The organism is Thermococcus celericrescens (assembly GCF_001484195.1).
GTDB lineage: Archaea > Methanobacteriota_B > Thermococci > Thermococcales > Thermococcaceae > Thermococcus > Thermococcus celericrescens.
The window spans coordinates 1-56455 of the sequence record NZ_LLYW01000023.1; the positions used below are offsets into that span (position 1 = coordinate 1).

The 56455-nt window shown below is 55.9% G+C and carries 53 protein-coding genes, 3 tRNA genes and 1 pseudogene (1 of these 57 cut by a window edge); 25 read left to right on the forward strand and 32 right to left on the reverse strand.

Going from position 1 to position 56455, the window contains the following annotated elements; all coding sequences use genetic code 11:
* From APY94_RS06620 to APY94_RS06630, 3 genes are all read left to right on the forward strand, one after another.
* A partial coding sequence (locus APY94_RS06620; protein WP_058938881.1) for an inorganic phosphate transporter occupies positions 1–605 on the forward strand: 605 nt, incomplete at its 5' end.
* Positions 606–646: 41 nt separating this feature from the next.
* A complete protein-coding gene (tgtA, locus tag APY94_RS06625; protein WP_058938882.1) occupies positions 647–2389 on the forward strand; it encodes a tRNA guanosine(15) transglycosylase TgtA in 1743 nt (580 codons plus the stop codon).
* Positions 2390–2427: 38 nt separating this feature from the next.
* Positions 2428–2504, forward strand: a tRNA-Val gene (locus APY94_RS06630).
* Positions 2505–3203: 699 nt separating this feature from the next.
* Here the strand turns inward: APY94_RS06630 and APY94_RS06635 are convergent.
* The 5 genes from APY94_RS06635 to APY94_RS06650 all read right to left on the reverse strand — a co-directional run bounded on the left by APY94_RS06635 (position 3204) and on the right by APY94_RS06650 (position 6278).
* Entirely contained in the window at positions 3204–3362 is a 159-nt protein-coding gene (locus tag APY94_RS06635) for a hypothetical protein (RefSeq protein WP_157065493.1), read from the reverse strand.
* Positions 3363–3433: 71 nt separating this feature from the next.
* Entirely contained in the window at positions 3434–4435 is a 1002-nt protein-coding gene (locus tag APY94_RS06640) for a restriction endonuclease (protein ID WP_058938884.1), read from the reverse strand.
* 180 nt (positions 4436–4615) lie between these two features.
* Positions 4616–4897, reverse strand: coding sequence for a hypothetical protein (locus APY94_RS13650; protein WP_083500629.1), 282 nt, complete (start codon positions 4895–4897; stop codon positions 4616–4618).
* The gene (locus tag APY94_RS06645; RefSeq protein ID WP_058938885.1) at positions 4839–6131 is read right to left on the reverse strand and encodes a DEAD/DEAH box helicase; all 1293 of its coding nucleotides are present in this window, start codon (positions 6129–6131) and stop codon (positions 4839–4841) included. Before APY94_RS06645 ends, APY94_RS13650 begins: the two co-directional genes overlap by 59 nt.
* A gap of 69 nt (positions 6132–6200) precedes the next feature.
* Positions 6201–6278, reverse strand: a tRNA-Lys gene (locus APY94_RS06650).
* Positions 6279–6390: 112 nt separating this feature from the next.
* On the opposite strand from APY94_RS06650, the gene APY94_RS12925 reads away from it, so the two are divergent.
* Positions 6391–7137, forward strand: coding sequence for a DUF835 domain-containing protein (locus APY94_RS12925; protein ID WP_083500630.1), 747 nt, complete (start codon positions 6391–6393; stop codon positions 7135–7137).
* A 44-nt stretch (positions 7138–7181) separates the two neighbouring features.
* Positions 7182–7269 (forward strand) — tRNA-Leu (locus tag APY94_RS06655).
* Positions 7270–7415: 146 nt separating this feature from the next.
* Here the strand turns inward: APY94_RS06655 and APY94_RS06660 are convergent.
* A pseudogene (locus APY94_RS06660) lies at positions 7416–8728 on the reverse strand (RNA-guided endonuclease InsQ/TnpB family protein).
* 167 nt (positions 8729–8895) lie between these two features.
* On the opposite strand from APY94_RS06660, the gene APY94_RS06665 reads away from it, so the two are divergent.
* Positions 8896–9258: a hypothetical protein gene (locus APY94_RS06665; RefSeq protein ID WP_058938886.1), complete on the forward strand. Its 363-nt coding sequence runs from the start codon at positions 8896–8898 to the stop codon at positions 9256–9258.
* Here APY94_RS06665 and APY94_RS06670 read toward each other — a convergent pair.
* Complete coding sequence (locus tag APY94_RS06670; RefSeq protein ID WP_058938952.1) at positions 9251–11158, reverse strand: helicase C-terminal domain-containing protein; 1908 nt, start codon at positions 11156–11158, stop codon at positions 9251–9253. The two genes, APY94_RS06665 and APY94_RS06670, sit on opposite strands and share 8 nt — an antisense overlap.
* Positions 11159–11207: 49 nt before the next feature.
* Here APY94_RS06670 and APY94_RS06675 point away from each other — a divergent pair, with 49 nt between their 5' ends.
* A complete protein-coding gene (locus APY94_RS06675; protein WP_058938887.1) occupies positions 11208–11558 on the forward strand; it encodes a hypothetical protein in 351 nt (116 codons plus the stop codon).
* Here APY94_RS06675 and APY94_RS06680 read toward each other — a convergent pair.
* Together APY94_RS06680 and APY94_RS06685 are read right to left on the reverse strand one after the other, a co-directional pair.
* On the reverse strand, positions 11548–12246 hold the full coding sequence (locus APY94_RS06680; RefSeq protein ID WP_058938888.1) for a hypothetical protein: 699 nt from the start codon (positions 12244–12246) through the stop codon (positions 11548–11550). The two genes, APY94_RS06675 and APY94_RS06680, sit on opposite strands and share 11 nt — an antisense overlap.
* Before the next feature lie 90 nt (positions 12247–12336).
* Positions 12337–13383, reverse strand: coding sequence for a M42 family metallopeptidase (locus APY94_RS06685; protein WP_058938889.1), 1047 nt, complete (start codon positions 13381–13383; stop codon positions 12337–12339).
* A 109-nt stretch (positions 13384–13492) separates the two neighbouring features.
* Between APY94_RS06685 and sfsA the strand changes: the two genes are divergently transcribed.
* Positions 13493–14197, forward strand: a complete 705-nt coding sequence (sfsA, locus tag APY94_RS06690) for a DNA/RNA nuclease SfsA (protein ID WP_058938890.1) — start codon at positions 13493–13495, stop codon at positions 14195–14197.
* Here sfsA and APY94_RS06695 read toward each other — a convergent pair.
* Positions 14194–15441, reverse strand: coding sequence for a glycosyltransferase (locus APY94_RS06695; protein WP_058938891.1), 1248 nt, complete (start codon positions 15439–15441; stop codon positions 14194–14196). The genes sfsA and APY94_RS06695 overlap by 4 nt on opposite strands.
* Positions 15442–15543: 102 nt before the next feature.
* On the opposite strand from APY94_RS06695, the gene APY94_RS06700 reads away from it, so the two are divergent.
* Together APY94_RS06700 and xerA are read left to right on the forward strand one after the other, a co-directional pair.
* Complete coding sequence (locus APY94_RS06700; protein ID WP_058938892.1) at positions 15544–16440, forward strand: toprim domain-containing protein; 897 nt, start codon at positions 15544–15546, stop codon at positions 16438–16440.
* Position 16441: 1 nt separating this feature from the next.
* A complete protein-coding gene (xerA, locus tag APY94_RS06705; protein WP_058938893.1) occupies positions 16442–17284 on the forward strand; it encodes a site-specific tyrosine recombinase/integron integrase in 843 nt (280 codons plus the stop codon).
* A 37-nt stretch (positions 17285–17321) separates the two neighbouring features.
* Here the strand turns inward: xerA and pfkC are convergent, their stop codons facing one another.
* Positions 17322–18701, reverse strand: coding sequence for an ADP-specific phosphofructokinase (gene pfkC / locus APY94_RS06710; protein WP_058938894.1), 1380 nt, complete (start codon positions 18699–18701; stop codon positions 17322–17324).
* Between the two features lie 84 nt (positions 18702–18785).
* Complete coding sequence (locus APY94_RS06715; RefSeq protein ID WP_058938895.1) at positions 18786–19499, reverse strand: maleate cis-trans isomerase family protein; 714 nt, start codon at positions 19497–19499, stop codon at positions 18786–18788.
* A gap of 95 nt (positions 19500–19594) precedes the next feature.
* Here APY94_RS06715 and APY94_RS06720 point away from each other — a divergent pair, with 95 nt between their 5' ends.
* From APY94_RS06720 to APY94_RS06750, 7 genes are all read left to right on the forward strand, one after another.
* Complete coding sequence (locus APY94_RS06720; RefSeq protein WP_058938896.1) at positions 19595–20203, forward strand: nitroreductase family protein; 609 nt, start codon at positions 19595–19597, stop codon at positions 20201–20203.
* 44 nt (positions 20204–20247) lie between these two features.
* Complete coding sequence (locus tag APY94_RS06725; RefSeq protein WP_058938897.1) at positions 20248–20574, forward strand: hypothetical protein; 327 nt, start codon at positions 20248–20250, stop codon at positions 20572–20574.
* A 4-nt stretch (positions 20575–20578) separates the two neighbouring features.
* Positions 20579–21724 carry a tRNA uracil 4-sulfurtransferase ThiI gene (thiI, locus tag APY94_RS06730; RefSeq protein ID WP_058938898.1) on the forward strand — a complete coding sequence of 382 codons (1146 nt, stop codon included), beginning with the start codon at positions 20579–20581 and terminating at the stop codon, positions 21722–21724.
* A 9-nt stretch (positions 21725–21733) separates the two neighbouring features.
* Positions 21734–22288, forward strand: a complete 555-nt coding sequence (locus APY94_RS06735) for a DUF998 domain-containing protein (protein ID WP_058938899.1) — start codon at positions 21734–21736, stop codon at positions 22286–22288.
* Positions 22289–22330: 42 nt separating this feature from the next.
* The gene (locus APY94_RS06740) at positions 22331–22921 is read left to right on the forward strand and encodes an adenine nucleotide alpha hydrolase family protein (RefSeq protein ID WP_058938900.1); all 591 of its coding nucleotides are present in this window, start codon (positions 22331–22333) and stop codon (positions 22919–22921) included.
* 160 nt (positions 22922–23081) lie between these two features.
* The gene (locus APY94_RS06745) at positions 23082–23900 is read left to right on the forward strand and encodes a cysteine synthase family protein (RefSeq protein WP_058938901.1); all 819 of its coding nucleotides are present in this window, start codon (positions 23082–23084) and stop codon (positions 23898–23900) included.
* Positions 23897–24238 (forward strand): hypothetical protein, encoded by a 342-nt coding sequence (locus APY94_RS06750; RefSeq protein ID WP_058938902.1) that lies wholly within the window; start codon positions 23897–23899, stop codon positions 24236–24238. Before APY94_RS06745 ends, APY94_RS06750 begins: the two co-directional genes overlap by 4 nt.
* Before the next feature lie 62 nt (positions 24239–24300).
* Here the strand turns inward: APY94_RS06750 and APY94_RS06755 are convergent, their stop codons facing one another.
* Positions 24301–25608 carry an RNA-guided endonuclease InsQ/TnpB family protein gene (locus tag APY94_RS06755; RefSeq protein WP_058938903.1) on the reverse strand — a complete coding sequence of 436 codons (1308 nt, stop codon included), beginning with the start codon at positions 25606–25608 and terminating at the stop codon, positions 24301–24303.
* Positions 25609–25687: 79 nt separating this feature from the next.
* On the opposite strand from APY94_RS06755, the gene APY94_RS06760 reads away from it, so the two are divergent.
* Positions 25688–26812 (forward strand): MFS transporter, encoded by a 1125-nt coding sequence (locus APY94_RS06760; protein ID WP_058938904.1) that lies wholly within the window; start codon positions 25688–25690, stop codon positions 26810–26812.
* Positions 26813–26835: 23 nt separating this feature from the next.
* Here the strand turns inward: APY94_RS06760 and APY94_RS06765 are convergent, their stop codons facing one another.
* The 4 genes from APY94_RS06765 to APY94_RS06780 form a co-directional block, all read right to left on the reverse strand.
* Positions 26836–27546 carry an acetate--CoA ligase family protein gene (locus APY94_RS06765; RefSeq protein WP_058938905.1) on the reverse strand — a complete coding sequence of 237 codons (711 nt, stop codon included), beginning with the start codon at positions 27544–27546 and terminating at the stop codon, positions 26836–26838.
* 25 nt (positions 27547–27571) lie between these two features.
* Positions 27572–28990 (reverse strand): acetate--CoA ligase family protein, encoded by a 1419-nt coding sequence (locus APY94_RS06770; RefSeq protein WP_058938906.1) that lies wholly within the window; start codon positions 28988–28990, stop codon positions 27572–27574.
* Positions 28991–29093: 103 nt separating this feature from the next.
* On the reverse strand, positions 29094–29861 hold the full coding sequence (locus APY94_RS06775) for a sugar phosphate isomerase/epimerase family protein (RefSeq protein ID WP_058938907.1): 768 nt from the start codon (positions 29859–29861) through the stop codon (positions 29094–29096).
* The gene (locus tag APY94_RS06780; protein ID WP_058938908.1) at positions 29862–31055 is read right to left on the reverse strand and encodes a magnesium transporter; all 1194 of its coding nucleotides are present in this window, start codon (positions 31053–31055) and stop codon (positions 29862–29864) included.
* Positions 31056–31165: 110 nt separating this feature from the next.
* On the opposite strand from APY94_RS06780, the gene APY94_RS06785 reads away from it, so the two are divergent.
* Entirely contained in the window at positions 31166–31774 is a 609-nt protein-coding gene (locus APY94_RS06785; RefSeq protein ID WP_058938909.1) for a potassium channel family protein, read from the forward strand.
* Positions 31767–32345 (forward strand): potassium channel family protein, encoded by a 579-nt coding sequence (locus tag APY94_RS06790; RefSeq protein WP_058938910.1) that lies wholly within the window; start codon positions 31767–31769, stop codon positions 32343–32345. Before APY94_RS06785 ends, APY94_RS06790 begins: the two co-directional genes overlap by 8 nt.
* Before the next feature lie 97 nt (positions 32346–32442).
* Here the strand turns inward: APY94_RS06790 and APY94_RS06795 are convergent, their stop codons facing one another.
* Together APY94_RS06795 and APY94_RS06800 are read right to left on the reverse strand one after the other, a co-directional pair.
* The gene (locus tag APY94_RS06795) at positions 32443–34776 is read right to left on the reverse strand and encodes a DEAD/DEAH box helicase (protein WP_058938911.1); all 2334 of its coding nucleotides are present in this window, start codon (positions 34774–34776) and stop codon (positions 32443–32445) included.
* 3 nt (positions 34777–34779) lie between these two features.
* Positions 34780–35208, reverse strand: coding sequence for a DUF5658 family protein (locus tag APY94_RS06800; protein WP_211259702.1), 429 nt, complete (start codon positions 35206–35208; stop codon positions 34780–34782).
* Between the two features lie 123 nt (positions 35209–35331).
* On the opposite strand from APY94_RS06800, the gene APY94_RS06805 reads away from it, so the two are divergent.
* The gene (locus tag APY94_RS06805) at positions 35332–35763 is read left to right on the forward strand and encodes a hypothetical protein (protein ID WP_058938912.1); all 432 of its coding nucleotides are present in this window, start codon (positions 35332–35334) and stop codon (positions 35761–35763) included.
* Here the strand turns inward: APY94_RS06805 and APY94_RS06810 are convergent.
* The 6 genes from APY94_RS06810 to APY94_RS06835 form a co-directional block, all read right to left on the reverse strand.
* Positions 35760–36419 (reverse strand): segregation and condensation protein A, encoded by a 660-nt coding sequence (locus tag APY94_RS06810; RefSeq protein WP_058938913.1) that lies wholly within the window; start codon positions 36417–36419, stop codon positions 35760–35762. The two genes, APY94_RS06805 and APY94_RS06810, sit on opposite strands and share 4 nt — an antisense overlap.
* Positions 36420–36424: 5 nt before the next feature.
* Positions 36425–39991, reverse strand: coding sequence for a chromosome segregation protein SMC (gene smc / locus APY94_RS06815; RefSeq protein ID WP_058938914.1), 3567 nt, complete (start codon positions 39989–39991; stop codon positions 36425–36427).
* Between the two features lie 97 nt (positions 39992–40088).
* Complete coding sequence (locus tag APY94_RS06820; protein WP_058938915.1) at positions 40089–40514, reverse strand: DUF835 domain-containing protein; 426 nt, start codon at positions 40512–40514, stop codon at positions 40089–40091.
* Between the two features lie 174 nt (positions 40515–40688).
* Positions 40689–41090 (reverse strand): methylmalonyl-CoA epimerase, encoded by a 402-nt coding sequence (gene mce / locus APY94_RS06825; protein ID WP_058938916.1) that lies wholly within the window; start codon positions 41088–41090, stop codon positions 40689–40691.
* The gene (gene meaB / locus APY94_RS06830; protein ID WP_058938917.1) at positions 41087–42046 is read right to left on the reverse strand and encodes a methylmalonyl Co-A mutase-associated GTPase MeaB; all 960 of its coding nucleotides are present in this window, start codon (positions 42044–42046) and stop codon (positions 41087–41089) included. The genes mce and meaB overlap by 4 nt, the downstream gene beginning before the upstream one ends.
* 47 nt (positions 42047–42093) lie before the next feature.
* Complete coding sequence (locus tag APY94_RS06835; RefSeq protein ID WP_058938918.1) at positions 42094–42525, reverse strand: cobalamin B12-binding domain-containing protein; 432 nt, start codon at positions 42523–42525, stop codon at positions 42094–42096.
* A gap of 121 nt (positions 42526–42646) precedes the next feature.
* Here APY94_RS06835 and APY94_RS06840 point away from each other — a divergent pair, with 121 nt between their 5' ends.
* Positions 42647–43303, forward strand: a complete 657-nt coding sequence (locus tag APY94_RS06840; protein ID WP_058938919.1) for a PHP domain-containing protein — start codon at positions 42647–42649, stop codon at positions 43301–43303.
* Positions 43304–44377: 1074 nt separating this feature from the next.
* Here the strand turns inward: APY94_RS06840 and APY94_RS06845 are convergent.
* The 3 genes from APY94_RS06845 to APY94_RS06855 all read right to left on the reverse strand — a co-directional run bounded on the left by APY94_RS06845 (position 44378) and on the right by APY94_RS06855 (position 47147).
* The gene (locus tag APY94_RS06845) at positions 44378–44938 is read right to left on the reverse strand and encodes a Maf-like protein (RefSeq protein WP_058938920.1); all 561 of its coding nucleotides are present in this window, start codon (positions 44936–44938) and stop codon (positions 44378–44380) included.
* A gap of 120 nt (positions 44939–45058) precedes the next feature.
* On the reverse strand, positions 45059–45292 hold the full coding sequence (locus APY94_RS06850; RefSeq protein WP_058938921.1) for a hypothetical protein: 234 nt from the start codon (positions 45290–45292) through the stop codon (positions 45059–45061).
* Between the two features lie 46 nt (positions 45293–45338).
* Positions 45339–47147 carry a PINc/VapC family ATPase gene (locus tag APY94_RS06855; protein ID WP_058938922.1) on the reverse strand — a complete coding sequence of 603 codons (1809 nt, stop codon included), beginning with the start codon at positions 47145–47147 and terminating at the stop codon, positions 45339–45341.
* Between the two features lie 82 nt (positions 47148–47229).
* On the opposite strand from APY94_RS06855, the gene minD reads away from it, so the two are divergent.
* Positions 47230–47967, forward strand: coding sequence for a cell division ATPase MinD (gene minD, locus APY94_RS06860; RefSeq protein ID WP_058938923.1), 738 nt, complete (start codon positions 47230–47232; stop codon positions 47965–47967).
* A 44-nt stretch (positions 47968–48011) separates the two neighbouring features.
* Positions 48012–49016, forward strand: a complete 1005-nt coding sequence (gene gyaR, locus APY94_RS06865; RefSeq protein ID WP_058938924.1) for a glyoxylate reductase — start codon at positions 48012–48014, stop codon at positions 49014–49016.
* 83 nt (positions 49017–49099) lie between these two features.
* Here the strand turns inward: gyaR and APY94_RS06870 are convergent, their stop codons facing one another.
* The 4 genes from APY94_RS06870 to APY94_RS06885 are packed head-to-tail and all read right to left on the reverse strand — an operon-like array spanning position 49100 to position 56065.
* On the reverse strand, positions 49100–50326 hold the full coding sequence (locus APY94_RS06870; RefSeq protein WP_058938925.1) for a DNA double-strand break repair nuclease NurA: 1227 nt from the start codon (positions 50324–50326) through the stop codon (positions 49100–49102).
* Positions 50313–52976 carry a DNA double-strand break repair ATPase Rad50 gene (gene rad50 / locus APY94_RS06875; protein ID WP_058938926.1) on the reverse strand — a complete coding sequence of 888 codons (2664 nt, stop codon included), beginning with the start codon at positions 52974–52976 and terminating at the stop codon, positions 50313–50315. Before rad50 ends, APY94_RS06870 begins: the two co-directional genes overlap by 14 nt.
* Positions 52973–54379: a metallophosphoesterase family protein gene (locus APY94_RS06880; protein WP_058938927.1), complete on the reverse strand. Its 1407-nt coding sequence runs from the start codon at positions 54377–54379 to the stop codon at positions 52973–52975. The genes rad50 and APY94_RS06880 overlap by 4 nt, the downstream gene beginning before the upstream one ends.
* A 15-nt stretch (positions 54380–54394) precedes the next feature.
* Complete coding sequence (locus APY94_RS06885) at positions 54395–56065, reverse strand: ATP-binding protein (RefSeq protein ID WP_058938928.1); 1671 nt, start codon at positions 56063–56065, stop codon at positions 54395–54397.
* An 87-nt stretch (positions 56066–56152) separates the two neighbouring features.
* Between APY94_RS06885 and APY94_RS06890 the strand changes: the two genes are divergently transcribed.
* Positions 56153–56455 carry the beginning of a dihydropteroate synthase-like protein gene (locus APY94_RS06890; RefSeq protein WP_058938929.1) on the forward strand. It continues 1251 nt past the right edge of the window, so the window shows 303 of its 1554 coding nt (coding positions 1–303); the start codon lies at positions 56153–56155; its stop codon lies beyond the right edge, outside the window.

A 56455-nucleotide genomic window follows, 5' to 3' on the forward strand; every position in this document is an offset into this window, starting at 1 on the left:
GGGCTTCCCTCGCCCTCGGGCTGCCGGTTGACTGGGGGACGGTCGGCAGGATAGCATCGGCGTGGGTTCTCTCACCAATCGTCGCCGCGCTCTTTGCGGTGGCGGTCTACAGGCTCTACAAGCCCCTGCTGAGAAGGATAAAGTGTCTGCGGAACCTTGAACTGACTCAGAAATGGCTTGTCTTCACGGCGGCGGCCTTTTCAGCCTTCAACCTCGGCGCCAACGAGCTTTCGAACGTGGCCGGACTGATGGAAGGCCTCGGCGTGGACGGTCCGTTTAAGCTTATTCTAGCACTCATCCTTACCCTGGGGGCGCTGACCTTCAGCTACGACGTGATGATGACGGTCGGGAGGGACATCTCCCCTCTTGGGCCAACTTCTGCCTTTTCAAGTCAGTTCGGAGCATCTTTGGCCGTCAGCGCGGCCAACCTAATAGGCCTGCCGGTCAGCTCGGGTCAGGCCATAGTTGGGGCCATAAGTGGTCTGGGCCTCTACAAGGGCGAGCACGTGAACCTCAAACTCCTCACGGGAATCGTGAAGGGCTGGGTAATAGCCCCGGTTTTCGCGGGTGCGATATCTTACGTTCTCATCACGTTTCTGGCTTAGGCTTTTAAACCGACCGCCGAAGGGCTTAGCGGTGTTGAGAGATGGTCGAGTTCAAGTTTGAGATCAAGGCGAGAGACGCCGCTGGAAGAATAGGAAAGCTGACCGTTAACGGAAAAACGATAGAGACCCCCGCCATAATGCCGGTCATCAACCCGAAGCAGCTGATAGTGACGCCGAAGGAACTCAAGGAAATGGGCTTTGGAATGGTGATCACCAACTCCTACATCATCTACAAGACGCTCGAACTCAGAGAGAAAGCCCTCGATGTGGGAATCCACAGGCTTCTCGACTACGACGGTATCATCGAGGTCGATTCCGGCTCCTTCCAGCTCATGCGCTACGGCGGCGTGGACGTTACGAACAGGGAGATAATCGAGTTTCAGGAAAGGATAGGCGTCGACATAGGCACGTTCCTCGACATCCCGACTCCACCAGATGCTCCGAGAGAAAAGGCCGAGGAAGACCTCAGGATAACGCTGGAGAGGGCGAAGGAAGCCGAGGAAGTCAAGAACATCGCGATGAACGCTGCCGTGCAGGGCTCCACATACCCCGACCTGAGAACCTACGCCGCTAAAAAGCTCAGCGAGATGAACTTCGAGATTCACCCGGTGGGAGCCGTCGTCCCTCTGATGGAGGGCTACCGATACAGAGACCTGGTGGACGTGGTGATAGCTTCAAAGCTCGGTTTAAGGCCCGACAGGCCGGTTCACCTGTTCGGTGCCGGTCACCCAATGATTTTCGCCCTTGCTGTAGCGATGGGGATTGACCTCTTCGACTCAGCCAGCTACGCCCTCTACGCCAAGGACGACCGCTACCTGACGCCCGAAGGCACCAAGAGGCTTGAAGAGCTGGAGTACTTCCCGTGCTCCTGCCCGGTGTGCTCACGCTACACGCCTCAGGAACTCCGCGAGATGCCGAAGGAAGAGAGGACGAGGCTTCTGGCTCTGCACAACCTCTGGGTAATCCGCGAGGAGCTCAACCGGGTCAAGCAGGCGATAAAGGAGGGAACACTCTGGGAGCTCGTCGATGAGAGGGCGAGAAGCCATCCAAAAATGTTCGCCGCCTACAAGAGACTGCTGGAGTACAGGGACTACCTTGAGAAGAACGAGCCAGTGACCAAGGCGAGTGCCTTCTTCAAGGTCAGCGAGGAAGCGATGAGCTGGCCTCTCGCTCACCGCGCCAAAACGAGGGCCGAGCGCGTTGCCCGGAAGTTCCCGGAGAGAGTGAACCACCCAATCTTCGGCGAGATTCCGAGGTACCTTAGCCTCAGCTACCCCTTCGCCCAGAGCGAGGGCGAGGAGGACTTCACCATAACCAAGCCCACCAAAGGAGAGGCGAGGAGCTACATCATGGCCATAGCCGAGTACCAGTTCGGAGAGGGCGCGGGGGAAGCCTTCAAGGATGCCTTCGTCGAGCTTTCAAGGAAGACGGGCATGCCGAGACAGATAAAGGCCAAGGGCAAGCACCTCGCGACCTTCAGGGCTGAGGACGGTCTCTTAACCCTTGGCATCGAGGGTGCCAAGAGACTCCACGAGGTTCTGCCGTTCCCGAGGATGAGGGTAGTGGTCAATTCAGATGCGGAGCCGTTCGCGAAGCGCGGAAAAAACGTCTTCGCCAAGTTCGTGGTGGACGCCGATCCGGAGATAAGGCCCTACGACGAGGTTTTGGTGGTGAACGAAAAAGACGAACTCCTCGCGACCGGCCAGAGCCTACTGAACGGCGAGGAGATGAAGGTCTTCCAGAGCGGTTTAGCCGTGAAGGTTCGCAGGGGAGTTGAGAAGTAGAAAATTTTATAACGTCCCTCCCTTCTCCTATTTCGGGCGGGCCCGTGGTCTAGATGGTTATGACGCCACCCTTACAAGGTGGAGGTCCGGGGTTCGAATCCCCGCGGGCCCACCATAAGAAACTTTGCCTGCGCAAAGTTTCATCAAAGTTCGTAGCTCCTTCTTGAAATGCTGGTTTTCAGGGGGTTTCTTATTATTGGAGCGGTTTAGCGTGGAGAATTGCTTTAAAAGCCTCTTTGTGTAGGGTTTGCTTTCTTTTGATGCCCTTCGGGCATCTTTTTGAAGTCAAACCCCTTTGCAAGGAATCTTTGGAGGTTCTCATAAGAAAAGTTGGCCTTGAGTTTAGAAACCCACCCTCAGAGTGCAACACTATAAAGAGCTACCAACTTTTGGTCAAGCTTTGTTAAAGCTTGCTCTGTACTCTTAAACCTCTGGGGGGCTCTCCCACACCCCCGAAAACTTCTCCTGTGCAATGTCGAGCTTTGCTCGACGCGAGGGATGATAGTCCCACAGAGTTTGACCAAGGTTGGTGATTCTTCTTGTGAGTGCTTCTCATTGAAGGTTTGCTCTTGTTTGGGAACTTTTGAACGGGGAATTCACTTGAGTGTGCTTCTTTTTTTGTGGGTTTACTTCTCCCGCGCTCCTTTGGAGCGCTTTAATGGTTTAAACCCTTGTTTTGAGGCTTGTGAAATGCGAATTCCAGCTTAAAATGGCAGTTTGGTAGTGCAAACCCATTTCAACTGCACCTTTGGGGAGAAGAATCACAAACTTTGATGAAACCTCACTCAGAGAATCACTAAGGAGGCATTTGGCATTAGTGCTTAGTTGGGATTAGGAATATCTCAAAATCATCGAGAAACACTCTTACACTAGCATGTCCTGAACCCGCAATAATACCATCATAAGTGTAGTATCTGGCTCCAAATTTGTTTATTGGGATATCTGTTCCAACTTTCTCTCCGTTAATGTACACATCAAAAACACCCTTTTGCCAGTTCATTATAATCCTAACATGATACCATTTTCTTGGTTCCCATTTGCTTATTAACACTCCATTTGCATAAATCCCACCGTCTCGTTTAAACACGACAAGTACGTAGTATTTTTTGTCATGCGAATTCCAGAATCTAGGAGACCTGTTGTAGCATTATCCTCGAACTTATCGCCGCATTTTGGATTCCCGTATCCTTCAATTCCAATGTATGTCTCGAATCCAATACTACTGTTCATTTTTCGGAGTTGTAGATATTTGCCATCAAAATACAGATACCTGTGATATCCAGCACTCCTACAGGAATCACCCCACAACTGGAAAGACTTATTCCCCGATACTGAAACATCTGCCACAACTTTTTGCTCAAACGATTTTCCACTCCAGCCCCATATTGGAAACCACCCATTCTGCTGGCCCATAGTGTAATCAGTTTCATATTTTTCAAAGTTATCAAAAAATAGGACGGTTCTATTTGGAATTTCCAGTATCTCATAGGTTGGCAACAACAATTTAAGCTGTTCCTGTTCAGGGACCTGGGTCGTATTTGTACTTGTTATCAGATTATCCGGTACTTTTGGCATGGAAAAGTATAACACAAGAACTAGGAACAAAATAACTGAAATCTTGGCAAGCTCCAAGTATGGGCTAACATACGAGCCATAATCGTTGTGAGGGAGGTATTCTTCTATTACTACTTCTTCTGCCTCTCTTTTCTTATCACCACTAGCTACTAATTCATCTGCGTGTATTAGTTTCACATTGGCTCTGTCTGCTAACTCCCATGCATTCCTTGTAAATCCAGATTTCGAAACTACCCATGCTTCATGGCACTTGTAATATTCTTTTCCACCCAAAACCTCTTGGATAGCTTTTACTCCTACCTTGTCCTTAGTATTTTTTACTTGTATCGCTATTTTTCTTCCATCTTTTTCTGCAATGATGTCTGCTCCAAAATCTCCACTTGCGGGAGTCAGTATAACTTTAAACCCCTTATTTTGCAGGGCCTCTGCAACTGCCCTTTCGAGAGAATATCCCTTCTTTTGAGGATTCATTAATGTCCTCTCCTTGATGTATGGTGGTCTTTATGTTTTGGCTATGTTACGTTCACTAAGTTTGAAATTTAAATATTTTTGATTTGTTATGTCGTGCTGTTGTGGTATAAATGCTCTAGTATCTAACTACCAGGGTGATAGTATACTATTGGGGCGATAGTTGTGCACAGGGTTGTATATTCAAGTCGCCCTCTTCTCTTCCTCTGGGAACTTCCAGTCCTTCGTTATTCTTGTCACTTTTCTCACAAGGGCCTTCTCCTCAGGATGCCTTGAGACGAGCTCCTCAAGGAAGGAAATTGAAGGGATCGGACAGGTCTCCAGAGGACTGTTAAGAAGAGCGATGCGGTCTGAATATGGGTTGAGATAGAGGGCAACGACCCGGTCGTCACCATCTACCTGCCACTCAATAGCGGTAATCGTGGGAGTAGCCGTCGGAGTAGTTTCTCCTTCTGCTTCTTCCACCCTTCTTGCTCCTTCCGTCCCTGCCGTAGCTCCTCGAGCGGCCCGAGTTTCTGGAGTAGCCTCTTGAACCGTGGTTCCTCTGATTCTCCTTCTCGTACCTCTCGCGGTACTCGCGCGGAATTTCCTCGCTCAGCTCGGACTTGCGTATCTCAACACCCGCAGTCTGGGCGATGTAGCGGAGCCTCCTGAACTCGCCGGGCATTATGAAGGTCATCGCCTTTCCTTTCTTTCCCATCCTGCCGGTTCTGCCTATCCTGTGGACGTAGTCCTCGGCCGTCATGGGCAGGGAGTAGTTCACGACGTAGTTTATGTCCTGCACATCGAGGCCCCTGGCGGCGACGTCAGTCGCAACGAGAACCCTGGTTTTTTTGGTCTTGAAGCGCCAGAAAGTTCTCTCACGTGCGGCCTGGCTCATGTCACCGTTGAGTGCCTCGGCGCTGTAGCCAGCCCTCCTGAGCTTCTCACTGAGCTCCCGGGTTTCCCTCTTGGTGGCGCAGAAGACTATCCCGTAGAAGTCCCCGGCGCCATCGAGTATCTTCCTGAGCATCGTGAGCTTCCTCGCCGGGACAACCTCTATGTACTCCTGATCCACCATCTCCGGGACGAGCTCGTCGCTGCTGACGCTTACCACCTCGTAGTCACCCATGTAGCGCCTCGCGAGCCTCTTTATCTCCGGCGGCATCGTAGCGGAGAACATCAGCACACGCTTCTTTCTCGGCGTCTCCCTGAAAATCGCCTCTATATCGTCTATGAATCCCATGTCGAGCATCCTGTCGGCCTCATCGAGGATGAAGAACTTTACGGAGCTCAGGTCGAGGGTTCCGCGCCTTATGTGGTCGAGAACTCTGCCAGGGGTTCCAACTACGACATGAGTCCCCCGCTCAAGGGCCCTTATCTGCGGTCCTATCGGCTGGCCGCCGTAGACGGCGTAAACGTAAACCCTCTTCCTCCCGCGGAGGCTTTTGATTTCATCCGCCACCTGGAGGGCAAGCTCCCTTGTGGGCGTGAGGATTATCGCCTGAACGGCCTTTATCTTCGGGTCAATCGCCTCGATTATCGGGAGCGCAAATGCCGCTGTTTTTCCCGTCCCTGTCTGGGACTGGCCGATTATATCGACGTCGCCAGATAGAAGGCGCGGGATTACCTCCCTTTGAATATCCGTCGGACTTGAGAAGCCCTTCTGCCTGACGGCCACTAACGTGGCCTCGGATAAGCCTAAGCTTTCAAAACTCATTTTCCTAACTCCTTACGTTACTCAAACGCATCCCTTCTCAAACGGAACGCGTCGAGAAGAAACGCGGTCTGGCGGGCCGGGGGGGATTCGAACCCCCGACCACGGGATTAAGAGTCCCGCGCTCTAACCATGCTGAGCTACCGGCCCTCAACCCGAAACCATAGACGGGAGGTGGCTTTATAAATTTTTCGGTAGGGCTTCAAAAGCCACATCTTACCCTCACGAAAAGGATATAAACCCTGACCCTCATGTTGAAACGATGATCACTTACGAATATGTGAAACTTGCGGCAGAGGTTGTGGCATTTGTTGCGGTGATGGGGGCGATTTACTCCTTCATGGCTGTACGGAGGGTTATCAGAGACACCCTTGGTGAGGGCGTTTTTCGTGCCCTTGTCTTCGGAAGCCTGCTACTTCTGCTGGGTTATGGGGTCAACGTGCTTAATGATGTAGTATCCTCGGAGTTTCTGAAGATCCTGGACGACGTCCTAGTTGCCCTCGGTATGGGCATTGTCATGGTGTGTTCCATCACCACGAGGCGGGCAATTGCAACACACGTCGAGCCCCACGTTGTTTTTGACGGCACGTCTACCATCTCACCCGGGCCGTACCTCGTAAGATCGATGTCGGTTGCCTCGGTTTTACGCCTCCTCTCCGGCAAGAAAATTCTCGGCGTTACCCGCCTCCCGGAGGTATACATGCGCTGTGGTGCCTCCTACATCTGGATCAGCAACGTTGGGGGATCGAATGTGGTGTCTCCCACTGCCCTCGCACCGCTCCTCCATGCGGTAACAACGAGCGTTGACAGAGATACCTTTGTTATACTGGACAGTGTGGATTATCTTGTGCTGCACAATGGGGAGGAGGCTGTTCTGCGCTTTGTTCTCCACATGAAGGATATACTGCTGACTAAAGGTGCCGGGCTGGTTATAATCGCTTCCCCCGAGACGCTGGGCGAAAAGATGGTAACCCTGCTTGAGAGGGAGTTCAGAAAGCTCCCCATGTGACCGTAAAATTTATAAAGGCTCCCCGAGCCTTATAGTTTGGCGACGCGGGGGTTGCCAAGCCTGGTCAAAGGCGCGGGATTGAGGGTCCCGTCCCGTAGGGGTTCCGGGGTTCAAATCCCCGCCCCCGCACCAAACGGCGCTTTTCTGGTTCTGGGGAATCTTCACCTGGAGTTTAAGCGTCGGTACGGTTGTTTCAGGTTGTACGGCAGAAAGAACTCCTGAGAATGTGTATGACCTCCTCTCGCCCTAAAGGGTGGGGTTTCCGTCGGGGAAACCCCCTAACTCAAGGACAGGGAGGTTTGAGGGGTAACCCTCATCACCCCCTTTGAAAGGGGTTCGGAGAACCCCTCCGGGAGGGTCTTCCCCCAATTACCCCTACCCGCCGACAAACCCGGCAGGCTCGGGGTTATCTTTTCCACAACCTTCCTCAAAATGTTGAAGGCCCCGACCAAGTCCGCATTCATGACAACGCCCTCTTCACGGCACTTAAATAAACCCCTGAAAATCCTACCATTAGAATGGCGCTGGCCGCAGAGAGGGCAAAGCTGGGAAGTGAAAGCCTCATCAACATCCTCAACGAGAATACCATACTCTTCCGCAACTTCCTTGAGCCTTTGAATCACCGTGTTGAACCGCCAGACGTGGGAGAGGAGAAAATTCTGCCTTCTGCCCTTATCAGGGTTCCTGCTAATGCCCTTTGGATAACCAAAGAGGATTCTCGAAACCCCGAGTGATACAGCCTCTCAACAGTCTGCCTCACCGCAGTGTTAATGTAGTGTTTCGCCTGAAGTTTGGCCTCCTCGTGCATTCTCCTGAGCTTCTTACTTTTCTTCGCTCCAGATTTATTGAGTTTGGACTGATAATCGGCTATTCTCCTCCGCCAGTGGAAGGCTATGCTCTTCAACGGTCTCCCGTTCACGAGGAAACCCTCGCCGTTCTCGACGTAAACGGCCATTAAGTTATTCACTCCCAGGTCTATTCCAGCCGAAAGGTTGCCCAAGGGTTGTTTTGGAACTTTAACCCACTCGTCGTTGATTAGCTTCTCTTCTACAGTGAAGCTCACGTGAGCGTACCATTTGCGCCTTATTGGATTGTAGTGTATCTCAAGCCTTCCCTGCTTGCCTTTGAGGTAAACCATACCCTAGAACCTTGAATTGGATTCTCAGCCTTCCAAACTTTCCGAGGTGCCTCAACTCAATGACATTCCCATGGATTCTGTACTGGTCGTTCCGGAGGGGGATGATGAATAGTTTCCTCCCGTTCTCTTCCCTGATAAACCCGGTGGTTTTGGCTTGAACCATTCTGGTAATTCCCCATTCCGCTTATTTCTCAAAAGAGAAAAGAAACTCCGCCAGCTTTCGGCATTCTTCCTCGCCAACTGTTGAACGGTCGAACCACCAATCCAGTTTTTGAACTCTTGGTACGCCTCTTTTTCCGTCCCGTTAAAGTCAATTTTGTCGAATTCCTTGAATTGCTTGAGCCTCTCGTAGTTCAGCCTGTTCCAGATTACTGCGGTGGCGCGAGCTAACTCGAAGAGTGCTTTTTCCTGCTCCTTGCTTGGCTGGAGTTTTACCGTTACCGTTCGCTTCATTTCAAGGTGTGGTATGTTCTCAGACTTTAAAATAGTTTGCTTTCCTGTTTAACGGCTTTTTGGGCGGTGATTGTACCCTACCATGAAGGGAGAGGCTTGTTAAAGAAAAAAGTCAAAATTTGTGTGTACCGAAACATTTATCGTTAGAAACACATCATTTAGTAGCGATGAAGATAATAAAAATCCCCAGTAAGGACAGTGTGGGCGTCATAACCGTTGGAACTCCCCTAGAGGTTGAGCCGGACATCGAGGTTAAACCGCGCAAAGGGGAACTGGTTCTCTGGGTATCCAACCCGAACACGGTAAAGGTTGAGATTGACAATGAGATTGAGCTGTATGAGTACATCGGATTTTGGCAGAAGCTGGATCCGGAAATAGTTTTTTTGAACCGGAGGATTGTTTTAATTCCCGGCGAGACCATCGAACAGCGCATCCCCGTCGATCTGCCTCCCGGACGCTACAAGGTCGTTAAGTTTGCGTACGTGAAGGGCGCCAAAATTGGGGTGGAGAAGGAGTTCACAGTTAGGTAGCCCAGAACCTCTTGAGGTAGAGTCTCATTCTTCCCAGATCAACTGGTCTCACAGTTTCCACCATCCAGTCCGGCAGGTCTTTTTTTATGCCCCTCCAGAGCAGGCGGTAGTCGAGGACCACTATTGAACCCTTCTCCTCCGCTGAACGGTGCACCCTTCCCGCAGCCTGAACGAGCTTCCTGTGGGCCGGCAGGTAGTAGCCGTAGTACCTGCCCTTCTCCGGGAACTTGCGTTCGAAGTACCTTATCCTGGCCTGAACCCTCGGCGTTGGCCTCGCGTAAGGGATTCCGACGAGCACCACGCCGTTCATTTCGTCCCCGCTGTAGTCCTGTCCCTCGCTGTTCCTGCCGCCCATCACGCCGAGCAGGACTGCCCCGTTGCCCCTCGCGTGGGCCTTGAACTGGGCGACCATGAGGTCGTTCTCAGCCGAAGAGACGCCCTGCTTCTCGATGAAGACTGCCTTTCCCGTCTCCTCCAGCCTAACCTGGAGGTTCGCCGATAGAAGACCCTGGAGAACCTCGTAGGATGCCGCGAAAACCCCGACGTTCTTCGGGATTATCCTTGCCGCTTCCACTATGTAGTCCACCATCTTCCTGTAAACCTGGAGCGAGCGCTCATCGCCCCTCGTCGAGACGTCTTTGGCTACCAGAACCTGGGCGTTCTCGCGCTTTACCATCCTCGGGAACTTCTTCAGGCGGGCGTTCTCCACGCCCATGACATCGCGGAAGGCCTCAAGCGGGGTGAGTGTTCCGGACATGAATATCGCGCTCTGGACATCTTTTATGAAGCCCAGAGCCTTGGATGGATCGAGGGCAACGAGCTCGAGGCTCAGCCCCCTGTCCCTGCTCATGAGGAACAGGTAGTCCTCCCTTCCGATGAGGGAGAGCCACAGGAGAAGGAACTCGCCGACGCGCCCGATGTAGGAGCGGGGAGGTTTGCCCTTTTCTATCCTGTCCTCCCTTATCGAATCCCCGACCGCCACCATGTCGTTGAGTGTCTTGACGAGCCACCTGGTGTCCAATCCAAGGACATCGACAACGTGAGAGAACACCAGCTCCGGCTGGATGGCGGTCTCCTGGACGTCCCTGCCCGCCAGTTTTTCCTGGAACAGTATCTCCAGCCCCCTGCTTAGGATGCTCAGGAAGTTTGCTATCTCGTGCTCGTTGTACTCGTCGGCCTCTTTTATTGCCCTGTTGATTGTGTTTATGCTTATTTTATCGCTGAGTGCTGAAATCGCCTGATCCGGGAGGTTGTGGGCCTCGTCAAAGACGACTATGAGGTCGGAGTAATCGAGGTCCAGGGAGCTTATGAAGTTCTCCCGTATGGTGGGGCTGAGGAGATAGAGGTAGCTGGCGACTATCACGTCCGCCTTCTCCGCTATCCTCTTGGTTAAATCGTAGGGGCACAGCTCCAGGGTCTGAGAGTAGTCGAGTATCTCCGCGGGGTGACTCGGCTCCCCGAGGAAGAAGCGCACCAGCTCGTCGAACTCCGCCTTTTTCTTCTTTTCGTTCTCGTAGAACTCGCACTTGCCCATCTTCTTGAGGTTCTTGCAGACGACCATGGCGGTGTAGGCGTCGCTCGTGAACTGGGTGAGGTACGTGTGCAGGCAGAGGTCCTTCCTGCTCCTGAGCTCAACGCCGGAAACGGGGCTCTTCCTGCTTATCGCCTTCAGCTCCTCTATGACCCTGTCCATCTGCCTGTGGGTTCTGGCCAGGTAGAGCACCTTGTAGCCCATTTCCTTGGCGTGGGGGAGTACTCCAGCCAGAACGCTCACGGTCTTTCCGAATCCTGTGGGCGCCTCGATGATGACGTTTTCTCCGTTTTCAACTGCCTTTGAGACCAGTTCTATGAAATCGCGCTGGTTTGGTCGCAGGTTTTCGTATGGAAAGTAGTCGGTCATGGGAAAGAGTTTTAACGGCTCGCTTTTAACTTTTCCCCAGGTGACAGTAATGGACGAAAAGACGAGCAGGCTCATTGAATACACTGTCGAGGCCCTCGTGGTGACATGGCTGGGATACCTGTTCCTCTATCAGAACTACCTGCTCTACCGGTGGCACCGTGGGCTCCCGTTGCCCTCCAGATCCCCGTTCATCCTCATCGGAGTGATTCTTGGGATTCTGTTCTTCTGGTACGAGTGGAACAAGTTCGAGAAAGAGCTCGCTAGGAGGGAGGAAGCCGCCAGTGAGCCTGCGATCCCCGTGGTTTCCAGAAGCTCGAATCCAGAGACCGAAGCCGGCTCCCCCGAGGAGCCCTCCGAAAGGACCTCGGAGACGGAAGAAAGCGAAGGGGCTACTCCCTGATCCTGATGACGTACTCTCCCCTCGCATCTATCCCCTCAAAATCCTCCGTCCCCACGTTTAGAATCTCCTTCTCCACCTCAATGATCGAACTTCCGGAATCCGACCCGTACTCGACCCTTTTCACGATGTCATTCTCCACCATGACCGTGAACCACTCCCCTCCGTTCTCACCCCTGAGGGTGAACGAGGGGCTTCCGATATTGAATCGGACGTACCTTATCGCGTGTGCCATTAGGAAAGGCTCAAAGTTTCTTATTATGAAGTTCCGGGGGGAGCCAAAGGCCCTGGCGGCTATCGTGTGGTGGCTCTCCGCCATTCTGGCCAGGGCGGTGCCGGAGCCCTTTGCCAGAAACTCAAGCTTCTTGCCCAGCATTCTCTCACCGGGGATGTCGGCGGAGGCCTTCGCGATGAGTCCCCCGTCTGCGGCGAAGGAGAGTATCAGAAGCCCCCTGGGTCCTTTCACGACGTAGGTGACGTGGGGTTCGTTAAAGGTGAACTCGAGAACTCCCTCAAACTCGAACCTGAGCAGAAACTTCCTGATGGCAAACCTGGCAAAAACCTTCTCGCCCCTCTGGGTTACCCCGGCCTCATACGGGAACATCGAGAAAACCCTCTCCTGCCTTGAAGCTGCCCCCACAAGCGCTTCCCATCCTGCCGAGAAGGGCACCTCTGCCGTCCTTGACTCCATGGGGCGCACCCTTGTACATTTGTCCCCAGAATGTACTCGAACGAGTTTTTAAAGTTGGCGATGGAAAACGATGAAAAAACGGAGGAAAGCTCAGAGCTTCAGCTCCGGAATCTCCTCAAGAACCTTGACGGTCAGCTTAACCGCCGCATCGACGTCGCGCTCGTCAACGACTTCCGTGTTGGAGTGGATGTACCTCGCCGGAATGCTTATTCCGCCGCTCGGGACGCCGGCCTTGTTGAGGTGTATCGCTCCCGCGTCGGTTCCGCCGCCGGTGAGGATGTCCCACTGGTAGGGAACCTCGTGCTTCTTGGCTATCTCTTCCATCCAGCGGACGATCGTCGGGTGGCAGATGACGGAGCGGTCCATTATCTTAATCGCGACGCCCTTTCCGAGCTGGCTTATCTGCTTGTGCTCCGGCGTTCCGGGAACGTCGGCGGCGATGGTGACGTCGAGCGCAAAACCGTAGTCCGGGTCTATGCCGAAGGACGAGACCTTCGCACCGCGGAGACCGACCTCCTCCTGAACCGTTGCCACGAAGTAGACATCCGCATCGGTCTCCGCCAGCTGCCTGGCCGCCTCGACGAGGATGTAAACCGCTATCCTGTCGTCGTGGGCGATGCTGACAAGCCTGTGCTTGCCGAGCCTCTCAAGCCTTCCGTCCCAGGTGATGACGGTGCCTATCTTAACTCCCATCTCCTCGGCCTCTTCCTTGCTCTCGGCGCCTATGTCTATGAAGACCTCGTCCCAGGTCGGGGCCTTGTTCCTCTGCTCTGGCTTCTGGATGTGCGGCGGGACACTTCCCCCAACGCCGTAGATGTACTCGTTCGGGCCGACCCAGACCTTGAAGCGCTGGGCGATGAGCGTCCTCGGGTCAACGCCGCCGACTGGTGCAACGCGGAGGAAGCCGTTCTTCTCGATGTGGGTCACCATGAGGCCGATCTGGTCCATATGTCCAGCTAGCATGACCTTCGGGCCCTTGCCCTTTTTGTGGGCGATAACGTTTCCGAGCTTGTCGACGGTTATCTCGTCGACGTAGGGCTTGAAAGCCTCGATAACAACGTCCCTGACGCCGAGGAACTCGTAGCCGGAAACACCCGGCGCCTCTATAATCTTTTTGAGAAGTTCGTAGTCAACCATCACAACCACCCCTTTCGTTTAGATTTCCATCTAAATGGTCATGCCAGGGATATTTAAGGTTTTAGGTGCCATCCCAAAGACTTTTTAGCTTCGGGGAGGAACATCCCACATGGAGTTGCTTAGGCTTAACGTAGTCCCCTGCATCTTCCGCAAAAGGCTCAACCGCTTCGTGGCGCTGGTCGAGGTTGATGGTGATGAGAGGAGAGCCCTGGTAACCAACACGGGTCGATTGGAGGAGTTCCTGGTTCCGGGCAGGAAAGCCTTCTGCACGCCCAAGACTGGCGGAAAGACGGACTTCGTTCTGGTCGCCTTTGAGGATTTTGATGAAAGGGGGGCGGTGATAGACACGCGAACCCAGGCCAAAGCCTTCGAGCGGGCGGTGGAGCTTGGTTTGATACCATGGCTGGAGAACTGCCGGCTAAAGCGGAAGGAAATCACGGTCGGCAAATCGCGCCTTGATTACCTCTTCGAGTGCCCGGAGGGTGAGGTCTACGCCGAGATGAAGAGCGCGGTTTTGAGGGGAGGTGAAAGGGGAGAGTACGCGATGTATCCCGATTGCCCCAGCGTGAGGGGGCAGAAGCACATAAGGGAGCTGATAGGACTCTCAAAGGCGGGGAAGAGGGCTATGATATTTTTCATCGGGGCGATGCCCGGTGTCGAGAAGTTCAGGCCCTATGAGATGGGCGATCCCGAGATAGCGAGGCTCATTAAAGAGGCAGTCAATGTAGGCGTTGAAATCCACGCGCTCAGCATCTCCCTCCTGCCCGATGGGAGGGTCGTTCTTGAGAGGCCGAGCCTTGAAATCGAGCTCTAAACCGCCGTCCGCGGGGTCTTGTACCACACCTTCTTGGCCTTTCTGCCCTCCCATAGGCCCGCGAGGGATATAAGCACCCAAATCTGGGAGTAGGTGTAGTACATGAACGGGGCGAGGAGCCAGCAGCTGAGACTCTTTATCCCCCCATCGTAGAGACCTGCGAATATCTCAAGGAGGAACGCAAGATAAACGAAGCTGAGAATAAGCCCCGTGAACCAGGTTATGTTCCCAAAGGTCAAAAAGAGGGCCACAAAGGCCACATCGGCAACTATAACCGCTATGGCGAGGAGGTAGTATATCATCAGCGTGAGGAAGAGGTCGATTCTTAGTCCCCAACCCGGTATCTCTCCGAGGTGTTTGATGTGCGTGGCAACCGTATAGACGTTTCCAGCCGCCCACCTGACCCTCTGGCGGAACCAGACGCGCCAGCTCTCGGGTTCTTGTTCCCAAGTTACCGCGAGTGGGTTGTAGGCTATCCTCTTGCCCATCGCGATTATCCTGAAGGAAAGCTCTAGATCCTCAGCCATGGCCCTCTCGTCCCAACCGCCAAGTTCCCCGAGGAAGGACTTTTTGATTATGAAGTTCGTACCTGGGAGAACTGCGGTTTTGTACAGCCTGCTCTTTCCACTCTGCCCTGCCAGCTGGAAGTAGAGGTACTCCATACAGATGAACCTCGTGAGGACGTTCTTTCCCCAGTTGAGCGTCCTGACCTTCCCCGTAACCGCAGGGGTTTCATCGTCCAGCATCGAGACGAGCCTCTTAAGCGCGTCCGGTTTCGGCCGATTGTCCGCGTCGTAGACAGCTATAACTTCGCCCTTCGCGAGCTTTAGTCCGTAGTTGAGGACGTAGCCCTTGCCCCTTCCGCCGCCTTCGACGCTGACCACCTTTATGAACGGGTACTCCGCGGCCACTTCCCTGGCCCGCTCAAGGGTGTCATCCGTTGAACCATCGTCCAGAAGGAGAACCTCGAGCCTGTCCTTGGGGTAGTCGAGGTTTGCCATCGCCAGAAGGGTCTCCCGTATCACCATTCCCTCGTTTCTGGCGGGTATCATTATCGTGACGAAGGGTAGCTCGTCGTCAGGGGGAATTGGGGGCTGAATGAACCTGGAGTTGTACCTCAGCCCGGTAAAGGTGAGCGTGAGGTAGTACAGGAAAATCGGATATATGACCACTCCCGCAAATATCCAGATGATGTAGAGGATGGAAATTACGATCTCTGCGGCCGTGTTAAGGAGCACGGCCATACACCCCACCACACTACGCGCCTTTTTCTTATAAGGGTACTCCCGACCAATATGCACGGAAGCGTTTTAAACCCGGAGTGGAAGAAGTGTTAGGTGGTAGGAATGGCGATAGTCGATGTTAGAATCCTCGTGGAAGGTGCGAGCGACGTTGAGGTTGTAAGTAAGGCCCTTCAGGGCTTGGCTTTGGGAAGCGAGTACAACATCACGATTTCCGCGATAATCCCGACGACCAACGTTGAGATAGCGAAGAGCGCCGCCGCCGGAGCCGACCTGCTCATCATAGCAACCGACGCAGACAGGGTCGGAAGGGACCTCGCGGAGAGGCTCTACAGCGAGCTGAACGAGATGGTCGGACACGTTGAGAGGATGAAGCTGCCCCTCGGCCACGATCTTGAGCACGTTGACGTTGAGCTCGTCAGGAAGGAGCTCAAGAACACCCTCGTCCGGGCGGGGTTGAAGACCCTCCAGCTTCTCCCCGGATACGTGGAGCTGAGGAAACAGCTGCTGGATGTGAAGGGACAGTACGACCTGCTGGCTCAGGAATACGAGAACCTTGAAAAGGAGCATGGGGAGCTCCAGGAAAAGTATGAGGAGCTTCACGCCGAATACGTTAGGGTTAGAAACGAGAACGAGGGATTGAGAGAACTGCTGGAGAAAAAGAGCAGACCCCGCAGAATAGATGATGCCTGGAAGTCTCTCTTCCCTGCGGAGCCGGTTCCGGACGAGGGGGTCATAGCCCTGGCCGTGAAGAAGCTCGGCCTGGCGGGTAAGGTGATAGTCGGACAGGGCTACATCTTCGCCGAAGAGAAGGAACTCGTGGAGGAACTGCTGAAGACGGTCTACCTAAGCCTGAGTATAAAAGAGGAGCTTCCCAAGCCGCCCAAGCCACCGGTTGAAGAGCCACCGAAAACCCTCGAGCCCAAGCGAAGCGAGCCGGAGGTCGTTGAGAACGCCGAAGTAAAGCCCGAGGACATTGAGGGGCTTCTGAAGGGGCTGTGAGATGGAAGTCCCCGAGCTGATGGAGGAGTACGAGACATACCTCGACCTCGAGGGGAAGAGTCCGAACACGATTAGGATGTACTCCTACTACGTGCGCCGGTATCTGGAGTGGGGCGGCTCCCCAAACGCCCGCTCCGCCCTCCGTTTTCTTGCGAGGCTTAGAAAGGAAGGCTACTCCAACAGGAGCCTCAACCTCGTGGTTCAGGCCCTGCGCTCCTACTTCCGCTTCGAGGGCTACGACGAAGAGGCCGAGAAGCTCAAGCCCCCAAAGGTCCCCAGGAGTCTTCCAAAGGCTCTGACGCGCGATGAAGTTAAGAGGCTTCTCTCCGCCATTCCGCCGACGAGAAAGCGCGATAGACTCATAATTCTCCTCCTCTACGGCGCCGGTCTGCGCGTCAGCGAGCTGTGTAACCTCAAGAGGCGCGACGTTGACCTGGAACGCTCCACCATTGTGGTTCGCGGCGGCAAGGGTGCCAAGGACCGCGTCATACCCATTCCGGAGTTCCTTGCGAAGGAGATACGGGCATACCTTGAAACGCGCTCCGACGACAGCGAGTACCTAATCGTTGAGGACAGGCGCAGGAAAAAGGACAGGCTCTCCACCAAAACCGTGTGGTATCTCCTGAAGCGCTACGGCGTCAGGGCCGGCGTTGATGTCACGCCCCACAAGCTCCGCCACAGCTTCGCGACTCACATGCTCGAAAACGGCGTCGACATAAGGGCCATTCAGGAGCTCCTCGGCCACTCGAACCTCTCGACGACGCAGATTTACACCAAGGTTACCGTCGAACATCTCAGGAAGGCGCAGGAGAAGGCGAGGCTGATAGAGGGGCTGATGGAGTAGAAAACGGTACGCTATGCTGTACAAAAAAATTGGATATTCAAAGCTCCCCCTTCTTCCTCAGCATCGCGAGGTAGCACGTGAAGGCCCCCGCAGAGATGGTGTCGCCCAGGCCGACCGTTGAGACCGGGTTCTTGACGAGCCTCGTCGGGATTATGACGACCTTGTACTCCCTGGTTCTCAGGCGCCTCTTCGCCTCCTCGAAGCGCAGTTTGACGTACTCTCCGCGCTCGTTGTACGGTACGCTGGTACCCACCTTGAAGTCCTCGGGCGAGCGGATTTCCCCAAGGGACGCGCGGGCAGCGGCCAGAGTTGTTGCGAGCTCAAGACTGCTCCTCAGCTCGTCCTCGCTCAGCGGGTTGTCCGCGTGGGTGATGTACATGATGTAGTAAATCGTGTGTATCTGGAGCACCTCTAGGTTCATCTCATCTATGAGGATTTTTCCGCCGAGAACCGTGTCCTCAATGCGGTTGTAGGTAAAAATCCTGTCGGAGAGCTTGGAGTAGCCGAGGGCGTTGAGGACGTGGGCTATCTCGGCCTCGTCCATGCCGACGCTGTCAACGAGGGGGAAGAGGTTGTAGATAACCTTCTTCCTGAGCTCGCGGTTCTGTATCGAGGCGAACTCGAGGTGAACCTTAACGTCCCTCTCCCGCTTGAGCAGGAGTATGTCCTTTTTGGCCTCCCTGAGGTAGTGGTTCGCATCCTTGCCGTCCGAATAGCGGAGCTTTATTCCCTGGTAGCCAGACAGAATAGCCCCATCAACCTGAAGGCCTATCTCTGGCAAGAACCGCTTCAGCTCGGGCTCGGTGTAAATCCTTATGCTCTCGAAGCGGGCGGAGACTATGAACCTGCCAGAGAAGGGAACCTGTATAGTCTCGTCCCCGAGTCTGAAAGTCGTCCCGGCGCGGAATTCAAAAATGCGGTTCACCTTTATCGGGTCGCCCTCCCTGTAGGCCTCGCGGGGGTGTTTGAAGGTCAACCTGCCATCCTCGACGACCGGGTATGCGAGGTTGGGCCTGTCCACGAACATCTCGGCCTGCTTCCTCGCGAGGTGGGGGGTGTAAACCATCACCCGCCTGAAATCCAGATTCGCCAGGAGGTTGGCTATGATTCCGGCCTGGCCGCCCATCCTCTCAACGTCGTATTTGAAGTGGGAGTCGAACCACGTGTGGAGCTCCTCGTTGACGAGGGGCACTGCCATCGGCTTGCCGGTCTTGAGGGCATGTACCAGCCTGGCAACGAAGTCCAAGGGCTCGTTTATCTCTCTGGGATAGTCGTCCATCCTTTTCCTGACCGCCTCGGCCCCAAACTCGTCTATGAGCCTCTGCACTATCTCCCCTTTCAGAAAGGTTATCGCATCGACGTTCGTGTTGTAGGCCGTGTATACCGAAAGCTTCCTTGCCTCGTCCAGGAGCCCCATATGTATCACCCTCAGTGACTAACACCTAAGAAATGCGGGGAGTTCTTAAAAGGATTTCGGAATGAAGGGGTGGAAAGAAGAGGGTCAGAAATCGATGAATAGCTTCCCCAATCCGGGGATCCGCTCCATAACGTCCATCTGGCGGAGGGCCAGCCACAGCGAGGCCTGGTTGCTCGTAACGACCGGAACGCCGAGGTCCTCCTCGAGAACTTCGATTATCTCGAAGGTTCTGAGGTTGGTGCAGCTGATAAAGATCGCGTCCGCCTCGTCCATGAAGCTCGCCTTGGCGAGGCGGTAGGCCTCGTGGGGTTCGAGCTTTCCAATCTGGGTATTGTCCTCTATTCCCAGCCCCCGGATGTCAAGGACCTCGAAGTCATTGGCCTCGAGAAACTCCCTCTCCCGCGCGTTTATCTCGTCCGTGTATGGGGTTATCACGAGTACCGCCTGGGCATCGAGTATCCTGAGGGCCTCGACAACGGCCGTACTCGTGCTGACCACGGGGACGTTTACCTCCTCCTCGACGTTCGCCTCGATCTCCTTTTCGTAGTCCTTCCCCCCGATGAAGGAGCCGCTCGTGCAGCCGTAGAGGATAAGCTCAACGCCCGCGTCACGCAGAAGCCTGGCGCTCTCAACGGCCATGGCGTTCATCTTGACCAGTTCTTCCTCCGTGACATTCTTAAGCGGAACCCTCGCCGTGTGAAGGGAGACACCCTCCGGGAGCGCGGAGTGAAGCTCCATCTCCATCGTGATGTTCGATGATGGGACGATAAGACCAAGCCTTCCTCTCCAGCCGTACATGCTTTCACCTCTTTGAGATTACTCCGGAGTTCTCTTAAACCTTTGGTTTCGGAAAGGCTGATTAAGGTCGGCGAGAAATCCCTGGGGGTGATAGCGTGGAGCTCGACGACGCGATATTGAACAGGACTTCCGTGAGGTATTTTGAGGAGAAGAACGTCCCTGAGGAGCACGTTAGAGCGCTTGTGGAGGCCGCGGTGAGGGCACCGACCGCGAGCGGTCTGGAGAACTGGAAGTTCGTGATTTTCAGGAGTGAAAACGCGAGGGAGAGGCTCTACAACCTCATAGCGGAGGGCATGATCAGATACTACCGCGCCGTGAACCTGCCCGATGAGAAGATAGAGAAGCTCAAGAAACGCATGTACGAAAGCGGGATGTACCGTGCACCGGTTTACGTGGCGGTCTTCATTGACAGGCGCGTCCGCTTCCTCAAGGGGCGCGAGTTCGACGAGCCTGAGTTCATCTGGAGTGTGGAAAGCGCGGCGATGGCGATAGAGAACCTCATGCTCAAGGCCGTTGAGCTCGGCCTCGGAACGGTCTACATAGGCGTTACGAATTTTCAGGGCATAGAGGAGGAAGTCAGGGAGCTTGCGGGCCTCGACGGGAACCACTATCTCGTTGGGGTCATCCCGGTCGGCTATCCGCGGGAGGAGACACGGCCTAGAAGACGGAGAAAAAGCATTGACGAGGTGCTCAGGTTCGTCTGAGTTACCTTTTTATTCCCCCCACCTTACCAACCTCCGGTGGGACGATGATAGAGTTCGTGATACTGCTCGGGGTCATAGGCGGCTGGATAATAGTGGCCTCGACGCTTTTCCTGATGCTTGCGCTGGGCCAGACGTGGGGCCTGATCGGCGTCGCCCTGCTCATCGGGTTCATCCTGGTCAACCACTCCCTCAAGAGGAAGTACATGAGCACGATAGTCGATGCGACGCCCGGGGCCAAGGCCATAGCGGCGCACATCTTTGAGATGAACGAGCTCATCCTGCTGTCCTCATATCTAGTTTCCCTGCTCCTCTACGAGGGCATACAGAAGTACGTGGAGATAATCATCAAGTTCCCGGGTACGGTGGGGTGATTCTATGTTCAACGTGGTGATCGTCAGATACGGTGAGATAGGAACCAAATCCCGGCAGACCAGGAGATGGTTCGAGAGCATACTCATGAACAACATCCGCGAGGCACTGGTGAGCGAGGGGATTGAGTTCAAAAAGGTCGAGGCGAAGCACGGGAGGGTTCTCGTGAAGACGAACAAGGCGAGGGAGGCCGTTGACGTTCTTGGGCGAGTCTTTGGCATAGTGTCGCTCTCCCCTGCGATGGAAATTGACGCCGAGCTGGATAAGATTAACCGGACGGCCCTGAAGCTCTTCAGAAGGAAGAAGAGGGAGCTCGGCCTTGAAAGGCCCCGCTTCAAGGTCACCGCCAGGAGGATAACGAAGGAGTTTCCGCTCAAGAGCCCCGAGGTTCAGGCCAAGGTCGGTGAGTACATCCTTGGGAAGGAGGAGAGCGAGGTTGACCTGCACAACTACGACATCGAGGTCGGCGTTGAGCTGATGGAGGGTAAAGCCTACGTCTTCGTTGATAAAATCTACTCCTGGGGCGGTCTGCCGATTGGCACCCAGGGCAAGGTCGTTGCCCTCCTCAGTGGGGGCATCGATTCCCCGGTAGCGGCGTTCCTCATGATGAAGCGCGGTGTCGAGGTCATCCCGGTTCACATCTACATGGGCGAGAAGACCCTTGACAAGGTCAGGAGGATATGGAACCAGCTTAGGCGGTACGGCTATGGCGGAAAGGGTGAGTTGATAGTCGTCAAGCCCAAAGAGCGCGAGAGAATCCTTGAGAAGCTGCGCGAGATGAAGAAGGAGAAGTACACCTGCGTCTTCTGCAAGTACATGATGGTGAGGCACGCGGATAGAATAGCGAGGGAGTTCGGGGCGAAGGGCATCGTCATGGGTGATTCCCTTGGACAGGTCGCTTCGCAGACCCTTGAGAACATGTACATAGTCAGCCAGGCGACGGACCTGCCGATATACCGTCCGCTCGTGGGGCTCGACAAGGAGGAAATCGTCAGGATAGCGAAGGAGATAGGAACCTTCGAGCTCTCAACCCTGCCGGAGGACGAGATTCCATTCATACCAAAGCATCCGGTTATAAGGGGCTCTTGGGAGGAGTTCAGGAAACTCTACAGGGCTGTTTTTGGAGAAGAACCTCGGAAAAGGCAGTGCTGAGGTGGTTCTATGGACTTCGCCAAGCTGTCCGCGTACATCAGCCTCTCCCTCCCCATTATCTTTATCGTGGGACTGCTCATCGTTGTGAGCCAGAACCCATGGTTCTCCTTCAAGGGAAACGCCCTGAGCGACATGGGGTCGATAAAAAATCCGATTAACTACTACTTCAACGGCTTTCTGATGGTCTTCGCGGTTCTCGGTTTCATAGCCGCCATCGGGGCCCTCAGGCGTGGTCTCGCCTACCTGATGCCCCTCGCGATGGTTTTCCTGTTCCTCGTTGGAGTTTTTCCTGAGGAGTACGCGCCGCACGCCCCGGCGGCGGTCTTCTTCTACGTTCTGGCCCTGGCGGATATAGCGATCATCGGCCTGAAGCTCGGGAGAAACGGACTTTCGGCCGGCTACGCCTGGAGCGTTCTGGCGGTTCTCACCTTCGCCCTGATGATCTACCTCGTGAAGGCTGGGGTCTTTAAGGGGCTCGCGATTCCAGAGCTGGTTGGCGCCGCCACGATACTTGCGTGGTTCACATACATCGGCCTGCTCCAGCTCAAGGGTTTCAAACTCTGAGTTGAGGAAAGCTTCATATATTCTTCCCCGCTTTCCTCAATCATGAAGGCAGTGGCGCTCTTAAGTTCGGGCATTGACTCGCCGGTGGCGATCTACCTCATGCTTAGAAAGGGCTTTGAAGTGACCCCCGTTCACTTCAGACAGAGCGGTACGAAGGAGTCCAAGGTTTTTGAGCTCTGCGAGGTTCTCGGAAAGTACGGAAAGCTGAATGAGCCGGTTATAGTAGATGCCTACGAGGAACAGGCACCGGTTTTTTCGAAGCTGGCAGAGATTGGAAAGGGAAAGTGGACGTGCCTCTTCTGCAAGTGGACGATGCTGAGGAAGGCCTGCCGGATCGGGCATGAAATCGGGGCGGAGGCCATAGTAACCGGGGACTCCCTCGGCCAGGTGGCAAGTCAGACCCTCGACAACCTCATGATAATAAGCTCCGCCAGCGACCTGCCGATTCTGAGGCCGCTCATAGGGATGGACAAGGAGGAGATAGTTGGAATCGCCAGGGAGATAGGGACGTTCGAGGTGAGCATCGAGCCTGAGGAGCCATGCCCCTTCGTGCCGAGGTATCCTGTTGTCAGGGGCTCGCTCGGTGAGTTCGAGAGGATAAAGGAACGGCTCATGGAGGAAAGTGCCCTCTGATTACACATTTCTGTGTATAACTGTTCGTTTACGGAAAGCTTTTAAATGGCCACCCTAAGTTCTTCCCGGTGATTGCAGGTGAACGTGTTCAACAGCACGATGGAGCTATACGAGAAGTACAAACCCACCCCCCTGGTCAGGCTTTCCTTTGAGAGGGGGGATGTATTTTGCCAAGTTGGAGTTCTTTAATCCCTTCAGCAGGAGCATAAAGGACAGAACGGCTTTTAACATGCTTTTAAAGGCCCTTGAACGCGGGGACATCAACGGCACGGCCCTTTTTGAGGCAAGCTCCGGCAACACCAGCGTCTCCCTCGCTGCCCTGAGCAACGTTCTCGGCATAGACTTCAGGGCGTACCTCCCGAGACCAACACCGAAAGCAACTCAAGTTCTCCTGAGGGTTCTAGGGGCAGAGGTCGTTGTCACCGACTTCGAGACCATCAACACGGAGATGGTCGAGTTCGTCAAAGGGGGGGCTAGGAAAGCAGGGGCCGCGAACCTCAACCAGTTCGAGAACGACGACAACTTCGACGCCCACTACCGCTTCACCGCCAGGGAGATCGAGGAACAGCTGAGGAGCATAGGGAAAACGCCCGACGTCATAATAGCCGGCATCGGAACTTCCGGACACATAGCTGGCATAGCGAGCTACTTCAAGGAGCGCTACGACACGCAGGTTATCGGCGTCGTGCCGGCGAAGGGCGAGAAGATACCCGGCATCAAGAGGCTTGAGACAAGGCCCAAGTGGTACTTCCAGGTCGAGATAGACAGAGTCGTGGAGATAACGAGAAAAGAGGCCATCGAAGGAGCCATCCGCGTTGCCAGAAGCGACGGCCTTCTCATAGGCCTCAGCTCCGGTGCCGTTGTTAAGGGTTATGAGAAAGTCGTCGGAGAGCTAGGCGAGGGGACGTACGTTCTCATATTCCCCGACGATGGGTTTAAATACGTCGAGGTATTTGAGAGCTATCTGGGGATGACATGAAGCGACTTGCCCTTGCCACTCTCCTTCTTTCAATCAATGGAGTACTACTACTGTATTACGCCTATTCTTGGGGGTCCCTGGTTTACCTGGCCTTTGCCCTCCTGAGCTTGGTCCTTGCATACGGTGTGGGAGCGGAGAACAGAACCGCGGTAAAGGTGGCGCTCATCTACTCGGCCATCGAGTTTTTCTTCGCCCTGCTGTTCCTTATCGCCGGCAACCTCTTTTCAGCGATCGATGCCGCGATAAGCTTCTTCATACTCCACGACATCCTGGGCTACATCAAAGAGGTGACCCTGGAAGAGGATGGGGAGAAGCCTGAAGCCGGCGCGGGGGAATGAGTGAGTTGTCTCTCATGACCTCCTCCCAGCCTTAAAGGACGGGGTTTCCGCCGAGGAAACCCCTAACCCAAAGGCGGGGAAGTTTGAGGGGTTCTCATCACCACCCTCTTTGAAGAGGGTTCGGAGAACCCCTCCGGGACGGCCTTGCCCCAATTACCCCTACCTCCAGCCAGGGCTGGACGGCTCGGGGTTATCGTTCTCACCACCCTCTTTAAGATATTAAACGCTCCAACTAAGTCAGCGTTCATTACAACGCCCTCTCCACGGCACTTAAACAAACCCCTAAAAATCCTCCCATCAGCGTGGCGTTGGCCGCAGAGAGGGCAAAGCTGGGAAGTGAAAGCCTCACCAACAACCTCAACGAGAATACCATACTCTTCCGCAACTTCCTTGAGCCTTTGAATCACCGTGTTGAACCGCCAGACGTGGGAGAGGAGAAAATTCTGCCTTCTGCCCTTATCAGAGTTCCTTGCGATTCCCTTTGGATAACCAACAACAATCCTCGAAACCCCGAGACGGTAAAGCTTTTCCACCGTCTGCCTCACTGCCGTGTTAATGTAATGCCTCCCCTGAAGTCTCGCCTTCCCGTGCATTCTTTTGAGTTTCCTGCTCGTTTTGGCTCCGCTTTTGTTGAGTTTGGACTGATAATCCGCAATCCTCTTCCGCCAGTGGAAGGCGATACTCTTTAAGGGTCTCCCATTAACTAAGAAACTCTCACCGTTCTCGACGTAAACGGCCATTAAGTTGTTCACTCCCAAATCAATGCCAGCAGAGAGGTTCCCCATTGGAGTTCTTGGAAGTTTAATCCACTCGTTTCCAATTAGTTTCTCCTCGACGGTGAGGTTGATTTTCGCATACCATTTGCGCTTTACCTCGTCGTAAGTTATCTCCAAGCGCCCCTGCTTGCCCTTAAGGTGAACCCTCCCCTTGAATTGAATCCTCAATCTTCCAAACTTTCCAAGTCTTCGCAGTTCGATAACGTTCCCGTTAATCCGATACTGGTCGTTTCGGAGTGGGATAATGAACAGTTTCTTTCCGTTCTCTTTCCCGACGAATCCCGGAGGTTTCGGCCTGAACCACTCTGGCAATTCTCCACTCTTTTTCTTTCTGTTGAGTGCGAAGAAACTCCTCCAGCTTTCAGCGTTCTTCCTGGCTAATTGCTGGACTGTTGAGCCGCCAATCCAGTTTTTGAACTCGTGGTAAGCTTCCTTCTCCGTTCCATTAAAGTCGATTTTCCCGAAGTCCTTGAATTGTTTGAGCCTCTGATAGTTCAGCTTGTTCCAGATTACCGCTGAAGCGTGAGCTAATTCGAAGAGGATTTTCTCTTGGGTTTTGCTTGGCTGGAGTTTGATGGTTACTGAGCGCTTCATCTCAAAGTATGGTATGACTCTTAGGCTTTAAAAGAGTGTTGCTTTCCCGCTTAAGGGTCAACGACTGGGGATGCGGGGAGTGAGAACCGACTCCAAGGCCCTCTATCTCATCCTTATCGCGGGATTCTTCGCGATCCTAGGTTCCACAATGAGCAAGTCCCCCACGCTTCCCCTCTACGCCCAGAGCATCGGGCTCGGAAAGGGAGAAATCGGCCTCGTGGCTGCCGCCTCGACGGTGACGGGCATCTTCGTAAACTTCGCGTCGGGCCTTCTCAGCGACGTTTACGGACGGAAGAGGCTCCTCAAGATGAGCGGCTTCGTTTTTCTCAGCGCCCCGCTGATGTACTTTCTCGCGGGCGACGCTTTGACCCTCGCCCTTGTCAGGGTTTACTACGGCGTTGCGACGGCCATTTTCGTTCCAGTGTCCTTCGCCCTGGTCAGCGACCTCTATCCGGAGGGGAAGGGCACCTTCATGGGTTTCCTGAGCTCGTCAACCCTCGTCGGCCGCGCCCTTGCCCCCGTCCTCGCGGGAAGCATCATATACTTCCTTGGCTTTTCCTTGGTCTTCGTCCTCTGCTCACTGACGGGGCTGGTGGTTTTTGCCCTCACCTTCAGGTTCCCCGAGACAGGGGGCGAGCTCAAGAGGTTTGAGTTCACGTTCAGCGGGGAGCTCCTCCTAATCGGCCTCCTGGACGCGGCCGTGTACATGGCTTATCAGGGCATAGAAACCTTCCTGCCCCTCTTCTACTACCTCCAGGACAAGGCCTGGCTCTCCGGACTGATACTGACGGTGGAAATCGCCATAATGGCGGTCGTTAAACCCTACGCGGGCTATCTCAGCGATAGGATTGGCAGGACGAAGCCAATAGTGGCGGGCATGACCATGGTGGGCCTGGCGATGTTCATGCTTGCCCTCTCGGATTCCCTTCCTCTGGTGGTTCTGGGTGCGGTGGTCTTCTCGGTGGGCGCCTCGATAAGCGAGGCCTCAACGAAGCCCCTGGCCACGGAAGTCTCGAAGCTCCGTGGAACGGCATTAGGCTTTTTAGAGAGCGTAAAGGACATCGGCCAGGCGCTGGGGCCGGTTTTGATAGGATTTCTCGGGTTTAGAACAGGATTTCTCTTCGTGGGGGTGTTTGGATTGGGGGCATTGGCGGTTTTTCTCCTGCGGGCCAACAGAGGTTTCTCGCGGGGAATCAACCGTTGAAAATGGTGGGAGAAAAAGGGAAATCAGCCCTTCAGGATTATCCTGGCGTCAACGACGACGGCACCCTTGCCCTTCTCGTAGACGAAGACGGGGTTGAGGTCCATCTCCTTGATGTAGTCGTCGAGGTCGTTGACGAGCTCGCTGACCTTGAGGAGGAGGTTGACTATTGCGTCTATGTCCGCCGGCTCCTCGCCGCGGGCCCCTGCGAGAATCGGGTAGCTCTTTATGTCCCTTATCATCTTCCTGGCATCGCGCTCGGTTATGGGCACTATGCGGAAGGTGACGTCCTTGAGAACCTCGACGAAGATTCCACCGAGACCGAACATGAGGGCGTGGCCGAACTGCGGGTCTTCGGTGACGCCTATGATGATCTCCCTCCCGACCTTGAGCATCGGGGCCACGAGAACACCCAGAATTTCAGCGTCCGGGCGGTATTTGCGCGCGTTCTCGTGGATGAGCTCCCACTTCTCCTTCAGCTCCTCTGGAGTCTTGATGTTGAGAAGGACGACCTTAGCGTCGCTCTTGTGGAGAATCTGCGGGGACATCAGCTTCATGGCAACGGGATAGCCGATTTCCTCGGCGTACTTGAGTGCCTCGTCCAGGGTCTTGGCGAGCTTTTCCTCTGGAACCGGGAGGCCGTAGGCTTTGAGAACCTGCTTTGCCTCGTACTCAACGAGCGAAGTCCTTCCGGACTTCAAAACCTCTTCAATAACTTTAAGGGCTTCCTCCTTCATGATACCACCACCAAAAATTGGGGGGTCAGGCCCCCCTCCTGAGGTATTCGGCGTACTTAACAAGGCCCGCCAGGGCGCGGACACCCCTCTCGGGGGTCGGGTAAACGGGAACTCCCTTGTCCTCGAGGATTCTGGCGTAGTGGTCGGTCTTCTTACCGCCCATCGCCACCGCAACGATCGGCTTGTCGCTCTTCTTCTGGTACTCGGCTAGGATGTCGATTATCTTCTCCTCCTCGAGGAGCGGGACCTGGAAGAGGACTATGACGAGGATAGCGTCAACGTTGGGGTCGTTCACGAAGCCCTCGATGGCGATTCTGTACCTCTCGGCGTCGGTGTCACCGACGACGTCTGTGGGGTTGCCCGGAACGGCGTGCGGCGGGAAGTTCTCCTTCAGGTACTTGAGGGTCTCCTCGCTGAGGTCGGCCATCTTGAGGCCGAACTTGGCAACGGCATCGCTGGCCATGACTCCCGCTCCACCGCCGTCGGTGATTATTCCTATCCTGGCCCCCTTCGGAAGCTTGTCCTTGAGCGCAGCGAAGGCCTTCGCGAGGTCGAACATGTGCTCGAAGTCCTCGGCGCGGATGACACCGGTCTGCTTGAAGACGGCATCGTAAATCGTGTCGGCACCGGCGAGTGAACCGGTGTGGGAAGAGGCGGCCTTGGCACCGTACTCGGTCCTTCCGCTCTTGAGGGCTATGACCGGCTTGACCTGGGTTATCCTCTTGGCGGCCTCTATGAACTTCCTGCCCTCCTTGACGCCCTCGATGTAGAAGGTGACGACGTTTATACCCTCATCGTGGATGAAGTAGTCCATAAGGTCGGCGTCGTCAACGTCGAGCTTGTTGCCGTAGCTAACCATCTTGCCGATTCCTATCCCCGCCATCGCGGCCCAGTCGAGCATCGCAGCCGCGAAGGCACCGCTCTGGCTGACGAAGGCTATCGGGCCGCTCTTCGGCCTGTCCATCTTGCTCTCCGGCAGGAAAACGGTGTCAACGCCGGTGTCCGGAACGTAGACGCCGACACAGTTCGGGCCGATAATCCTTATTCCGTTCTCCCTGGCTATCTCAAGAATCTCGCGCTCCAGCTTCTTTCCTTCCTCACCGAGCTCACCGAAGCCGCCGGTGATGATGATGGCGGACTTTATTCCCTTCTTCGCTACCTGCCTCATGGTGTCCGGGACGAACGGGGCGGGAATCGAGATGACTGCCAGGTCAGTGTCCTCCGGAAGCTCTTCGACGCTCTTGTAGACTTTGTAGCCCTCTATCTCGTCGAGCTTGGGGTTCACCGGGTATATGTTGCCCTTGAAGACCCCGCGCTCCTTGTTCATCTTGAAGTTCTCAAAGATGACGTTTCCAACTTTACCCTTCTTGTTGGTTGCACCGATGATAGCGACCGCCTTCGGGTCGAAGAAGGGCCTCATTTCCTCAACTATCTTTTCCACCATTGGTATCCCTCCGCCAGAAACTGCTTCTCGCAAGAACTTCAGTTTAAATGTATAAAAGAGTTGCGTTTTGTAAAAATAGGACGCCAATGAACTGAAACGTCCATCAATGCAGATTTCTCAAAAATTCGAGGCTTCTCCTGGCAGATTCGATGTCGCCGACTTCAAGGGCCCACGTCACCCTCGGGAGCTTTGGAAGCACTCTGACCCACGGGACGATGCCATCGCCCAGGGCCAGGTGCTCGTCCCTCTCGCCGCGGTTGTCGTGGAGGTGAACGTGAACTATTCTGTCCCCGAGAACCTCCAGGAAGCGCTCGAACTTTCCAGTTGTAGTGTTTAGGTGTCCAACGTCGAAGGTCACCCCTATCTCGACGTCACCGAGTATCTCCCACAGCCTCTCGCACGTCTGGGCATCGAGGATTACGAAGCGCGGCATGTTCTCGACGCCGACCCTGACTCCGTACTCGAATCCCCATTCGGCGATTTTCCTCAGGGATTCCCGGTGTATCTCCAGGTACTTCCTCCGGTTCTTCACGCTGACCGGAGAGCAGTGGCCTGGGTGTATCGTGACGGAGAGGGCGTCGAGCTCGGCCGCCAGTTCGATGGCCTCGTGGATTACCTCCAGCGATGTTCTCCTCAGCCTGTCGTTGAAAGAGCCTATGTTGACGTCGCTGAACGGCGCATGAACGGTTCTCTTCATGCTCCAGCCGTCAAGAACCTCCTCGAAGAGGCGGTAGTTGTCCCTCGTCAGGTAGTGGGGCCATTCGCTCAGAATCTCAACGAAATCAAAGCCCAGCTTTTTCGCCCTACCCACCCATCCCTCAAATTCAAGAAGGTCCCTTCCGGGATAGGCCGTCATGGAGAGACCTATCATTCAACCACCCACCATCAGCTTAGCCATGAGCACGACGTAGATCGTGCCGAATATATCGCTGTTGTTCGAGATGAGCGGTATTGCCACGTGGTCGGGGTCTATGTTCTTTTGAAAGAGGAAGTACGAGACCGTGTACGAGTAGAGCATGATGAACAGGGCCATGAAGGGGTACGTGAGAAATATGATCCAGGCGGAGCTCGGAACCGCCATCCCGGTCGTCAGCTTCACCAGAGCGATGCCTATGAGGAGCTTCGTTGTTCCGATGACAGGCGCCGTCGTGAAGAGCGCCAGGATGTCTGTGAGGGGCTTCCAGCAGATGAAGCTCTCTATCTCACCGAGGTGGAGCTTTGTCGAGGTTTTCGCGGCTATTATGGAGCCGTAGTTACCAAATGAACTAAGTATCGCTGGGTATATGAAGCTCAGTATAACCGACGCCTGGATTATCTCGCTGAACCTGGCGAGTATTGAACCCGATACCGTCGAGAGGAGTGCCAGCCCGGTTATCGTCATGAAGACCTGCTTGAGCTCAACGAACTCCGCCTTCCTGACCCGGCTTATTGCAGCCACGACCGCAAATAGAGCCAGCACCGCGTAGTTGAAGACCCTGAATCCCTTCGGTGAGCACTCTATGAGAAGGATGAACAGCACCAGCGAGGGAACCGTCAGGAAATCGCCCATTGAAGCGACCAGCGGGGCCGCAACGCTGTCCGGGTCTGTGCCGCGCCTGAAGGAGAATATCGTGACGAATGAGGTGAAGTAGCCGAGGATGAAGGACACGAGTATCGTCGAGGTAACGACTATGAGAAGGACGTCGAAGGCGTTCTTCTTTACCCCCGTGGCAACGCCTATAACCCACAGCAGGACTATCGGGATAAGCGAGATGAGCATTCTCAGGACTATCTCCTTGAGAACCTTCTTATCCCTCATGGAGGGTTCGAGGTCACCGAGGTAGAGCATCGTGGAGAAGCGCGATGCCATCGAGCCGAAAACGTTCCCGCGGAGGCCCATTATGCCCGGCAGAACCACCAAGAGGCCCGGGAACTGGGTCCTTATGGTCTCGAAGTACTTACCCAGAAACGTGCCGCCGAATAGGCCGAATATCTGGGAGGTGAACAGGGACGGCAGCGTAACCCTGTAGGCTTCCTTGATCTTTCCCTTCAGCTCCTCCCTGACCTCTCCGCCGATCACTGCCATCACTCTCCATCGCTCTCACCCCGTAAACGTTGACCTTCGCGGGTATTAAACTTTTCGAAGGCGAAAACTAAATAAGATTTCTCCCCTTTCCCCACATCGGTGAGAGCCGGGTGGAAGAGTGGGACGAAATCGAGGTTCCTAAAAACGTCAAGGACATATTCGTCGAGATGAAGAACACCGCCGAGCTGATGGTTGACCTGGCCTACTCCTCCATACTCTTCAACGAGGAGGAGATGGCCGAGGAGGTACTCGAACTCGAGGAGTACCTCGATTTGCTCAACTATCACCTCATGGTCCATGCGGTTCTTGCCGCGCGGAGGCCGAAGGAGGCGGAGCAGATAACGTCCATCCTCCACATGGCGCACGCCATAGACGACATGTCCAACGCGGCGGCGGACCTCGCGAAAATGGTCATCGACGGCGTCGAGCTCCACCCCGTCATAACCGAGGCGATCCTCGGCAGCGAGGAGATAATCGGCAAGATTTTTGTCTCGGCCGAGTCTATACTCGTCGGAAAAACGCTGGAGGAGCTGGACCTCGCGGCCAACACCGGCGTCTGGATAGTGGCGGTGAGGAGGGGCAAACGCTGGATTTTCGACCCCGACGGGGACTTCAAGATATTCCCCGGCGACATTCTCATCGGGCGCGGGACGAACACCTCGGTGGACTACCTCAAGGAGATAGCCCGGGGCAACATCAAGGTGATGTCCAATGAGTGAGCTTGAGGAGATCAGAAACTGCCTCGTGGAGATGAAGGACCTCTCGTCCCTGATGGTTGACCTGGCGTTCTCCTCCGTCATGTACAACAGCGAGGACATAGCGGAGGAGGTCTACATCCTCGAGGAGAGGATGGACGAGCTGACGCTCAAGGTCAAGAAGCTCGCCCTTCTGCTCGCCAAGAAGGAAGAAGATCCCCTGAGGCTCCTCAGCGTCATCGACATGGCGGAGATAAACGAACAGATAAGCGACGCCGCCTACAAGATTTCGGATTTGGTCCTCCGCGACGTCGAGCCGCACCCGATAATCAGGAGGATCATGGAGGACACCGAGGAAGAGCTTGGAAGGGTGACCGTTCACCCGGGTTCGATCCTAATAGGGAAGACCCTCGCCCAGCTCAAGCTTCCGAGCAAGATAGGCACGAGGATACTCGCCATAAAGCGCGGGAGCCGGTACATCTACAACCCCGGAAGGAACGACGTTATTAAGGAGGGCGACGTTCTCATAGCGGTTGGCTCCGACCTCGACAAGCTGAGGAAGCTCGCCGGCGAGGAAGTGGAAGAGGAGGAGTAGCGGTTGTGCCCCCGGGGAGCGAAGGGAGGTCACGGCTCGCCAAGACGCTCCCTCCCCGCGGTTTCCGGGGGCACTATCTTGTAATTCCGACGGGAACTTAAATTTTATCCTCCCCTACGTAGGGCGCGGTTATCACCTTCCTTATCTCCCTCGCCTTCTTCGGACCTATTCCCTCGACCTCCTTCAGCTCCTCCTCCGTTGCAGTGAAAACGCGTTCAACGTTGCCGAAGTGCGTGAGGAGGCGCTTGGCGAGTGTTGCCGAGACGTTGGGCAGGCCCTCGACTATCAGGCGCTGCCTCTCCGCCAGGGTTAGGGCCTTCTTCTCGCTCCTGAGGCGGACTTCCTTCTTCCGCTCCTCCTGCTCGCGCTTTGCCATTAGATAGATGAACTGGGCGGTCTCTTCCTTGCCGGAGGAGAAGAGTATCGGCACGCCCCAGTCGAGGGTCACCGCCGCTATCGCGCCCCTGATTGCGTTGGGATGGACGTTCCTTATGCCGTATAGCTCGCCCTCGATGATTATGACGGGCTTCTCGTAGGCCCTCTTCAGCCTCTCCACCTGGTCAAAGAGCCTCCCATCGATTATCGACTGGATGAAGTCGTTGGCGCTCTTGCGCTCTATGCCGACGTCCTCACTCACCACGTAGTCGGCAACGTCGAGCGTCCTGACCTCAACCTCGGCGCCAAGCTCGCGGAGGTGCTTCGGCACCCCGCTCCTCAGCTCGCGGCTGTCGGCGTAGATCACTATACCCTTCTGTTTCTTTACGAAAACGGGGTTCTTCGGAGGCTTTTCAGAAGCCCCGGATTTCTCCTCGGTTTTCTGGACCCCCTTCGGCTTCAGAAACGCATCAAGGGAGGTTACCTTCCCCCTGCTCATCCCGGCACGCTCCGGAACTTTCTCCCTTATTTCAGCCCTCCTCGGTTTCTCCCTTTCAAGCTCCCTTGCGATTTTCTTTATCGCGTCGAACATGCCCTTCTCCTTCCGCTTTGAGGCCCAGTAGTAGGCCTCGTCCCTCGTCCCTCGGGCCATCAGGATTACAACCTTCCCCGGTCTATGCCTGCCGGTCCTGCCGCGCCTCTGGATGCTCCTTATGGCCGAAGGCACCGGCTCGTAGAAGACGACCAGGTCCACCTCGGGAACGTCCAGTCCTTCCTCGCCAACGCTTGTAGCGACGAGGACGTTGAACTCAGCGCGGGAGAAGCGGTCGAGGACTTCCTTCTGCTTCTTCTGGCTCATCCCTTTGTCCTTCCCCCTGCTCGCCTGGCCGATGAACCTCTCGGCCGCGATCCCCATCGCCTCCAGTTCCTCCACTATTCTCCTCCCTGTGTCTCGGTAGTTGGTGAAGACAATTACCTTGGAGTCCGGCTTTCTTTCGAGCTGCCTTTTGACGAGCTCCTTCAGCCGCTCCATCTTCGGATGGTCCACCCCGCTCTCCTTTGCCTGAACAAGGAGGTAAACCACCTTTCTCATGCGCGGGTCTTCCATGAGCTGCTTGCTCGACTTCGTCCGCTTATCCTCCCGAAGCTTCCTGAGGTATGTGCGCAGGGCGGTCAGCCCCTGAGTCTCGAGGAGCTCGATCGCGTGCTGGAGCTTGACGGCCTTGGCCTGGTGGAGTCTGAGGCGGCCGATCTCATAGTTGCCCCTCGCGACCTCCTGGTTGATCTTTGACCCCGCTTGAAGCACTTCCCTCTTTGAGATGTCGGGCGAATAAGTCGAGATGAGCTTGAACTGGGCGAGGGGCTTGAGACTCTCCTTCAGCATCTCGCGGAGGAGTTTTCTAACCTCCTTGTATATCTCAGGCAGCTCGACCTTCACCCACTCAAAGGCGATGCTTTGGACGTAGGGTTTAACGTCGGGGGAAGCCTCGGTTCTCACCTCGACGTGTTCGATGCCGAGGTTTTCCACTATCTCGCGAATCTTATCGGCGTCGCTCCCTGGGGATGCGGTCAAGCCGAGAACCAGCGGGTGCCTGGCGGTTTTGAGGTACTCCCTGGCGATGAAAACGTACGAGTAACCGCCAACGGCCCTGTGGGCCTCGTCGATTACCAGAAGGGAAACGTCCTCCAGCGAAATCCTGCCCGTGAGGATGTCGTTCTCGACGGTCTGGGGGGTGGCGGTGATGATCACGCTCTCCTCCCACACCCGTCTGCGCTTTTCGGGGGAGAGTTCTCCGGTGAGGACGTTTATTCTTTCCTGGGGGAGATTGAAGAGGCGCCTAAAGCTCTCGGCGTGCTGGATGGCCAGGGGTTTGGTTGGCGCGAGCATGAGGACCTTACCGCCGTACCTGGAGAGCCGGTAATCGGCTATGAGCATCGCTATCAGCGTCTTTCCCAGCCCCGTCGGGAGAACGACGAGGCAGCTGGTCTCTTTACAGCGGGCGTAGATTACCTCCTGGTAAACGCGGGGCTCGATGAGGTCTCGGCGAAGGTACATAGTTTAAGCTTGGAGGGAGCGAATAAAAGCTTTCCTGACGTCCCTGGTGGATGCGGGCTTTTCGGACCTAACAATGAGCATTGCCGCGAGAAGAAGCACTGGAACGAAAGGTATCAGGAATCCAAAGCCGAATAGCAGGTAGAGGTTGTTGACCGCGGGAGCGGCTTTAAGAAGCACAAAGACCGCGGGGAAGTATCCGAAAACACTGGAGATGCCTGTTAAGGCAGAGGATGCAATGATCAGGGCAACACCCAGGGCCGTGAAGAGGGCGAAGCTTCCGAAGAAAAGGGCGGGGTCTGAGATCCTCTGGGCTATGACAGGATTTGCCTCGGAGAACCCTCTACTCACGCCAAACCAGGTTGTAAGCATATCAAGAACCGAAAACGCCACAAAAAATCCTGCGTACACTTTGCCTCGCATCCCCTTCACCACACTGTTATCTACGTCATTCCCTTTAAATACTTTACTCCGTAGTCAGAACCTACATGTGTACAAACATAGGTACATACACTGGGAACAGGCAAAGGATTTAAGCGGTTCGCCCCATCGATCACCATGCTCCTCACGAGACACGCAAGGGAAAGGCTGATCAAGAGGCTGGCAAAGAACAGGAACCCCGAGAGATTCTACCCCCAGCTGTGGGCCTTCCTGGACCGCTCGAGGAGGATCGATGTAAACGAGAGGATCGTAATCTTCACGGACGGGAGAAAGAGTCTGGTCTGCTCCAGGCTCGACTGCGAGAGACTTCCACTTGAGGAAATAAAAGAGCGCGTTGGGGGCATCTCTAGAGCCTATGAGTGCGTTTTTCTCGACGGGAGAACCGCCAGAGAAACCATCCCCCGAAAGTTTCTCGAGTCCGTCCCGGACGGCGAGTACTGCTTCTATATCAACAGGGAGAAGAGGAGCCTTTACATAGGCAGCGCCCCGCCGCTGCTTGCGATAACCCTGCGGCCGGCGAAGAAAAGCGAGAGGGAATGCGCGGACTAGGCGCTCTCCCCCACGGGCACGACGAATATCTCCCCGAAGGGCTCCTCCTGAATGAGGTCCACCTTCCCCATGTTGGAGAGAAACAGGAGGTAGAGGAAGGTTCTGGCTACTATCTTCGGCGTCGGGTCGAAGATCAGATCCCAGAACTTTATTGGTTCTCTGCTCTCCCTGTACATCTCAACCACTATCTCGTGGAGCCGATAGACGTGCTTCTCGATGTCAACGCGGAAGTCATCGACGACGAAGACCTCCTCCTCTATCTCGACCTTCTTTTTCTTCCGCGGCTTTCTCTTCTCTGCCTCCTCGAGGGCGTCCATGAGGGCATCCAGGAGGTCGTCGAAGGTGTAGTAGCGCTCCACCCTGCGGAGGGGAGGGGCCAGCGGCTCGACATCAACGTGGAGCTTCTCCTTGTGCTCCTCCTCTTCCTCCTCGTCGCCGTAGAGCAGGGCCTCGCTCTTCATCCTGACGAGTATGGATGCGGCGAGGATGGCCCTGGCGGAGACGCGGAGGTCGAGCTCCTTCATCTCCCTGAGTCTCTCGATGTACTTCTCGGTAAGGTCGACGATGTCGATGTTCCAGGGGTCAACCTTCCCCATGGTGACGAGCTGGAGGAGAATGTCAACGGGCGTTATCTCCTCCTCACGGCGCGATTCCATGGTTATCACCCGCTCAGATGGCCGAACATCTCCGCGTGCTCGGCCTCACTCCTCTTCCTTGCCTCCTCCAGTATCTTCATGGCCTTCTCGAGGCTGAGGGCAACGACGCGCGAGACGCCCTTTCTCATGCTGACGCCTATTATCTTGTCCGCGTTGGCCATCATGACGTCCCTCAGGGTAACGACTATGAACTGGCTGTTTTGGGAGGCCTCCTTGATGAGGTCGGCAACGCGCTTGACGTTGGCATCGTCCAGGTGGGCATCGATTTCATCGAAGAGATAGAACGGCGCCGGTTTGTAGCGCTGGATGGCGAACACGAATGCCAGAGCAGTTAAAGCCTTCTCTCCACCACTCATGGCCTCTATGCGCTTAACGTCCTTTCCGGCAGGCTTGGCCTCGATTTCAAGGCCCCCCGCGAAGGGGTCGTCCTCGTTCTCAAGGATAAGCCTGGCGCTTCCTCCCGGGGAGAGCTTGGCGAAGAGCTCTGAGAAGTTCTTGGCTATTTCTCCAAGGGTCTGGAGGAAGACCTGTTTCTTCTGCCCCTCTATCTCCTCGATGAACTCCTCTATGCTCTCCTTCTCGGCAATGACCTGCTCGCGCTTGCTCTTCAGCTCGAGGTAGCGCCTTTCCACGACCTCGAAGTCCTCAATGGCCTTCATGTTGACCGGTTCGAGGGCGCGTATCTCCTCCTCCATTTTCTCTATCTGCTCGCTCAGGGCGTCGAGCTCCAGAGGAACCTCCTTGATGCTCTTGATGAGCCTGGAGTCGTAGTGCCTCAGCTCATCCCTCTTCTCCCCGAGGGTTGCCTCGTACTGGGCCAGCTTTATCTTGAGCGTGTTGGCCTCTATGCGGAGCTCCTGAAGCTTGGAGCTCAGCTCGTCCTTCTCGGCGCGTAGATCGATGATCTCGTTCTTGAGCCTCTCGCGTCTCTCACGGAGCTCCTTGAGCTCATCCTTGACGTTCTCCTCCGCCTTCTTGAGCTCCTCCAGCTCGGCCTCAAAGTCGCTTATGGCCCTCTCATTCTCCTCGATGTTGGCCTTGAGAGCGTTTATCCTGTTGATCAGGCCCTCTATCTCCTCCTCCAGATCCGCCCTCCTCGGAAGCAATTCCTCGTTTATTCTGACGTCGAGGCCCTCCAGTTTGCTCTCGACCTTGCCGAGCTCCTCGCGGAGCTTGCTTATCTCGGCCTCGACCTCCCTGATCTTCTGGTTCAGTTCCCTGGCCTCCGGGTTCTCCAGGGCCTTCTTCAGCTTCGTCCTCTTCTTCTCCAGCCGCTCAATCCTGCCGCGGAGCTTTGCCATCTCGCCCCGGGTATCGTGGATCCTCTTTTCTAGGGCCTCTATGAGGGCCTCGTTCTCTCTGATTTCCCCCCCGAGGGCCCTGTCCTCCGCAAGGAGGCGATCCATCTCACGCTGGGTCACCTGGAGATCCTTGCTCAGCTCACTCCTCTTCATGCGGAGTTCAAAGAGCTCGTTCTGAAGACCCTTGACCTCAACCCTGAGGGCGTTAACGGCCGATTCCAGAGCCTCTTTCTCGCGCTCCAGCTTCTCAACGCGCTTCCGTATCTCATCCACGTTGACCCCGAGCTTGCCCCGAGGTCTGTAGTGACCACCGGTTATCGCCCCGCTCCGCTCGAGGAGTTCCCCTCCGAGGGTCACCATGCGGACCTTCCCTATGCCGACGGCCCTGGCCTCGTCCATGTCGTTCACTATCAGCGTGTCTCCGAGGGCATGGGCCACCGCGTTTCTGAAGCGCGGGTCGTACTGAACGACGTCCAGGGCCGGAACCCCGAGGGCGGGCTCCCCCTTCATGGAGCGCGGCTTTATCTTGTTGAGAGGGAGAAAAGTCAGCCTGCCGAGCTTCTTCTCCTTGAGCAGCCTTATGGCTTTCTCGGCAACGCGGTCGTCCTCCACGACCACGTGGTCGTAGCTTCCACCGAGGGCGACCTCGACGGCCAGGGCGTAGCTCTCATCACGAACGGTGATCAGCTCACCGAGGGAGCCGTAGAGGCCCGGGATGTTCTGAGCCTTGAGGAATTCTATAGCACGGTTCCCGCGGACCTCGCGCTGCGCCTCGGCTTTGATAAGCTCCTCCCTAGCTTTCGAGAGTTCACCCTCGATCTTCTTGAGCTTTCTGCTCTTCTCCTCCAGCTCCTTCTCGGCCTTCTTCAGCCTCGCCTCGGCCCTGCCCATCCTGCCCTCTACCTCTCCAAGCTCCGAGCGTTTGGTCTCGAGGGCGCTTTTGGCCGCACTGATCTTGGACTTGAGCGCAACTTTCTTTGCGTTGTTCTGGGCTATCCTGCCCTTTGCGCGCTCTATTTCCTCCTCGAACTTCTTGATATCGCTCTCCTTCATGTAGAGCTCCTTTTTGGCCTCCTCCAGCTCCTCGACCACGCGGTCAAAGTCCTGCTTCGCGATGGCAAAGTCCCTGTCTATCTCGCCCAGTTTAACAACCAGCTCGTTCTTGATGACTTCCTTCTCCTTTATTTCCACCCTGAGCTTCTCGCGTCTCTTGTTCCAGCGGCTTATGGCATTTCTGCTCTTCTCTATTTCCTCGGAAACCTTCTTGAGCTCCTCCTTTGCCTTGGCAAGGCGGTGCTGGCCGTCCTCGATTTCCTTCCTGGCCAGCTCGATGTTCTTTCTGGCCATCTCTATCTTGGACTTGACCTCGCTTATCTTCCTTGTTACCTCAAGGATGCCGTCCTCGCTTTTTTCCTCGAGCTCCCTTTCGATCGTGTTCAGCTCCTTCTCCCTTGCCACGATCTCCCTGGCGATATCCGTGAGGCGGGCCTCCATGGCGGCTATCTCCGCCTCTATCTCCTTGTCGCGCAGGTTGCTCTCCTCTATCAGGGACTCGAGCTTTCTTATCTCTCCGAGGAGGAGCGTGACCTTCGCCCTCTCGACGCGGTCCTTGAGGTCAAGGTAGCGGAGCGCGTCGTTTCTCTCCTTCTCAAGCTTGTCAAGCTGGGTTTTGACCTCGCGGATGAGCAGATCGACCCTCGCGAGGTTCTCCTCAGCCTGCTTGAGCTCCTTCAGGGCCTTCTCCTTCTTGGCATCGTACTCCGCTATGCCAGAAATTTCGTCTATGAGCATCCTCCTCTCGGTGGGACTCATCTTGATGAACTTGGTGATGTCTCCCTGCAGAACAAGGTTGTAGCCCTCAGGGGAAATCATCGCCGCGCTGAGGACGTCGAGGATGTCGCTTCTGCTGCTCCTCTTGCCGTTGAGCCAGTAGGTGCTCCTGCCGTCGGGATAGACGCGCCGCTTTATAACGACCTCGTCCTCGTCGATGGGAAATCCCCTGTCCTCGTTGTTGAAATACATGGCAACCTCAGCGTACTTTGCCGGCGCTTCCGTCTTGGTGCCTGCGAATATGAGGTCGCTTATCCTCGTGGCACGCATCGCCTTGGCGGACAGGCCACCGAGAACGAAGAGCACGGCGTCACCGATGTTGCTCTTTCCAGAACCGTTGGCACCGACGATCGCTGTGAATCCTTTGGAAAGCGGAACGACGACTTTCCTGTTACCGTAAGATTTGAAGCCTTTCATTTCAATCTTCTCAATGTACGGCATGCCCTACACCTAAACGGGAGAATGGCAAAGAAGGTTATATAACTTTACTCCTTTTGAAAGCCCCGTTCCTTGGGGCGAGGAGTACTCGGCTGCGTGCTCACTCGACTATCCTGCGGAGGATGTTCAGAACCCTGCTGTCGAGGCCGTCGCTGACGGTGACGTAAAACTCGGAGTTCGTGAGAAGGGTCATGTCCCGAAGCTTGCTGACGAACCTGAGCGTCGGCTCGACCCCGTTCTCTATCATGAGGTACTCTATGGCGTCTAGAATGACGTCCACGTCCTCATCCTGGAGTTGCTCCCACACCATCTGCTCGATGGCATGGAGCTTCGAAGGGGATACTGCGTTAGGGTGGGAGACTTTGGTGATCCACATCAGATAGACGTTGGGACGGCTGACCTCAAAGGGGGGCCTCCGGGTTATGAGAATCTTTCCTTTGTTGGGGTTTTTCTTCAGAATCTCGTCGAGACGCCGATAATCCAGTATCCTTGAGTCTTTCTTAAGGGGTCGCCCCCTAAACCGCATAAGTCATCACTTCGTACGGATTCACTCGATTTTATCTACATCCTATTACGGGGCACAGTAAGTTTGTTAATCCGCTTATAAACGTTACTGCGTGAGATTGAACAGACAAATACACGACTCATTGGGTTAAAGGGAAAAGGGGGTAGAGACCTCAAAACCGGGTGGGTTCCTTTATTACTCTTTTCTCTCACACAGTTCGAGAAGCACACCGGTTACGGCCTTCGGGTGAACGAAGGCTATCCTTGCACCTCCAGCCCCAATCCTGGGCTGTTCATCGATCAGCCTGTAGCCCTCCCCCTTGAGCTTCTCAAGCTGTCCCTCGATGTCATCAACACCCAGGGCTATGTGGTGTATTCCCTCACCGCGCTTGGCGATGAACTTGGCTATAGGCGAGTCCTCAGCGGTCGGCTCGAGGAGCTCAATCCTGCTCTCGCCGACGTGGATTATCGCGGTCCTCACCTTCTGGTCGGGCACCTCTTCGATCTCCTCCACCTTGAGACCAAGGCCCTCCCAGACTTTGATGGCCTCTTCCAGGTTCTTAACGGCTATACCAACGTGGTCTATCTTCTTTATCATACCTTCACCCCCAGGGCTTTTTCGAGTATCCTATCCGCGGCAGAGTACGGGTCGATCTCGCGTCTCACAACCATCCCTATCAAAGACGAAATCTCTTCCTCGCCGAGCTTCTCCCCCACTATCCTTGATATCCTCCCCGAGACTATCGTCTTGACTTCCTCCTCGGCCCTGAACTGCCTCTTCCGCTCTATCTCCCCGCTCCCCTCAAGGAACTCCCTGTGTTCGCTGATCGCATTCCAGAGGTCGCGTATTCCCCGCATGGTCGTCGCGACCGTCTCCACGATTCGCGGCCGCCAGCCCCGTCTCTCCCAGCGCTCCTTCTCAAGGTCAAGCATCATGTTGAGCTCGAAGTACGTGGCATCGGCCCCCTCCTTGTCGGCCTTGTTGATGACGAATACGTCGGCTATTTCCATGAGCCCGGCCTTTATTGCCTGTATGTCGTCGCCCAGACCCGGGACCGTGACGAGGACGACCGTGTCGGCGGTCTTAACGATGTCGATCTCAATCTGGCCGACGCCGACGGTCTCCACAAAGATCACATCGCAGCCGTAGGCATCGAGAACCTTGATGGCATCGGCCGTGGCCTTGGCAAGGCCCCCGAGGGAGCCGCGCGTCGCCATACTCCTGATGAAGACACCTGGATCGGTCGAATGCCTCTGCATCCTTATCCTGTCTCCGAGAAGGGCGCCGCCGGTGAAGGGTGAGGTGGGGTCTATAGCTATAACGCCGACGACCTTGCCTTCCTCCCTCGCAACGCGGATGAGCTTGTCGAGAAGGGTGGACTTTCCGGCCCCCGGCGGACCCGTGATGCCGACGATATAGGCGTTGCCCGTGTGGGGATAGATTTTCGAGATTATCTCCCTCGCCTTTTCCTCATCGTTTTCAACGAGGGTTATGAGGCGCGCAGTGGCGCGCTTGTCGCCGGTGAGCATCCTCTCTATGAGACCGTCTAACATCGCCACCACTAGGACAAATTATCCAGGTAAGAAATTATAAAGTTTGCTCAGTTCTCCCTGAATTTCTTCAGCTTCGGCGCGTTCTCGTCTATGAAGCCGATTATATCCTCAATCGGGCTGCCGGGGCCAAAAACCCTTGCCACGCCCATCTTCTCGAGCTGTTCGGCGTCGTCGGGCGGGATTATTCCACCGGCTATAACGAGAACGTCCTCGCTGATCTTCAGGCCGCGCTCTTCGAGGAGTCTGAGTATCTTCGGTATGAGAACCATGTGGGCCCCGGAGAGGATGCTTATTCCAAGGACATCAACGTCCTCCTGAACAACGCTCTCGGCTATCTGCTCGGGGGTCTGCCTGATTCCAGTGTAGATGACCTCAAAACCGGCATCGCGCAGGGCCCTGGCGACGACCTTGGCCCCCCTGTCGTGACCGTCAAGTCCCGGCTTCGCAACGAGAACCCTAACCTTGGAGCGCTCGACCATTTTCACCACCGCCCCACTTTTGTTTCCCGCGGTATTTAAAGATTGTCAAAACTCAAGGTTAAGCTTTACGTTGGATATTTTGTCCAGAAGGCTTTATAACGTCCCCACGAGAGGATAGAGCATGCTCAAGTTTCTCCACGATGCCCACACCCACACCGCCTACTCAGACGGCACGGGATCAATAGCCGACAGCGTGGCCGCGGCGGAGGCGAGGGGGCTGGCGCTGCTCGGGATAACCGACCATAGCCACCACTTCGAACCCGGAACCCTCGGCCGCTACATCAGGGAGGTCAGGTACTGGGGCGAGGACGCGGAGCTGACGATTCTGGCCGGAGTGGAGGGCAACATAACTGCAGGGGGCGTCGATGTCCCGGGCTTCATGGCGGAGAAGCTTGACTACGTGATAGCGAGCGTCCACGAGTGGCTCGAGAGGCCGGAGGAATACGTGGAACTGGTGAAACTCGCCCTCGAAGACGACAACGTTGACATCATCGGCCATTTCGGAGCCAGCTTCCCCTACATCGGCTTCCCGTCCGCCGACGAGCTGGAGGAAATACTCGATCTGGCGGAGGCGAGGGGCAAGGCCTTTGAGATAAGCTCCCGCTACCGAGTACCGGACATCGACTTCATCCGTGAATGCATAAGGCGCGGGATAAAGCTCACCTTCGCGAGCGATGCCCACTCTCCGGGGGAGGTGGGCGGCGTTTCCTGGAGCGAGAGGATATTCGAGAAGGCGGGCGGGGCGAGGGAAGACCTGCTGTTCGGAGAGTTCCTGTGAGACGTCGCCTTTTGGACTGGATTTCCTGCCTGTGACACCGGCAACCTGAGAAAGCGAGACGAAGCCGTTGGTTCTCTGGGAGTCTTATTGTCTGGGGGGACGTCCCGTCCCCCACACCCCCTCAAGATCCACCCAACTCTAGGAAGTATTGCAACGGCTGCCGGTGAGCGTCTCGCTGTTCCTTTCAATTCTCTTGGAGTCTTATTACAACACATGGGAATTTTCCCAGTTTCGCCCACTGACCTCCTCCCGGCCGTGAGGGGCGAGGGTTCGGCTTACCCCTCGCCAGTGGCGGGAAGGTTTTCGGGCACTCATTCACCTACTCCCGTCGCCGGTTTCAGCTCAGCCCGAGGGGACGGTCTTGCCCCCGTTACCCCTACCACCAGAGCGGATTGGGGTTATCACTCAAAGGCCACTCATCAGGTTTCAAACCGCTCAAAGGCGGTTCTTGAAAGGACGCCTTACGGCGTCTTCCTCCCAATGGCGGGAGGACACGTGAAACCCCTCGTCCCATTAGATTGTTTTCGAGTGGCCCCTCCGAGGCCTTACTACACCTTGAAGTTTAAAGGGGTTTCGACTGTTGGAATGCTGGATTACCGATTACTGCACCCCCGCTCTAAAAGGCGAGACTTTCAGAAGAAAAAAGGTAAAGCTTTGAGGAGCTTCCAATATTTAAGTCTTTCTGGAAATCCCTGCTAGGGGAACCGCGGCAGGCGTTCAATTCTGGCAGTCCGAGGAGTCCCCGGAGCCATTGGATGGGCGGAACGGCCGCAATCCTCGGGCAAACAAAGATGTGCACGGGATTTCCCCTGGCTTCAAAGGGCTTGGAATTTAAAATGGGCAAACAAACCATCCTCAAATCAGAAAAGACTGGATTATGGTGGAGATACGCATGTTCCCGCCCCCGCGCTGCCCGCATTCCAATTTCCGAAAAAATTTCGTTATAATACCGTTGGATAATGGTAACATGTGGGTACAGTTCTTGGCCCCAAACAATCGCCTTCCAGGGGATGGAGAAAAGGACTTTTCGAAATTCCAGCAGTTATGGCGGAGAAAACTTAGAACAGCGAAACCTCAACGTGATAGGACCTCAAATCCCAGCTCCCTCAGCTTCCAGATTATCTCAAGCGGGAATCCGACGACGTTGTAGTAGTCCCCGCGGATCCACTCGACGAAGAGGCCCGCCTTCCCCTGTATGCCGTAGGCCCCCGCCTTGTCCATCGGCTCGCCGGTGTCGATGTACGCCCCGATGATATCGTCGTCCAGCTCGCGGAACTTGACCTCCGTGACGGCAACCCCCGAAATCTCCCGGCCCTCGTGGATTATACAGTAGCCCGTCGTGACCCTGTGGACCCTCCCGCTGAGGAGCCGGAGCATTTCGAAGGCCTCCTCCCTGCTCCCCGGTTTGCCGAGGATGTGGCCGTCTATGCTGACGACGGTGTCGGCACCGATAACGGTTCCGCTAACGCGGCCGTGCACCTCCCTGGCTTTCCTCCTCGCCAGCTCGAGCGCGTACTCGGCGGGGTTTTCTATGCTGCACTCCTCGCTCGCATTGCTCGGAATAACCTCGAACTCCCGTATGAACCTGGCGAGTATCTCCCGCCGCCTCGGTGAAGCAGATGCCAGAACCAGCATGGTATTCCCTTCCGGAAAGGGTTAAAAAATCTTGCGAGACGGAGGAAGAAAGGCCACCGGTTCACTCCATCCCCTCAACCTTTCTCTCCAGCGCCTTTATCTCGCCCCCAGGTGGAAATCTCAGCCATCGGCGGCATTCCCCTGGCCTTTTAGGGATTCCAGCTCCGTCCTCAGGGATTCGAGCTTCTCGTTGAACTCCCTCCTCATCTCCCCCATCTTCCAGACGACGGTGCCAAAGGCGATGACGAGGAGACCAAGCCCCAGGGCACGGCCCTCGGTTATCAGAATACCCGCCAGCCCAAGGGCGCTCAAAACGGCACCGAGCGTTTCAAGGGGGTCGTACCTCTCTCCCACTGCTTACCACCATGGAAAAGAAGAAAGCAAACTATAAAAAGTTTGCTCAAGCGGTCGCCCAGATGGGTATCCCTGCCTCAAGGAGCCTCTTGAGTTCCTTACCTATGGGCGTGCTCTTGCTGACCTTCACGAGCCCTTTCTTGCTCGGTGTGGCCGTGAAGACGTACTGCTCGCCGCCGTAGAACTTGAGCGGCCTCTTCGCGTAGTCCGGCGAGACGCGGAGGACTATGGTTTTCTTCTTCTCCTCGATCTCCACGGGGAGTTTCTCCTTGGGCTTGGCTTCCTCGCGCTCGGTGAAGCTCTTGACGTCGATGCTTATCCCTATCCTCTTCTCCAGCTCGGTGATTCTCTTGCCCTTCTTTCCGATTATCGCGGGGATGTCGAACTCGTCCGCGTAGATCACCGCCTTGTGGGGACTGACTATCTCGACCTCCGCATAGACATCGGGCAGGAACTTCTTTATCTCCTGCTTGAGCCTCTTCTCCGCGAGTTTTAGTGCGGGCGCCTTCTCCTCCTTCTTCACCGGGACGACGCTTATCTCCTCGCCGTAGGTGTATATCTCGTACTCGAGCTCGCCGGTCTCAAAGTCGCGGACTTCGATGACGGGCCTGGCGAGGTCCTCCTCCCTCATGCCGCTCGGCACCTTGACGAGGTACTCCAGCGTGAGAACCTTCGCGACCCTCCCTGCCTTGATGAAGAGGACTGTGTCAACTATCTGGGGAATCATTCCCAGCTCGACCCTTCCGATGAACCTCTGGACAGCGTCTATCGGCTTCGTTGCGTGGACGACACCGACCATCCCGACGCCGGCGAGCCTGAGGTCGGCGTAGATCTTAAAGTCGCTCGTCTTCCTCATCTCGTCGAATATCGTGTAGTCCGGCCTGACGAGGAGCAGTATATCGCCGGTCAGCTCCATCCTGCCGCTCAGGGCCGTATACTGGGTGATTTCCTCGCCCACCTGAAGATCGCGGGGCTTTTCCATGGTCTTCACTATCTTACCCATGCCCGCGTACCATTCCGCCAGGGCCTGGGCAAAGGTCGTCTTGCCCTCACCCGGCGCTCCCGCTATGAGTATGCCCTCCGCCTTGTCCGCCAGCCTCTCCAGGAGCTTTTCACTGAGCTCGTACTCCTCGATGTTCAGCTTCCTGACGGGTCTAACTGCCGTTATCTCTATCCTGTCCGCAAAGGGCGGCTTGGCGATGACTATCCTGTAGTTGCGGAGCTGGACGACGGTGGCGCCCGGCTCGTCGAGCTCTATGAAGCTCTCGGGGTCGCGCCTAGCCCTCTCCACTATGTCGTCCGCTATCTCCTCAAGCTCCCTATCGCTCAGAACCTCATCGCGGACGGGCACGAGCCTCCATTCGCCGGGCCGACCCTTCTTTGCGAACGGCCTCATGCCGCCCTTGAGGTGAACGCTCATTGTGGTCTCATCGAAGAAGTCCTCGAGGCGGTGCTGTACCTCCTTCTTCGCGGTCAGATAGACCACGTCTATGCCCTTGGCGATGGCCACGTCCCTCTGAACCCTATCGCCCGTGATGAGCGTCGCTCCGAGGGCCTGTGCGGCCTCACGAACCATGCTGTCTATCTCGCCGGACTTCGCCCTCCGTATCTGCCAGAGCTCGGGCCTCTCGCCGTAGAACTCGAGGAGGATTCTGTCACTGTCCGCCATCTCGCGGAGCTTTTTGAGCTCTTCGAGGCCCACGTGGCCTATGGCCTTTCCCTCGTTTGCCTGGTGCTCTATCTCGGCGATGACGGCTTCGGGAACCACAACCTTGACCTTCTCGCCAAACGACGAAAGGAACTGCGTGAGCCTGCCATCGACGATAACGCTCGTATCTGCAACGAATACTTTCATCTCTCCCACCCCTTTTCTCTCTCAACGTCCTCTGCGGCTAAAGGTTCATAAAGGTTTAGCCGAAAATAGGATGGGTGGGACGATGGGAAGGCTTATCTCAATAGCCTCCGGCAAGGGGGGCACCGGAAAAACCACCACGACCGCGAATCTCTCCATAGCACTTGGTAAAATGGGATACAAGGTCTGTGCAGTTGATGCGGATTTAACCATGGCCAATCTAAGCCTGGTTATGGGAATAGATGACGCTTACACGACGATCCATGACGTCCTCTCCGGCAGGACGGATATAAACAACGCCATATACGCCACGACCTACGAGAACGTCCACGTTATTCCCGCCTCTATAGACTGGGAGCACGTCATCCGGGCGGACCCAAGGAAGCTTCCCGAAACCATAAAACCCCTCAAAAAGAGTTTTGACTTCGTGATAATCGACTCCCCCGCGGGGCTCCAGATGGACGCCATGAACGCCATGATGAGCGGGGAGGAGGTTCTGCTCGTCACGAACCCCGAGATATCCTGCATCACGGACACGATGAAGGTGGGGATGGTTCTTAAAAAAGCCGGCCTCGTGGTTCTGGGCTTCGTGCTCAACCGCTACGGCAGGAGCGATAACGACATCCCGCCCGACGTAGCGGAGGAGGTCATGGAGATTCCCCTGCTGGCGGTTATCCCGGAGGACCCACCGGTAAGGGAGGCGACGCTTGAGGGCATTCCCGTCGTCGAGTACAGGCCGAACTCTGCCGGTGCCCGGGCATTCATGGAGCTGGCGGAGAGGATAACCAGGATAGCCGGTCTCAAGGCAAAAGTGATGGTGTGATTGTTCCCTTTCAAACTCGCTGAATTCCATGCGGAGGTGAGATTGTGGGGCCGAAGGTCTTCATCACCCGTGCAATTCCCGAAAACGGCATCGAACTCCTGAGGGAGCACTTTGAGGTCGAGGTCTGGGAGGACGAGCACGAGATTCCGAGGGAAGTCCTGCTCGAGAAGGTTCGCGACGTTGATGCACTCGTTACCATGCTGAGCGAGAGGATGGACGCTGAAGTCTTTGACAGCGCCCCCAGGTTGAGGATAGTGGCGAACTACGCGGTCGGCTACGACAACATAGACGTTGAGGAGGCAACGAGGCGCGGGATATACGTCACCAATACCCCCGACGTCCTCACCAACGCCACCGCTGACTTCGCCTGGACGCTTCTGCTCGCCGCCGCAAGGAGGCTCATAGAGGCGGATGGGTTCATCCGCTCAGGCGAATGGAAAAAGCGCGGTATAGCCTGGCACCCGAGGATGCTGCTGGGCCACGACGTTTACGGAAAGACCATCGGCATAGTCGGCTTCGGGAGAATCGGCCAGGCGATAGCAAGGCGCGCCGGGGGCTTCGGGATGAGGATACTCTACAGCTCAAGAGCGAGGAAGCCCGAGGCCGAGAGGGAACTCAACGCGGAGTTCAGGCCCCTCGACGAGCTCCTGCGCGAGAGCGACTTCGTGGTTCTGGCCGTCCCGCTGACGAAGGAGACCCACTGCATGATAGGCGAACGGGAGCTTAAGCTCATGAAGCCCACCGCGATACTCGTAAACATAGCGAGGGGCAAGGTCGTCGACACGGAGGCGCTCGTAAAGGCGCTCAAGGAGGGCTGGATAGCCGGTGCAGGCTTGGACGTCTACGAGGAGGAGCCGTACTACCACGAGGAGCTCTTCAACCTCGACAACGTGGTTCTGGCCCCCCACATAGGTAGCGCCACCCATGGTGCCAGAGAAGGAATGGCCGAGCTCGTGGCCAGGAACCTCATAGCCTTCAAAAACGGTGAGGTTCCGCCGACGCTCGTTAATGGAGGAGTGGTGAAAATTAGAAAGCCCGGATTCGAGTAGTTCCCGGGCTTCCCCTGGTTTTTGGCCCTGCGATGATGATGCTTAACCGGCTGATGGTGATGAACTGGACCCGTGCCCGAGCCTCACTCCAGCGGCTCCCTCCCGTAGCGCAGGAAGCTCAGGAACCGTTCATCCTCTCCCACCAGCGCGCTCAGCACCGCGCTCACGTATGCGTCGAACTCCTGCTTTTTGATGACAACGGAATGGTGGGCGTACTCCAAGGGGATGACGTATTCATCCTCCGCGACGGAGAGCATCATCGAGAGTGTTTCAAGGGCATCCCGCTCGCTCTCACCGGGTACCTCCAGAAGGTATATGACGCCGCCGTCCACGAAGCGGACGTAGAAAGGCTGCACCTTTACTCTGTAGCCGTCTTTGGTCTTGTCGAGGAGCCTCATGAGGTTCCCAAAGTGCCCCATATCCATAAGTTTCTCCACGACATCCGGGAACTTCCTCTTCTCCTCCCGTGAGTACCTGAACGGTACGTAGCCCGCCTCCTTTGAAATCATGTCTAGGACAGGGACGTCGAGCATTGGGGTGCCCGGCCATACCTGCCTCACTATGTCGTCGCGGTAGAAGGTTTTGGCTATCGCGGCGGTTCTGGCGGCGAGGAGCCTGTCGAGGGCGTGGAGGAACTCAAGGTATTCCAGGAGGATTATCACGTCCTCATAATCGTCCTGCCAGCGGGTTATCTTGGCCTCCTCGACGCCCCTTTCCTTGAGCAGCGTGAAGATTCCCTTCCTGCCATCCCCCCTCGCAACGAGGGTCGGAGCGTTTATGATGCCGTCCCTCTCAAGCGTCTCCAGCCAGGACTCCCATTTCTCGTCCAAGAGCTTTAGAAAGCCATCCGCCAGGGCAACCAGCTCGTCGCTGTGCCTCTTGAACATTTTATCCGTGTTGCTCCCGATATAGCTGGGGGGACGAATTATCGAGCCGCTTATCGTGCCGTCCATCAGCACCAGCTCGGCCCCCATCTCCGATGCCATGGCCCCTATGCGCTTCTCGAGGAGCTCCATGTGAATCCTTATCCTCTCGTCGACGTGCTTGTACGGCGACACGAAGCCGACTTCGCTCCAGTGGTACAGGTTCTCCCCGATGGCGACCGAGGCGACGCCGTAGATTATCGCCCCGCTGAGGCGCTTCATCATTCTGCTGCCGTCAACGGCGTAAACGCTGGCCCTTTTGGGCTCGGGGAAGGGCAGCCACTGATAGCTCTTCGATATCTCCCGGGTGAGTTCTTCCATGAGCTCCAGCTGGTTCTTCAGGTAGTCCCTCATCGCCCTTACGTGGGCGTCGCTAATACGCTCCAATGCTCTCCACCTCCACGCGGCTCTTGCCGCCGACGTTCAGGACCCTTATCACGTAGTCCGCCGCGTCCTTCAGCTCCTCGTCGTGGGAAACAATTATGACCTGCGGTATCTTCCTCAGCTGGCTCGATATTATCTCCACGAGCTTCTTCCTGCGCTCCTCATCCAGGAAGGGCGTGGGCTCGTCCAGGATCAGAAGCTCAAGGTTCCCCACCTTGTAGAGCGAGAGCGCCAGGCGGAAGGCCAGGCCGAGCGCTATTCTCTCCCCACCGCTCAGGAATTCCAGACCGACCTCGTTACCGGCGTAGAGCACCTTCAGCTCTATCCGCTCCTTTCCGAACTTCTTCTCGCGTTTGAGCTTTATCCCCTGGTACTTGCCCTCCGTCATCTCCGAGAAGGTCTCGCCGGCGAGCTTCTGCACCTCCTCGAGCCCCCTGAGTTCCTCCTCGGCCTTGAGCCTCGCTACCTTCTCCTTGAAAGCGGTCATGTCTGCCATAGCCTTCTCGACGGTCTCCAGCTCCTTTTCGGCCCCTTCTATCTCCTTCCTCTTTGCCTTCAGCTCGTCGAGGAGCTTCATCATCTCGTCCCCCAGCTCTTCGGCACCCTTGAGCTCCGTTCTGGCTTTCTCAAGTTCCCTCGCGGTCGCCATGTACCTCTTCTCGGCCTCGGCGTAGGCTTCCTCCGAGAACTCCCGCGAGAGTTTTTCCATCTCGGCCCCCAGCTCCTTGAACCCCCCCTCCAGTTTTCTGAGGGCCTCGATGCTCTCATCGAGCCTCTTCTCCAGGAGGGAGAGCTTCTTCTTCGTCCTCTCAAGCTGGACCGGGACGTCCTTGAGCGAGAGGTACTCGCGGTAAGATGGCTCGAGCTCCTTCATCCTTTCCTCAACAGCCTCGAACGAGCCGAAGCCCTCGTTCTTCAGCCTTTCCATTATCTCCCCTGTTTCCCTGCCTATCTCCTGGAGCTTTTTCTCTATCCTCCCCAGCTCGTCTTTTGCTTTCTCAAGCTCCTCAAGCTCCTCTCTGAGGTGCCTCAGCTCCTTCTTTATCTCGATGAGCCTTGCCTTGGCCTTTTCAAACTCCTCCGCGGCCTTCTCAAGTTCCACCAGGTCGTACTTCGCCAGCTTCTCCTCGACCTCCCTTAGGAGGTCCGCCGTCTTCTTCAGCCTTATGAGCTTTGACTCCCTCTTGATAATCCCCTTGAGCTCTATTTCCCGTTCATTGAGTTTTTTGAGCTTCTTTGATAGCTTATTCAGCTTCTTCTCGATGGAGGTTATCTCGGCGTCGTACTCTGCCTGTATCTCCTCCTCGTCGTGCTCCTCGATGGGCCTCTTGCACAGCGGGCAGACCCTGGCGCCTTCCAGCTTGGAGAGGTTCTCGATGAGGCTCTCCTTCAGTCCGTTGAGAGTCGCGATCTCCTCCCTTATCCCGGTCACTTCCTCGCGGAGGTTCTCAAGCTCCTCCTTGGCGTTCTCGACAGCTTTTAGCTCCTTTTCCAGGCTCTCAGGGGTAACCCCTGCCCGCTCGAGTTCTCTCAGGTACCTCTCCGCCTCGGCCTTCCGCTGGAGGGCGCGCTGGTAGAGGCCGTTCTTCCTCTTCAGCTCCTCGTAGGTCTCGCGGAGGGACTTTTCCTCCCCTTCGAGCTCCGCTATCTTTGCGGAGACCTCATCGATCCTGGCGGCTCTCTCCTCAAGGGTCTTTTTCTTTTCCGCCAGTCTTGCTTCGGCGGTTTCAAGCTTTGCCAGCTCGTCTTTGAGGGAGAGGAGCGACTTCAGCTTCAGGTACTCCTTTTCGAGGGGTTCGAGCTCCTTGAGGCGTGCGAGCTTATCCTCGAGCTCTCCTATCTCCTTCTTTACTTCCTCGATCTGGGCTTCATAGTCCTCTATTCTACCCCTCTCGGCCTCTATCCTCTGCTCAAGAACTGCCCTCTTCTTCTCCAGGCTCTCAAGCTCTCTCTTCAGGGCCTTGAGGCGCGAGTAATCCTCCTCCGCTTTCCTGAAGGCCCCTTCGAGTTCTCCAACTCTCTTCCGGAGCTCGCTTATCCTCCTCAGCGTCTCGGAGAAGCGCCTTTGAGCCTCGCGGAGGTTCTCCTCCACCTCGGCCTTTCTCTCGATGAGCTTCCTGAGGTACTCCCTCCTCCGCTTGAGTTCCCTTATCACGTCCGCCGCGTTCCTCTCGGCGTTCTCATAGTCCTCTATGCCCAGAACCTTGCGCAGGACCTTTTCCATTACCTCACGGTTCGTGATTATACCCTCTATCTCACCCTGCCTTATGTAGAGCGCGTTGGTGAATACCTGGATTGGGTAGACGTTCCTCTCGACCCAGCGCGCCACGTCGGAGCTCTTCTCCGCTATCGTTTCCCTGCCCTCAAGGAGCTCGCTCTTCTTGGAGTCCCTGACGATTCTGTAGCTCTTCCCGTTGTGCTCGAACTCCAGTGTTAATCCCAGTCCCCCTGTCGAGCCGACGCGGGTGTTTGCCTGAAGGTAGCCCCTCGGGAAGCTCGGGTGCCCCATGTAGAGGGCCGCGAAAATCGCCTCAAGGATCGAGCTTTTGCCGGCGCCGTTCTGGCCTATCAGCAGGTTTATGCCGTCGCTGAACTCCACTTCGCCCATCTCGTGTGCCCTGAAGTTCCTGATCTTTATTCTCCTTATCCTCATTGCCCACCCCTCCTGAGCCACGCGTCGAGGCTCGATGGGTTTTTGGGTTTAGAAACGGGTTTGGGTTTTTTGGGAGGCTCTTTCCCCAGATCTTTTTCCGGTCTGGGCTTCTCCGGCTTGGCGGTGCTCTCGGACACCTTCTCCTCGGGTTCTTCCTTCCTTTCAGTCTCCAGAACTTTCCGAGCTTTTTCAGGGATTCCCTTCTCGTATCTCCCAATCAGCCAGGAGACGAACTCGGTGAGCCCCTCGGAGAACTCCTTCGGGGAGACCCTCAGGTTCAGGAGGAGCTCCCGCTCCCATTCTGTGAACAGCTCCTCCTCGCTCAGCCTCTCCTTGGAAAGCACCGTCTCCCCAACGACCCTGCTCCTGAAGGTGTAGTACGTTATCCCCGAATCTTTAAGGAGGTCGTTGAACTCGGCCAGGCTCACTCCACCTTTAATCGTCCCTTCGAGCGTTATAACCGCTATCGCGTCCTTCGGGACGAGCGAGGCGGCCTCCTCAACCCTCTTCCTGAGCTGGGACTTGCTATCCCCCTCCACCCTGATCGAGTAGAACGGCCTCGCATCGACTTCCACGAACTCCGGCCGAAAGTCCTCGACGATGTAGAAACCCTTCGGCCCCTCCCTGCTCTCCATGACCTTCGGCTTTTTGTCCCTCAGGGAGTAGCGGACTATGTGACTCGCCTCCCTTACCTCCGTCCTCTCCAGCGAGCCCGGATAGACTAAAGGCCCGCTCAGGCCCGTCTGGGCCGTTTCCGCTATCCTCCTCACGTGGATGTGGCCGAGGGCGTAGTAGGAAAAGCCGTCGGGAAGCTCGTTGAGCTTCAGGTCAAAGGCGTCCTGGTAGGGCGTGTCCTTGGCGAGGTAATCGACCGCCTGGTGGAGCATCAGGATGCCCTTCTTTCCCTTGAAGAGTGCCTTGAGAACGTTTACAGCGCCGTCCTGCCTTATGAGCTGCCAGCGGGTGTGGTGCCTGAGGCCGTGGATTTCAACGTCCCCGACCTGCCCCCAGACGAGGTAGCGGTTCTCACTTATCTTCCTGCTCCTCTGGAACTCACCCTCCCTCGGCTCCCTCTTCAGCCCGATGGTGTATATCAGCCCGAGATGCTCAAGGAGGTCGAAGACCGAGGTTTCCCTTATGGTCTTGTCGTGGTTGCCCTCTATCGCAAAGATCGGGATTCCCTTCCGCCTCGGAAGCTCAAGGACCTCAACCGCGTCGCGTATCGTCTTTGGGGACGGCCTGCTCACGTGGAAGAGGTCGCCGGCGATGAGTATGAAGTCCACCCTGGCTTTCACGGCCTTCTCGATGGACTCCCTGAAGACCTTGAGGTAGTCGTCGTAGCGGAAGGGCTGGTTGAACTGCTCCCTGCCGAGGTGGACGTCAGCGATGTGCGCGAACTTCATGGCTCATCACCGGCTTTACAGAGGGAGGGCCTCTATGGCCTCCTCCTCGGTTATCTCCTCTTCCTCGTCCCTCCCCGCGAGCCACTCGCCGACGATGTCTATGTCCCCGCCGCCATAGTGGCCGTTCATGTCCCTCTCGAAGCTGTATATCTTCACCATCGCCGGGATCGTTATCGCATAGCCCACTAGGACAGCCTCGCCAACGCCGAGGGAGGCAATGTCGCTCAGCAGATCCTCGCTTATCTGCTCGCTCGCCTGCTGGACGTAGCGCTGGTCGTTCGGCTCGACGAGCTTGAGGATTATCTTGGTGTTCGTCTGGCTGAGTATGTCGTCGTCCAGCTTCTTCGGCCTCTGCGACACTATTCCGAGGCCCACGCCGAACTTCCTGCCCTCGCGCGCTATCTTGCCGAGCCACAGAGTTGCGGGGTTCTTCTCGCCCCTCGGCGCGAATATGTGTGCCTCCTCGACTATGATCAGCACGGGCCTCGTTAAAGCAGGATACCTCTCGGAAACCTCCCTGACGAGGGCCCTGTCGTTGGTTCTAACACCCTTAACGTAGTCTATCCTGTTCTTGAGGATTCCGCGAAGAACGAAGCTCGCCAGCGTTATCATCTGCTCCTCTTCCATTCCGCTGAGGTCTATAACGTTCACCATCCCAGGCCTTATCTCGCTCAGCACGTTGACGGGGCTTATGAACTCGCCGAAATTAGCCCTGAGCTCGCTGAGGTAGTCCTTCAGTCTTATGAGGGCCTCTATGTCCCTTGACTGTATTTTCCTCGGCGTCTCTATGCCCTTCTCGTCGTAGTAGTGGATGATCTTGTCGTCGGTGTTCTCGTAAACCCTTATCCACTCCTCTATCTTGTCCTCCATCTCGTGAATGAAGGCAATTCCGCCGACGACCTGCCCTTTCCTCCGCATCTCCTCCCTGACCGTCCTGTAAACCAGCCCCAGGAAGCGCCTCTGCAGACTGGCGTTTTCAGCTATCCCGAGCAGTGTGGCGAACTCGCTGAGCCTTATCCTCCCCGGATCTATCGTGGCCCTTATCGGGTTCACGCGCGCGCCGGGCCAGCTGAGCCTCTGGTATTCCCCGTGGGGGTCGAGAACAACAACCGTGGCGTTGACGCTGCTCACCAGCTCCTTCGTGAGAACCGCTATCGTGTTGGACTTTCCTGCACCCGTGACGGCCAGGACCGCGAAGTGCCTCGAGACGAGCCTGTTGGCGTCCAGTCCCACCTCTATGTTCTCCCTTGCGATGAGCCTGCCGAGACGTATGTGCCCTTCCGAGAAGATTTTCTGGAGGTCCTCGTCCCTCGCGAGGTAGACCTTCTCGCCCGGCTTTATCGGGACGCGGTTCGGGGCGGGCTTCGTCAGAAACTCACCGGCGTGCCTCCTCAGCACACCGAGAACCTTCGCCGTCGCCAGAATCGCCTCGCTCTTGTCCAGGACTCCCTTTGAGAATACGTTCACGGTCTTCTCGACGTAGTCATAGCTCCCCCTGCCGGCGTCCATCAGCCAGTTTATGTTTCTAATTGACTTCAGAAGTGCTAAAACCTCATCACCGTCCCGATTCCTAACGACCAGAAACTCCCCGAAGCGGGGCAGCTCGTTCCTCGGGTTCACTATGAACGTGAAGTGATCCGTGCTTGATTCGCCAAAAACTATTCCAACGGCACCGTTTCCGACCATATTACCACCCTAAGTTGATTGGAGAGGGATGAACAAAAACCTTTCGCCGGCCAAAACCCTAAAAGGCCCCGGGTGCTATCTGGTAACATGAGCGAAATCCCCTGTGAAAGGATTCTCCTGGTTACGGGCAGGCTCGCGGAACCCCTCGTGAGGAAGTACGGAGAAGGCTGCGACGTCTTCGTTACACCGGTCAGCGTTGCCGCCTTCCTGACTCCCGAGATGATAGCGGGCTATCTAAAAAAGGCCGGTATAAAGAGTGAGGATTACGACCTAATCCTAATCCCTGGCCTCGTTCGAGGTTCAGCCCGACTTATCGAGGACGAACTCGGAATCCCCGCCTTCAAGGGCCCGAGGAACGCGATGGACCTTCCCCAGACGCTTAAAGCCCTG

Bases quoted from the DNA above. Each gene is read 5' to 3' on its own strand.
- tgtA (WP_058938882.1), top strand. From the start codon at position 647: ATGGTCGAGTTCAAGTTTGAGATCAAGGCGAGAGACGCCGCTGGAAGA.
- APY94_RS06640 (WP_058938884.1), bottom strand. From the start codon at position 4,435: ATGAATCCTCAAAAGAAGGGATATTCTCTCGAAAGGGCAGTTGCAGAG.
- APY94_RS06645 (WP_058938885.1), bottom strand. From the start codon at position 6,131: ATGAGTTTTGAAAGCTTAGGCTTATCCGAGGCCACGTTAGTGGCCGTC.
- APY94_RS12925 (WP_083500630.1), top strand. From the start codon at position 6,391: ATGATCACTTACGAATATGTGAAACTTGCGGCAGAGGTTGTGGCATTT.
- APY94_RS06665 (WP_058938886.1), top strand. From the start codon at position 8,896: ATGAAGATAATAAAAATCCCCAGTAAGGACAGTGTGGGCGTCATAACC.
- APY94_RS06670 (WP_058938952.1), bottom strand. From the start codon at position 11,158: ATGACCGACTACTTTCCATACGAAAACCTGCGACCAAACCAGCGCGAT.
- APY94_RS06675 (WP_058938887.1), top strand. From the start codon at position 11,208: ATGGACGAAAAGACGAGCAGGCTCATTGAATACACTGTCGAGGCCCTC.
- APY94_RS06680 (WP_058938888.1), bottom strand. From the start codon at position 12,246: ATGGAGTCAAGGACGGCAGAGGTGCCCTTCTCGGCAGGATGGGAAGCG.
- APY94_RS06685 (WP_058938889.1), bottom strand. From the start codon at position 13,383: ATGGTTGACTACGAACTTCTCAAAAAGATTATAGAGGCGCCGGGTGTT.
- sfsA (WP_058938890.1), top strand. From the start codon at position 13,493: ATGGAGTTGCTTAGGCTTAACGTAGTCCCCTGCATCTTCCGCAAAAGG.
- APY94_RS06695 (WP_058938891.1), bottom strand. From the start codon at position 15,441: ATGGCCGTGCTCCTTAACACGGCCGCAGAGATCGTAATTTCCATCCTC.
- APY94_RS06700 (WP_058938892.1), top strand. From the start codon at position 15,544: ATGGCGATAGTCGATGTTAGAATCCTCGTGGAAGGTGCGAGCGACGTT.
- xerA (WP_058938893.1), top strand. From the start codon at position 16,442: ATGGAAGTCCCCGAGCTGATGGAGGAGTACGAGACATACCTCGACCTC.
- pfkC (WP_058938894.1), bottom strand. From the start codon at position 18,701: ATGGGGCTCCTGGACGAGGCAAGGAAGCTTTCGGTATACACGGCCTAC.
- APY94_RS06715 (WP_058938895.1), bottom strand. From the start codon at position 19,499: ATGTACGGCTGGAGAGGAAGGCTTGGTCTTATCGTCCCATCATCGAAC.
- APY94_RS06725 (WP_058938897.1), top strand. From the start codon at position 20,248: ATGATAGAGTTCGTGATACTGCTCGGGGTCATAGGCGGCTGGATAATA.
- thiI (WP_058938898.1), top strand. From the start codon at position 20,579: ATGTTCAACGTGGTGATCGTCAGATACGGTGAGATAGGAACCAAATCC.
- APY94_RS06735 (WP_058938899.1), top strand. From the start codon at position 21,734: ATGGACTTCGCCAAGCTGTCCGCGTACATCAGCCTCTCCCTCCCCATT.
- APY94_RS06740 (WP_058938900.1), top strand. From the start codon at position 22,331: ATGAAGGCAGTGGCGCTCTTAAGTTCGGGCATTGACTCGCCGGTGGCG.
- APY94_RS06745 (WP_058938901.1), top strand. From the start codon at position 23,082: ATGTATTTTGCCAAGTTGGAGTTCTTTAATCCCTTCAGCAGGAGCATA.
- APY94_RS06750 (WP_058938902.1), top strand. From the start codon at position 23,897: ATGAAGCGACTTGCCCTTGCCACTCTCCTTCTTTCAATCAATGGAGTA.
- APY94_RS06755 (WP_058938903.1), bottom strand. From the start codon at position 25,608: ATGAAGCGCTCAGTAACCATCAAACTCCAGCCAAGCAAAACCCAAGAG.
- APY94_RS06765 (WP_058938905.1), bottom strand. From the start codon at position 27,546: ATGAAGGAGGAAGCCCTTAAAGTTATTGAAGAGGTTTTGAAGTCCGGA.
- APY94_RS06770 (WP_058938906.1), bottom strand. From the start codon at position 28,990: ATGGTGGAAAAGATAGTTGAGGAAATGAGGCCCTTCTTCGACCCGAAG.
- APY94_RS06775 (WP_058938907.1), bottom strand. From the start codon at position 29,861: ATGATAGGTCTCTCCATGACGGCCTATCCCGGAAGGGACCTTCTTGAA.
- APY94_RS06780 (WP_058938908.1), bottom strand. From the start codon at position 31,055: ATGGCAGTGATCGGCGGAGAGGTCAGGGAGGAGCTGAAGGGAAAGATC.
- APY94_RS06790 (WP_058938910.1), top strand. From the start codon at position 31,767: ATGAGTGAGCTTGAGGAGATCAGAAACTGCCTCGTGGAGATGAAGGAC.
- APY94_RS06795 (WP_058938911.1), bottom strand. From the start codon at position 34,776: ATGTACCTTCGCCGAGACCTCATCGAGCCCCGCGTTTACCAGGAGGTA.
- APY94_RS06805 (WP_058938912.1), top strand. From the start codon at position 35,332: ATGCTCCTCACGAGACACGCAAGGGAAAGGCTGATCAAGAGGCTGGCA.
- APY94_RS06810 (WP_058938913.1), bottom strand. From the start codon at position 36,419: ATGGAATCGCGCCGTGAGGAGGAGATAACGCCCGTTGACATTCTCCTC.
- smc (WP_058938914.1), bottom strand. From the start codon at position 39,991: ATGCCGTACATTGAGAAGATTGAAATGAAAGGCTTCAAATCTTACGGT.
- APY94_RS06820 (WP_058938915.1), bottom strand. From the start codon at position 40,514: ATGCGGTTTAGGGGGCGACCCCTTAAGAAAGACTCAAGGATACTGGAT.
- mce (WP_058938916.1), bottom strand. From the start codon at position 41,090: ATGATAAAGAAGATAGACCACGTTGGTATAGCCGTTAAGAACCTGGAA.
- meaB (WP_058938917.1), bottom strand. From the start codon at position 42,046: ATGTTAGACGGTCTCATAGAGAGGATGCTCACCGGCGACAAGCGCGCC.
- APY94_RS06835 (WP_058938918.1), bottom strand. From the start codon at position 42,525: ATGGTCGAGCGCTCCAAGGTTAGGGTTCTCGTTGCGAAGCCGGGACTT.
- APY94_RS06840 (WP_058938919.1), top strand. From the start codon at position 42,647: ATGCTCAAGTTTCTCCACGATGCCCACACCCACACCGCCTACTCAGAC.
- APY94_RS06845 (WP_058938920.1), bottom strand. From the start codon at position 44,938: ATGCTGGTTCTGGCATCTGCTTCACCGAGGCGGCGGGAGATACTCGCC.
- APY94_RS06855 (WP_058938922.1), bottom strand. From the start codon at position 47,147: ATGAAAGTATTCGTTGCAGATACGAGCGTTATCGTCGATGGCAGGCTC.
- minD (WP_058938923.1), top strand. From the start codon at position 47,230: ATGGGAAGGCTTATCTCAATAGCCTCCGGCAAGGGGGGCACCGGAAAA.
- rad50 (WP_058938926.1), bottom strand. From the start codon at position 52,976: ATGAGGATAAGGAGAATAAAGATCAGGAACTTCAGGGCACACGAGATG.
- APY94_RS06880 (WP_058938927.1), bottom strand. From the start codon at position 54,379: ATGAAGTTCGCGCACATCGCTGACGTCCACCTCGGCAGGGAGCAGTTC.
- APY94_RS06885 (WP_058938928.1), bottom strand. From the start codon at position 56,065: ATGGTCGGAAACGGTGCCGTTGGAATAGTTTTTGGCGAATCAAGCACG.